Genomic DNA, 57,671 nt, shown 5'->3' with positions numbered 1-57,671 from the left:
TGATGCTGCAAACGCTCGATTCCCTGTGGAAAGAGCACCTGGCGGCGATGGATTACCTGCGTCAGGGTATTCATCTGCGCGGCTATGCGCAAAAAGATCCGAAGCAGGAATACAAGCGCGAATCCTTCGCTATGTTCGCCGCGATGCTGGAATCGCTGAAATATGAAGTGATCAGTACCCTGAGCAAAGTCCAGGTACGTATGCCGGAAGAGGTCGAAGCGATGGAAATGCAGCGTCGCGAAGAGGCGGAGCGCCTGGCGCAGATGCAGCAGCTAAGCCATCAGGATGACGATGCCGCCGTGGCTGCCGATCTGGCCGCCCAGACAGGCGAACGTAAGATTGGACGTAACGATCCTTGCCCTTGTGGTTCCGGTAAGAAATACAAACAGTGTCACGGTCGCCTGAGCTAATGCGATAAACTTACCGGCCTGATAAGACATAATGTGTTGCCATCAGGTCGGTGCTGGCATTATTGCCGAAGGGCGCTACGCTTATTCGGCCTGACATTGAACACAGATAAAAAGGCGCAGGCGACTGCGCTTTTTTTATGGATGCAACAAGATGAAAAAACTGCAAATCGCGGTTGGGATTATCCGCAACCCGAACGACGAAATTTTTATTACCCGACGCGCCGCGGATGCGCATATGGCGAACAAACTGGAATTTCCCGGCGGAAAAATTGAAGCCGACGAAACACCAGAGCAGGCGTTGATCCGGGAGCTACAGGAAGAGGTGGGGATTACGCCAACACAGGTGACATTATTCGACACTCTGGAATATCAATTCCCGGACCGACACATTACGCTGTGGTTTTGGCTGGTTGAACGCTGGGAGGGCGAACCGTGGGGGAAAGAAGGACAGCCGGGACGGTGGATCGCGCAGAACGCGTTGAATACGGACGATTTTCCGCCGGCCAATGAACCGATTATTCGTAAATTACGCCAATTTGCGCCTTAGTGGGGGATCGCAACACGATCCCCATCGATCTTATTAGCGATTTAATGTCGACATAATTTCCGGCCAGTAGCGGGGGCCGGCCGCGGCGTCGTGAGGAAAAACCGCCTCAATTGCCGCCAGCTCTTGCGGGCTTAGGGTCAGTGATAACGCGCCAGTGTTTTCTGGCGCAGTGGCGGCTACGTTTCTGTTATAGCCTAATCTCGCCGGTTGATTGGTATTATCCCGGCCGCGCGCATATGGCGCCAAAACTACGCGTATTTATTGATTATTTTTGTCATAAGGCGATATTGCCGTCTCAACAGAGCTATCACCGTTAGCGCTCTTCGCTCCAGTCGTCGCTATCAGACTGGTCGCCGCTGCTGGCGATTCGTTTCTCTTCGGCGGCCCATTCGCCCAAATCAATTAACTGACAGCGTTTAGAACAAAATGGGCGGAAGGGGCTAATTTCCCCCCAGACGACCGGTTTACCGCAGGTCGGACAGTTTACGACGGTCACGTCAGACATTTTTACTCCTTAGCAACAGGCCAGTTCAAAATCAAGACGCTCCGGCACCAGACCATTTTCACTATCCAGCGGCATAAAGCGAATGGCAAAACGGCTCTTATGGCCGGAAATTTGCGGATAAAGTTGTGAATCGAGCGTCAGCATAAGACGCAGCAAATCGGCGTCGTCCCCGTTATCCTGATAAAAACCGTTCAGGCTGGTTTGCTTACGGAAAGGCGCTGAATTTCGGATCAGATCAAGTACCAAAGTCAGCGCCTGGGTGAGGGGATTCAGGCTGGCAAGCCAGCTTTCAATCTGGGCGTCGCGCTGCGCCTGTTGTAGGTGCAACCAGATATGCAGAGTGGGTAAATCGAAACTGCAACAGCCGCCAGGAATACTTAAGCGTTGACGCACAAGGGCAATCAAGCGATCTTCGCGTAGCTGCTGGCCAATCCTCGGGGCGGAGATCAGCACGCTGCCCGCGGATTTTAACTGCTGGCGCAGGGCTTCAATACGGTCTTGATCGACGCCGGGAACCTCAACCCAGGCCTGTAATTTACGCTGCTGGCGCTCCAGTTCTTTCAGCAGTTCGGTACGGACTTCGCCCCGTTCGAACACATCCAGTAGATCGCTGATGTTACGGAAAAAATGCAGTGCGCCAGCATGGTCTGCAATTGGCAGGTTGATGGAGAGCTGTTGGATCAAAAACTCTATGCGCAGCCACGTACGCATCTTCTCATTGAGAGGGTGTTCAAATAGGACCTGGGTGTGCATTACGGTTTTTCCTGTGAGACAAACTGCGACGCGAGCTTAAGATAACTGGCGTGCAGGCGGGCCACATCTGATGCGATGGCATCCGGTGCGCCGTTATTATCAATAACATCGTCCGCCACGGCAAGGCGCGCTTCACGCGTCGCCTGCGCAGCGAGAATGTGTTCAACATGCTCGCGCGTAACATCATCACGCTGCATTGTGCGTATGAGCTGCGTTTCGGGCGTCACGTCAACCACCAGTACGCGGTTAGCTTTTTGATACAGCCTGTTTTCAACCAGCAGAGGCACAACCCATAACACATAGGGCGACGTAGCCTGTTGAAACTGTCGTTGGGTTTCCTGCTGAATTAAGGGATGAAGCAGAGCGTTAAGCCAGGCTTTTTCTTCCGGATGCGAAAAAATACGCTCACGCAGCGCCCGGCGACGTAACGTGCCGTCGGCGGCGATAAGTTCAGAACCAAAATGTTCCGCTATTGCGTTCAGGGCGGGCTGCCCTGGCTCAACCATCTGGCGCGCGATAATATCCGCGTCGATGACGGTTATTCCGAGGTCAGCGAAGGCATCAGCGACGGTACTTTTACCGCTGCCAATACCGCCGGTTAAGGCTACGGTATACCTCATATCTCCAGCTTCCGGAATTTTAATTTGCCAATCAAAAGGTTAAATTTTAAATATACAAAGACGATACGCTCTGAGCATTAACCTACTATTCGCCAGGTAAATTTATGGGATTGTAACGTAAAAAAAGAGAATTTCGCAGTCTTGTACGGCCATGATTAGTGCGTATGATAACGTCACTGGAGTTGTGAGTTTCGATTTTTCGCCATTAACCCCAGGAATCCGCACATGCGTATTGAAGAAGATCTGAAGTTAGGTTTCAAAGACGTTCTTATCCGTCCTAAGCGTTCTACCCTCAAAAGCCGTTCCGATGTTGAACTGGAACGTCAATTCACCTTTAAACACTCAGGTCAGACCTGGTCTGGCGTACCGATTATCGCGGCCAATATGGATACCGTCGGGACGTTTGAAATGGCGCAAGCATTGGCCGGGTTTGATATTCTGACTGCTGTACATAAACATTATACCGTTGAAGAGTGGGCAGCTTTTATCAACACGGCTTCGGCTGATGTTCTCAAGCATGTGATGGTTTCCACCGGGACCTCTGATGCTGATTTCGAAAAGACCGTGCAGATTCTGGCGCTGAATCCTGCGCTGAACTTTGTCTGTATTGATGTGGCCAATGGCTATTCAGAACATTTTGTGCAGTTCGTCGCGAAAGCGCGTGAAGCATGGCCGACAAAAACAATCTGCGCAGGCAATGTGGTAACGGGCGAGATGTGCGAAGAGCTTATCCTCTCCGGCGCCGATATTGTGAAAGTGGGAATTGGTCCCGGTTCCGTATGCACGACGCGTGTAAAAACCGGCGTCGGTTATCCGCAACTGTCGGCGGTTATCGAATGTGCTGACGCGGCGCATGGCCTGGGCGGCATGATCGTCAGCGATGGCGGCTGCACCATGCCAGGCGACGTAGCAAAAGCCTTTGGCGGCGGCGCGGATTTCGTTATGTTGGGCGGCATGCTGGCGGGTCACGAAGAGAGCGGCGGCAGCGTGGTAGAAGAGAACGGCGAGAAATTTATGCTGTTTTACGGCATGAGTTCGGAATCTGCGATGAACCGTCATGTCGGCGGCGTCGCGAAATACCGCGCGGCAGAAGGTAAAACGGTTAAATTGCCGCTGCGTGGGCCGGTGGGCAATACCGCCCGCGATATCCTGGGCGGTCTACGCTCAGCCTGCACCTATGTCGGCGCGTCTCGCCTGAAAGAGCTGACCAAACGCACCACCTTTATTCGGGTGCAGGAACAAGAAAACCGCATTTTCAATAGCCTCTAATATTCTGGCTGGCGTAAATGTGCGCCAGCCTTATCCCATCCCGCTCATCGCGTCTCCCAGATGAAAAATCGGCAAATACATCGCCACCACCAGCGTACCGATAATTAAGCCGGTGATGATCAATAACGCCGGTTCCAACAGCGACGCCAGATTATCGGCCAGCGCCAGCGTAGTTTCACTGTGGTGACGGGCAAGGTTATGCAGCATGATATCGAGTGAGCCGGACGCTTCGCCCGTTCTGACCAGTTGCAGGCATAGCGGACTAAATTCCTGGGTATTTTTTAGCGCCAACCAGACCGGATTGCCCGCGGCGATCTCCTGATGTACCTGCGTTAAACGCTGTGACCAGTAAGGGCAGCCGAGACTCTCGATAGCGCTTTCCAGTCCCTGAAGAAAAGGAATTCCTGCGCTTTGGGTCAATGCCAGTACGGTGAATATTTGCGCTAGTTTCTGGCCTCTTATCAGGCGACCCATAACGGGAAGCCGTAGCAGAAGACGCTGTCGCTGCGCTTGCCAGGACGGCTTTTGTTTTACCCTGCGGTGAGCGATAGCAACGAGCATCGTCAGGAACAAGATGAGCCAACCCCATGCCGACCCCCATTGCGCTATCGCGATAATACCACGCGTCAGAAGAGGGAGCGGGGTATTAAAGCTACGGTAAATGGCGGCAAATTCCGGCAGAACAAAGTGCAGCATGGCGAAAACGACCAGGGCGGCCATTGTCAGAATAATGGCGGGATAGCGCAGCGCCTTTTTCACGCTAACCGTAATCTGCCGTTGTGCTTTTTGCTGACGGGCCAGTTCAAAGCAGCATTCGGCCAGTTTGCCGGTCAGTTCTCCGGTGCGGATCATCGTCTGGTAGAGCGGCGGAAATACCTGCGGCCAGGAGACTAATGCGCTGGAAAAAGGGACGCCCTGTTCAAGCTCGTGAGCCAGCGTGCGCAACAGCGCTTGCCATTGTCGGTGTGGATGCTGTTTCGCAAGGAGTTCCAGCCCTTCAGAAAGCGTTAGTCCGGCATGAATGAGCGTGGCCAACTGATGAATAATTTCAGCGCTTTGCTCTTCTTTCCACAGTGCGGCGTTAACGCCCATGCGCTTGATGCGAAGCGGCATAATGCGCTGATGTTGCAGGGTGATGATCAGCGCCAGACGATTGTCCGCCCATACAACGTCTTGTTCCAGTTGACCTTTATCGTTAACGCCTTGCCAGCGCCAGAGTTGTTTAACGCTCATGGGGCATTCCCAGAACGCGCAGTATCTCTTCAAAGGACGTCATGCCTTGCTCAACGGCGCGACAGCCATTTTCAAAAAGCGTCCCTGTACCGGTCTGTTGGAGGTGGGCTTCCAGTGCTTGCGCCGATGCGCCGCTCGCAATTAACTGACGTAATGCCGGGGTAACGGTTAACACTTCGAATAACGCGGTTCGGCCATAAAAGCCGTGGTAGCAATGCTGACAGCCGCTTGCCTGCCAGCGCGGTAGCGCGCTGGGCCAAAGATTGGGCGATAGCACCACGGGATCGCTCAGACGCTGTTTGCAGTGCGGGCAAAGCTTCCTTACCAGGCGTTGCGCTACCACCAGCGTAAGCGCCGATGAGATCATCCAGCGTGCTACGCCCATTTGCTGCAAACGTATCAGGGTTTCACTGGTGGAGTTCGTATGGAGCGTTGAAAGTACCAGATGGCCCGTTTGTGCCGCCTTAATGGCGATTTCTGCGGTGTCGCCGTCACGAATTTCACCTACCATGATGATGTCAGGATCCTGGCGTAAAAGCGCGCGCAGCACATTTTGAAAGGTGAGCCCGGCGCGGGGATGGATCTGCGTCTGGTTAATCCCATCCAGTGGAATTTCTATCGGATCCTCAACGCTACAGAGGTTGATACCCGGCGTATTCCGGGTTTGTAGCGCGCTGTATAGCGTGACCGTTTTTCCGCTACCGGTGGGGCCAGTCACCAGTACCAGCCCCTGAGGTTGCTGTAGGGCTTGTCTAAAAGCGGTAAGTTGTGCCCCGTACATGCCCAGCGTGTCCAGATCCAGCGTTTGTTCAACCTGATGCAACAACCGTAAGACGACTTTTTCGCCCTCCTTACAGGGAAGCGTGGCGATACGAAAAGAGATGCTGTCGCCCGCCAGGTCAACGGTAAATTGCCCGTCCTGCGGCAGCCGATGTTCAGCGATGTCCAAATTTCCCAGGACTTTCAATCTGGCCGTCAGCGCAAGCCCCGTCTCTTTGGCGATGTCCTGCAGAATATGAAGAACACCGTCGATGCGGAGCCTTATCCGGTAGCGGCCGGCGCCTGGTTCGAGATGGATATCAGAGGCGCGTTTCGCCATCGCCGAGCGTAATGTCTGATTGAGAAGCTGGGCCGCGGTTTCTCCGCCTTTCGCGGCGTTTGTCGAGGGAGCCTGATCCGGCTTATGCCGATGATTTTCCATTTGCTGGCGAGTCCAGCACACAATATCAATCTGTTTTTGCGTGGCGAAATGCAGAGCGTCCAGTAACGCATGAGAGGGCGCGTCGACCACCGCAACAGTGATACTGTTGCTGGCGCTATTGATCAGTACAGCCTGATGACGTTGACATAAGGTGTTGAGCTGAGCGTCTTTCATCTTGTCTCCTTAGTTGGCGTCAAAACGGAAGACATCTTCACAAGCCTGTTGTAACGCGCTGTCGCTTTGAATATTGCAGTTACGCGTCCAGCCGGTAATGCCGTTAGCATTGTCCCAGGCGGGCGTCATGATGACGCTAAGCCCGCTCAGACTCTCCTGGCCGGTAAGCGTGATGACGCCTTTTTCCACGCTCATGCCCGAAACATAACGGGTGATGACGGGCGAGGGGATACCGTTGACGCCCGCATCGCATGTGCTCGTCCCACCATGTTCCAGAGCGCAGAGTTCGACGGCGGTACGATAGGGGACAAACGTTTGCAACATATCCGTCAGCGCCGCTTTACGCAGATAGTTCTGGTAAGCCGGAATGCCAATGGCGCTTAAAATGGCGATGATGCCAATAACGACCATCAGTTCGATAAGCGTGAAACCGCGTTGTTTTTCCATTGTTCGCTCCTTGAGTTAGCTGGCGCTACTGTGGCAAACGAGGGAAGAGCGGGCGAGCGGCAAAAGGTAAAACGGGAAGGCGGATTCTGAAGATTTTCGCTGCGTTACATGACACGGCAACGTTATTGCGAGGCGCTACGAATATTTTACCGAATCACGACGCGGATCTCCGGACAGGTGATTTATAGACCCGACGGCGCAGCGCCATCGGGCGGAGAGGATCAGCAAAAACGCATGGAGAGATCGAGCGCGCGTACGTGCTTGGTCAGCGCGCCAACGGAGATGAAATCCACCCCGGTTTCAGCAAATTCGCGTAAGGTTTCCGCGGTGACGTTGCCGGATACTTCCAGCCGCGCCTGGCCGTTGACGCGTTTCACCGCCTCGCGCATCTGGTCGGTGTTGAAATTATCCAGCATGATAATATCCGCGCCTGCTTTCAGCGCATCGTCCAGTTCATCCAGATTTTCGACCTCGACTTCTACCGGCACGTCCGGATGGAGCCAGAACGCTTTTTCCACCGCCTGACGAACCGAACCGGAGGCGATAATATGGTTTTCTTTAATCAGGAACGCGTCAGTGAGGCCCAGACGATGATTGGCGCCGCCGCCGCATAAAACTGCATATTTGAGTGCGGTGCGCAGACCCGGCAGCGTTTTACGCGTGTCGAGCAACTGGGTTTGGGTGCCAGCCAGCAGTCCAACGTAGCGGCGTACTTCACTGGCGACGCCGGAAAGGGTCTGGACAAAGTTTAGCGCCGTGCGCTCGCCAGTCAGCAATACGCGAGCTGGGCCGTTCAGTTCAAACACTGTTTGGTTGGCGTGAATGGCGTCGCCGTCATCGACATGCCAGGTGAGGCGCACATCATCGCCCGCCAGTTGGATGAAGACCTCTTCAACCCAGCGCTTGCCGCAGAAAACGCCGTCTTCACGAGTGCTCACCGTGGCATGGGCTTGCGTATCTGCCGGCAAAAGTTGCGCGGTGATATCGTTGCCAGCATCGACTTCTCCACCTAAATCTTCACGCAGCGCCTGAGCAACGGCGGCAGGGATATCGAGATTAATGCGTTCCAGTAGCGCGTCACGTCGGTCGTCTGGGTTATAACGGCGAGGCGGCATGATAAAACTCCAAATTGCTAACGAATCATAAGGTAGAAACATGCTACTCTGAAGCAGCTATAAGCACCACTCAAAAGGAGACTCTGCATGTTGCCAGATAAGGGTTGGTTGGTAGAGGCGCGACGCGTCCCTTCTCCGCATTATGATTGCCGTCCGGATGACGAAAAACCGTCCTTGCTGGTGGTGCATAATATTAGCCTGCCCCCCGGCGAGTTTGGCGGTCCGTGGATCGATGCATTATTCACCGGAACGATAGATCCAGACGCCCATCCTTTTTTTGCAGAAATCGCTCATCTTCGTGTTTCGGCCCATTGTCTGATTCGTCGCGACGGTGAAATCGTCCAGTATGTGCCTTTTGATAAGCGTGCGTGGCATGCGGGCGTATCAAACTATCAGGGGCGGGAACGTTGTAATGATTTCTCCATTGGTATTGAGCTGGAGGGGACGGATACGCTGGCTTATACCGATGCGCAGTATCAGCAGCTAGCCGCCGTGACGCGCACGCTTATCGCTTGCTATCCGGCGATCGCCGACAATATGACCGGACACTGCAACATTGCGCCTGACCGCAAAACGGACCCTGGCCCTGCCTTTGACTGGCCGCGCTTTCGCGCTTTGGTAGCCCTTTCGTCGCACAAGGAGATGACATGACGCTGTTTACGACATTACTGGTGCTGATTGTCGAGCGCCTGTTTAAGCTGGGCGAGCACTGGCAGCTCGATCATCGGCTGGAGGCGCTATTCCGTCGGATTACGCATTTTTCGATGTTGCGCACGATGGGAATGACGGCAATCGCGATGGTGGTGACTTTTCTACTGCTCCAGGCGTTAAAAGGGCTGCTATTTAACGTGCCGACGCTGGTGGTGTGGATTCTCCTGGGCGTGCTGTGTATCGGCGCGGGTAAAGTGCGAGTACATTATCACGCCTGGCTGAAAGCGGCGTCCCGTAACGATCCGCATCCTTGCGAGGCGATGGCCAGCGAGCTTACGCTGATTCACGGCGTGCCGCCGGATTGTAATGAGCGTGAATTTTTGCGTGAGCTGCAAAATGCGTTGTTATGGATAAATTTCCGTTTTTACCTCGCACCGCTATTTTGGTTTATCGTTGGCGGTCCGTGGGGGCCGGTAACGCTGGTGGGCTATGCGTTTTTACGGGCCTGGCAGACCTGGCTGGCGCGCTATCAGACGCCACACCAACGTTTGCAATCCGGCATTGACGCTATTCTTCATGTGCTGGACTGGATTCCGGTACGTCTGGCGGGCGTAGTGTATGCATTACTGGGGCATGGCGAGAAAGCGTTGCCGGCCTGGTTTGCCTCGCTGGCGGATCTGCATACTTCGCAATATCAGGTGCTCACACGTCTGGCGCAGTTCTCACTGGCGCGCGAACCGCATACTGACAAAGTAGAAACCCCCAAAGCGGCGGTGTCGATGGCGAAGAAGGCCTCGTTTGTGGTGGTGGTGATTATTGCGTTGCTCACCATTTATGGGGCATTAGTGTAGCGTTGTGCCGATGGCGCTAACGCTTATGCTGCCTACAATGGAAAAATCTGTAGGCCCGGTAAGCGTTAGCTCCACCGGGCAGTGCAACGGCTTAGATCGTATCGGCTGGCGGCACGCCAAAATCAGGCATCCCGTTTTCGTCCCAGCGCACCCGTTTCAGACGCGTATGGCGGTTGGGATCGTACAACGGATCGCCTTCAATTTCGGTGTAATTTCTCGCGTGGTACACCAGTACATCTTCACCTTCCGGCGTTTGCGTAAAGCTGTTGTGTCCCGGCCCATACTGGCGATTTGCATAGCTGGTGGTAAAGACCGGTCGCGGTGATTTATGCCAGTTGGCCGGATCGTGCGGATCGTCGTTTACGTTAATCCACAGTAACCCCATACAGTAGTTTTCATCGGTGGCGCTGGCCGAATAGCTGATAAACAGCTTGTCGCCATGCACCACGACGGCCGGACCTTCGTTAACCCAAAAACCCCGACACTCCCAGTCGTACTCTGGCTTACTGAGTCTTACCGGCTCGCCTTTAATCGTCCACGGGTTTTCCAGTTCAGCCAGATAAATATTTGAGTTACCGGCAATATCCGGCGCTTTTTGCGCCCACAGATACCACTGCTTTCCCTGGTGATAAAAAGTGGTGGCATCGAGGGCGAAGGTATCAAACGGTGTTTTAATTTGACCTTTCTCCGTCCACTTGCCGGTGAGTGGGTCGGCATCGGCGCACTCCAGGGCAAACATGCGGTGCTGGAACATTCCCAGCTTATCAAGCGCTTGAGTATGGGTAGCGGCAAAATAGATGTACCACTTGCCGTTGATGCGGTGCATTTCCGGTGCCCAGATGAGCTGGCTCATCGGGCTGCTTTCCGGTTTGCGCCAGACGACAACGGGGTCGGCGGCGCGCAACCCTTCCAGCGAATCAGCCCGGCGGATTTCCAGCCTGTCATATTCCGGTACGGAGGCAATAAAGTAGTAATCGCTGCCGTCGCGTAAAATAAACGGATCGGCACGTTGTTCAATAAACGGGTTTGGCCAGTTTGCCATCAGGCTTTCCTTACGCTTTCAGCGGCGTTGAGCTCCTGCAACTCACTCAATTCGCGGTAATTAGTGCGACGTTTTTCCAAATCGTTCTGGATTTTTTTCATCAGTTCACGGTCAACTTTCAGCAGGCGTACCACGCCTGCGGTAATCAGATAGCCAACGCCGGGGATAACGGTAAACAACAGCATAATACCGTTCATCGCCGAGGCGCTTTGCGCTTTGGCGCTGGCGTCATAACCGTACCAGGAGAGCAAAAAGCCGACCATCGCCCCGGCAATCGCCAGGCCCAGTTTCAGGAAGAACAGATTACCGGAGAAGCTAATACCGGTAATGCGTTTTCCGGTTTTCCATTCGCCGTAATCATCGACGTCCGCCATCAGCGACCAGTGCAACGGGGAAGGGATCTGATGCAGAATATTGAGCAGGAAGTAGAGCGCCACTATCATCACGGTAGCTTTCGGATCAAAGAAATAGAACGCGCAGGAGAAAATCGCCAGCGCGATATTGGTCCAGAAAAATACCTTCAATTTACACCAGCGATCGGTTAAGACTTTTGCCAGCATACTGCCGAACATCATACCGACCACGCCAAGGCTAATAAAAAGCGTAGCGAAATGGGTGCTTTGTCCCATCACCCAGGTGACGTAATACATGGTCGCCGCCATACGGATAAACCCCGGGCAGACGTTACATAAGGTCAATAGCAGAATGCGTACCCATTGATCGTTTTTCCACACGTCTTTGAAATCATTCTTCATATCATCGTGCGTCGGAACGGCAGGGCGAACGCGTTCGCGGACGCTGGCAAAGCAGAACAGAAACATACCCATGCCGATAATCGCCAGCACGGTCATCGCCAACTGATAGCCTTTGGCTTTGTCGCCGCCGCCAAACCAGTCCACCATCGGCAATAGCGTTAACGATAGCAACAGCGTCGCGATGCCGACTAACACGAAGCGATAAGCCTGACAGGCCACGCGCTCTTTTGGATCGTTGGTGATCACGCCGCCCAGTGAGCAATAGGGAATATTGATGGCGGTGTAGGTCACAGAAAGCAGAAAATAGGTGACGAAAGCATAGACAACTTTGCTGTTATAGCCCCAGTCCGGCGTCGTGAACATCAGCACGCTGAACAGCGCGTAGGGAAATGCAATCCACAGTAGCCAGGGGCGGAAACGACCATATTTACTTTGGGTACGATCGGCAAGCGCGCCCATCACCGGATCGGTAACGGCATCGATAACGCGTACTGAAAGGAGTAAAACACCGACTAACGCCGGGGCAAGACCAAAAATATCCGTATAAAAATAATTAACAAACAGCATGATAGCGCCAAAAATAATGTTACATCCGGCGTCGCCCATGCCATACCCGATTTTCTCTCTTACCGAAAGTCTGCCCTTATCCATTGAGACTTCTCCCCATCAGATGATGGCGGTAATTATTCGCCTGCGAGCTTTTTTTTGCGTAGCAGGATCACGCCGCTGATATGGATAAAATGGTTATACGTGGGAAACTGTGAGGCAGATAACACCCTCCCCGGACGGGGAGGGCGGAAAAGTAATGCCACGATCAGTGGGCTTTCACCGTTTTTGCCGTTTTTTCTTTACACAGGTAGCCGACGCCCAGGATGAGCAGCCATACCGGAATCAGCCACACGGAGATCGCCATACCTGGCGTCATCAGCATAATGATCAATACCGCCGCCATAAACAGCAGACAGAGAACGTTGCCGAACGGATAAAACAGGGCCGGGAAGCGGGTGTTCACGCCCTGCTGCTGTTTCGCGCGACGGAACATCATATGGGCAAGGCTAATCATCGCCCAGTTAATGACCAGCGCGGAGACCACCAGCGCCATCAGCAGTCCGAATGCGGACTCTGGGGCCAGGTAGTTGAGCAGCACGCACAACGCCGTCACGACGGCGGAAACCAAAATGGAGCTCACCGGCACGCCGCGTTTGTCGACGTTCAGCAGCGCTTTCGGCGCATTTCCCTGCTGGGCCAGACCGAACAGCATACGGCTGTTGCAGTAAACGCAGCTGTTATAAACCGATAGCGCGGCGGTGAGAACCACGATATTCAGCGCATTGGCGACAAACGTATCGCCCAGTTCATGGAAGATAAGGACAAACGGGCTGGTATCGGCGGTGACGCGAGTCCATGGCAGCAGCGAAAGCAGGACCGCCAGCGAGCCGATATAAAAAATCAGGATGCGATAGATAACCTGATTGGTAGCTTTGGGGATGCTCTGTTCCGGGTTATCGGCTTCAGCGGCGGTGATCCCTACCAGCTCCAGTCCGCCGAACGAAAACATAATAATGGCCATCATCATCACCAGCCCGGTCCAGCCATGCGGCAGAAAGCCGCCCTGTTCCCACAGGTTGCGCACGGTTGCCTGCGGACCAGCGGTATCGCTGAAGAGTAACCACGCGCCGAACAGAATCATAGCGATGACGGCGATCACTTTAATAATGGCGAACCAAAACTCCATCTCACCGAACACTTTAACGTTGGTCAGGTTGATGGCGTTAATAATCACAAAGAAGGCTGCCGCAGAAGCCCAGGTGGGGATCTCCGGATACCAGAACTGGATATATTTACCCACTGCGGTCAGTTCCGCCATGGCAACTAATACGTACAGTACCCAGTAGTTCCAGCCGGAAGCGAATCCGGCAAAGCCGCCCCAGTATTTATAGGCGAAGTGGCTAAAAGAGCCGGCGACCGGTTCTTCAACCACCATCTCCCCCAGCTGGCGCATAATCAGAAAGGCAATAAAGCCTGCAACCGCATAGCCCAGGATAATTCCTGGCCCCGCCGACTGAATAACGGAGGCGCTTCCCAGGAACAAGCCTGTCCCTATCGCGCCGCCCAATGCGATAAGCTGAATATGGCGGTTTTTCAGGCCGCGCTTGAGCTGCTCGCCGTGCTGCTGACTGTCCATCATAAAACCTCGTGTATCGGGCGCGGTTTATTTATAACGCGCTTATTTTGAACGATGCAGTAGTGCGTGTGTAAGTTTGCAATTCCGCTTTTTGTATTGATTTATTTACAGATTCGTTTTTTTAAATGTCACTTCAACTATTTCGTCTTGATCAGAATAATGGTATGTGACCGCGAATGCACCTGCTTTGTGCAGGGGTGATGACGAGTTGCGTAAAAAGAAAGCACTTGTAAATACCTCCTTTTATTTTCCCTTACAAAGGTTGATTTGTTTTTATTCATTATTTATGCATAAAAACGCATTTAATCTGCTGTTGAATCGGTTCAGATGAGATTTTTTATCGTTTCAAATACGTTAAATCTACCTCCTGGTGGGTAAATTTAACATTTGTGCACAGTTACAGTTTTGAAACATGATTTCTGTAAAATTGTTAAAATGCGCCTCCTTTACTGATTTCAATCAAAACCTGTATGGACAGAAGGTGAATACTTTGTTACTTTAGCGTCACAGACATGAAATTGGTAAGACCAATTGACTCCGGGCAAATGGCTTAAGACAGGAAATCATGGCCTACAGCAAAATCCGCCAACCAAAACTCTCCGATGTGATCGAGCAGCAGCTGGAGTTTTTAATCCTTGAGGGAACATTGCGTCCCGGAGAAAAACTCCCACCGGAACGTGAACTGGCAAAACAGTTCGACGTCTCCCGTCCCTCCTTGCGCGAGGCGATTCAACGTCTCGAAGCGAAGGGATTGTTGCTTCGTCGCCAGGGCGGCGGAACCTTCGTGCAGAGCAGCCTGTGGCAGAGCTTTAGCGACCCGCTGGTGGAACTGCTCTCCGATCACCCTGAATCCCAGTTTGACCTGCTCGAAACGCGCCATGCGCTGGAAGGCATTGCGGCTTATTACGCGGCGCTGCGCAGCACCGACGAAGATAAAGACCGTATTCGCGAGCTGCACCACGCTATTGAGCTGGCGCAAGAGTCCGGCGATCTGGATGCCGAGTCCGAAGCCGTGCTCCAGTATCAAATCGCCGTCACCGAAGCGGCGCACAACGTGGTATTGCTTCATCTGCTAAGGTGTATGGAGCCGATGCTGGCGCAAAACGTGCGGCAGAACTTCGAATTGCTGTATGCGCGTCGGGAGATGCTGCCGCTGGTGAGTACGCATCGCACCCGTATATTTGAAGCCATTATGGCCGGAAAACCAGAAGAAGCGCGTGAAGCGTCACACCGCCATCTGGCGTTTATCGAAGAGATTATGCTGGACAGAAGCCGTGAGGAGAGCCGTCGTGAACGCGCTTTACGCCGTCTGGAACAGCGCAAGAATTAGTTTTTTCTGGCAGAACGTTAACCAGAAGATGTTGTGAATAAAGCGCAAAAATGTGCGCGGCAACTAAATGCCAGGCCCATAAGGCTATTTTATTTGCCATTTTGGTCCTGGGCAGTGCTCACAATCCTCACGTACTACGTGTACGTTCCGGTTGTTCCGCGCTGTCCGTGACCAAACTGGCTGCAACAATTACACCTTATGGGCCAGGCAATAAACGCAGAACCTGTCTTATTAAGCTTTCTGACGAAAGTTTAATGGGACAGGTTCCAGATAACTCAACGTATTAGATAGATAAGGAATACCCCCATGTCAGAACGTTTCCCAAATGACGTGGATCCGATCGAAACTCGCGACTGGCTACAGGCGATCGAATCGGTCATCCGTGAAGAAGGTGTTGAGCGCGCTCAGTATCTGATTGACCAACTGCTTTCTGAAGCTCGCAAAGGCGGCGTGAAAGTCGCGGCAGGCGCAGGGGCCAGTAATTACATCAACACTATTGCCGTTGAAGACGAACCGGAATACCCGGGCAATCTGGAGCTGGAACGTCGCATTCGTTCTGCTATCCGCTGGAACGCCATCATGACCGTGCTGCGCGCGTCTAAAAAAGACCTTGAGTTGGGCGGCCACATGGCGTCCTTCCAGTCTTCCGCCACGATCTATGATGTCTGTTTCAACCATTTCTTCCGTGCGCGCAACGAACAGGATGGCGGCGACCTGGTGTACTTCCAGGGCCACATCTCTCCGGGCATCTACGCTCGCGCGTTCCTGGAAGGTCGTCTGACCCAGGAACAGATGGATAACTTCCGTCAGGAAGTGCATGGCAATGGCCTCTCTTCCTATCCGCACCCGAAACTGATGCCGGAATTCTGGCAGTTCCCGACCGTATCTATGGGTCTGGGCCCAATCGGTGCTATCTACCAGGCTAAATTCCTGAAATATCTGGAACACCGTGGCCTGAAAGATACCTCTAAACAGACCGTTTACGCCTTCCTGGGCGACGGCGAGATGGATGAGCCGGAATCCAAAGGCGCTATCACCATCGCCACCCGTGAAAAACTGGACAACCTGGTCTTTGTTATCAACTGTAACCTGCAGCGTCTTGACGGCCCGGTCACCGGTAACGGCAAGATTGTTAACGAACTGGAAGGCATCTTTGCAGGTGCTGGCTGGAACGTTATCAAAGTCATGTGGGGCGGTCGTTGGGATGAACTGCTGCGTAAAGACACCAGCGGTAAACTGATCCAGCTGATGAACGAAACCGTTGACGGCGACTACCAGACCTTCAAATCCAAAGACGGCGCTTACGTGCGTGAGCACTTCTTCGGTAAATACCCGGAAACCGCCGCGCTGGTGGCTGACTGGACCGATGAGCAGATTTGGGCGCTGAACCGCGGTGGTCACGATCCGAAGAAAGTCTACGCGGCACTGAAAAAAGCGCAGGAAACCAAAGGCAAAGCGACGGTAATCCTGGCCCATACCATTAAAGGTTACGGCATGGGTGACACCGCGGAAGGTAAAAACATCGCTCACCAGGTTAAGAAAATGAACATGGACGGCGTGCGTTACGTCCGCGATCGTTTCAACGTGCCGGTTGCCGATGCTGATCTCGAAAAACTGCCGTACGTTACCTTCCCGGAAGGTTCTGAAGAACACAAATACCTGCATGAACGCCGTCAGGCGCTGCACGGCTACCTGCCAAGCCGTCAGCCGAACTTCACCGAGAAGTTAGAGCTGCCGACCCTGGAAGATTTTGGCGCGCTGCTGGAAGAGCAAAGCAAAGAGATTTCCACCACGATCGCTTTCGTTCGTGCCCTGAACGTGATGCTGAAGAACAAGTCGATCAAAGATCGCCTGGTGCCGATCATCGCCGACGAAGCGCGTACTTTCGGTATGGAAGGTCTGTTCCGTCAGATTGGTATCTACAGCCCGAACGGCCAGCAGTACACCCCGCAGGACCGTGAGCAGGTGGCATACTACAAAGAAGACGAGAAAGGCCAGATTCTGCAGGAAGGGATCAACGAGCTGGGCGCAGGCGCATCCTGGCTGGCTGCGGCGACCTCTTACAGCACCAACGATCTGCCGATGATCCCGTTCTATATTTACTACTCCATGTTCGGGTTCCAGCGTATCGGCGACCTGTGCTGGCAGGCTGGCGACCAGCAGGCTCGCGGCTTCCTGATCGGCGGGACTTCCGGTCGTACGACGCTGAACGGCGAAGGTCTGCAGCACGAAGATGGTCACAGCCACATTCAGTCGCTGACTATCCCGAACTGTATCTCTTACGACCCGGCTTACGCTTACGAAGTGGCTGTCATCATGCATGATGGTCTGGAGCGTATGTACGGTGAGAAACAAGAGAACGTTTACTACTACATCACCACCCTGAACGAAAACTACCACATGCCGGCAATGCCAGCAGGTGCCGAGGAAGGTATCCGTAAAGGTATCTACAAACTCGAAACCCTCGAAGGTAGCAAAGGTAAAGTTCAGTTGCTGGGCTCCGGTTCTATCCTGCGTCACGTGCGTGAAGCGGCACAGATTCTGGCGAAAGACTACGGCGTAGGTTCTGACGTGTACAGCGTAACCTCCTTCACCGAACTGGCGCGTGATGGTCAGGATTGTGAGCGCTGGAACATGCTGCACCCGCTGGAAACCCCGCGCGTACCGTACATCGCTCAGGTGATGAACGACGCTCCGGCTGTGGCATCTACTGACTATATGAAACTGTTCGCCGAGCAGGTTCGTACTTATGTACCGGCTGATGATTACCGCGTACTGGGTACCGACGGCTTTGGCCGCTCTGACAGCCGTGAAAACCTGCGTCACCACTTCGAAGTTGATGCTTCCTACGTGGTGGTAGCGGCACTGGGCGAACTGGCTAAACGTGGCGAAATCGACAAGAAAGTGGTAGCGGATGCGATTACCAAATTCAACATCGATGCAGATAAAGTTAACCCGCGTCTGGCGTAAGAGGTAAAAGAATAATGGCTATCGAAATCAAAGTACCGGACATCGGGTCAGATGAAGTTGAAATCACCGAGATTCTGGTCAAAGTGGGCGACAAAGTGGAAGCTGAACAGTCGCTGATCACCGTAGAAGGCGACAAAGCCTCTATGGAAGTCCCGTCTCCGCAGGCTGGCGTCGTGAAAGAGATCAAAGTCTCTGTCGGCGACAAAACCGAGACCGGTGCACTTATCATGATTTTCGATTCCGCCGACGGTGCAGCTGACGCTGCACCTGCTAAGGCAGAAGAGAAGAAAGAAGCGGCTCCGGCAGCAGCACCTGCTGCGGCAGCGGCGAAAGACGTTCACGTTCCGGATATCGGCAGTGACGAAGTTGAAGTGACTGAAGTGATGGTGAAAGTGGGCGACACCGTTGAAGCTGAACAGTCGCTGATCACCGTCGAAGGCGACAAGGCCTCTATGGAAGTGCCGGCGCCGTTCGCGGGTACCGTGAAAGAGATCAAAGTGAACACCGGCGACAAAGTGTCTACCGGCTCTCTGATTATGGTCTTCGAAGTGGCGGGTGAAGCAGGCGCAGCAGCACCAGCGAAAGCGGAAGCCGCTCCGGCTGCGGCTGCTCCAGCAGCAGCGACGGGCGCGAAAGACGTTAACGTACCGGATATCGGCGGCGACGAAGTTGAAGTCACCGAAGTGATGGTCAAAGTCGGCGATAAAGTAGACGCTGAACAGTCGCTGATCACCGTGGAAGGCGACAAAGCCTCCATGGAAGTGCCTGCGCCGTTCGCGGGCACCGTGAAAGAAATCAAAATCAGCACCGGCGATAAAGTGAAAACCGGTTCTCTGATTATGGTCTTCGAAGTAGAAGGCGCAGCGCCTGCGGCCGCTCCGGCTAAACAGGAAGCGGCGGCACCGACTCCGGCGGCGAAAGCTGAGAAGCCAGCGGCTCCGGCTGCCAAAGCGGAAGGTAAATCTGAGTTCGCTGAAAACGACGCTTACGTTCACGCTACTCCGCTGATTCGCCGCCTGGCGCGCGAGTTTGGCGTCAACCTGGCGAAAGTGAAAGGCACCGGTCGTAAAGGCCGTATTCTGCGCGAAGACGTTCAGGCTTACGTGAAAGATGCTATCAAACGTGCAGAAGCGGCTCCGGCAGCAACTGGCGGCGGTATCCCAGGTATGCTGCCGTGGCCGAAAGTGGACTTCAGCAAGTTTGGTGAAGTTGAAGAAGTCGAACTGGGCCGTATCCAGAAAATCTCTGGTGCGAACCTGAGCCGTAACTGGGTGATGATCCCGCACGTTACTCACTTTGACAAGACCGATATCACCGATCTGGAAGCGTTCCGTAAACAGCAGAACGCCGAAGCTGAGAAGCGCAAACTGGATGTGAAATACACGCCGGTGGTCTTCATCATGAAAGCGGTTGCCGCTGCTCTGGAACAAATGCCGCGCTTCAACAGCTCTCTGTCCGAAGACGGTCAGCGTCTGACCCTGAAAAAATACATCAACATCGGCGTGGCGGTTGATACCCCGAATGGCCTGGTGGTTCCGGTCTTTAAAGACGTGAATAAGAAGAGCGTGACCGAGCTGTCTCGCGAACTGACCACCATCTCCAAAAAAGCGCGTGATGGTAAGCTGACCGCTGGCGAAATGCAGGGTGGTTGCTTCACTATCTCCAGCATCGGCGGCCTGGGAACTACCCACTTCGCACCGATTGTTAACGCGCCGGAAGTGGCTATCCTCGGCGTTTCTAAGTCGGCGATGGAACCGGTGTGGAATGGGAAAGAGTTTGTGCCGCGTCTGATGATGCCTATCTCTCTTTCCTTCGACCACCGTGTGATCGATGGTGCTGATGGGGCGCGTTTCATTACCATTATCAACAATATGTTGTCTGACATTCGCCGTCTGGTGATGTAAGCGAAAAAGCCGGCCCGACGGCCGGTTTTTTTTTGATAATCTCATGTGTTTTGTGAGGTTATTAGCGAAAGCGATAATTCGTGATCCGTTTGTTGTTTCAAAATTGTTAACAATTTTGTAAGATACGGGCGGATAGAACGACCCGGTGGATGATGGGCGATCAAGTACCCCGGACCGCCGGATACAAATAAAGAGGTCATGATGAGTACTGAAATCAAAACTCAGGTCGTGGTACTTGGGGCGGGCCCGGCAGGCTATTCTGCCGCTTTCCGTTGCGCTGATTTAGGTCTGGAAACCGTAATTGTAGAACGCTACAGCACTCTTGGCGGTGTTTGTCTGAACGTCGGCTGTATCCCTTCTAAAGCGCTGCTGCACGTAGCAAAAGTTATCGAAGAAGCCAAAGCGCTGGCTGAACACGGTATCGTTTTCGGTGAGCCGAAAACCGATATCGACAAGATTCGTACCTGGAAAGAGAAAGTGATCACGCAGCTGACCGGCGGTCTGGCGGGTATGGCCAAAGGCCGTAAAGTGAAAGTGGTCAACGGTCTGGGTAAATTCACCGGGGCGAACACCCTGGAAGTTGAAGGCGAAAACGGCAAAACCGTGATCAACTTCGACAACGCGATCATCGCGGCAGGTTCTCGTCCGATCCAATTACCGTTTATTCCGCATGAAGACCCGCGCGTATGGGATTCTACCGACGCTCTGGAACTGAAAGAAGTGCCGAAGCGTATGCTGGTCATGGGCGGCGGTATCATCGGTCTGGAAATGGGCACCGTATACCACGCGCTGGGTTCAGAGATTGACGTGGTTGAAATGTTCGACCAGGTTATCCCGGCGGCTGATAAAGACATCGTTAAAGTCTTCACCAAGCGCATCGGCAAGAAATTCAACCTGATGCTGGAAACCAAAGTGACTGCCGTTGAAGCGAAAGAAGACGGTATCTACGTTTCGATGGAAGGCAAAAAAGCCCCGGCTGAAGCGCAGCGTTATGATGCGGTTCTGGTGGCGATTGGTCGTGTGCCGAACGGTAAAAACCTCGACGCAGGCAAAGCTGGCGTGGAAGTTGACGACCGTGGCTTTATCCGCGTCGACAAACAGCTGCGCACCAACGTGCCGCACATCTTTGCTATCGGCGATATCGTCGGTCAGCCGATGCTGGCGCACAAAGGCGTTCACGAAGGTCACGTTGCCGCTGAAGTTATCGCCGGGAAGAAACACTACTTCGATCCGAAAGTTATCCCGTCTATCGCGTACACCGAGCCAGAAGTGGCATGGGTTGGCCTGACCGAGAAAGAAGCGAAAGAAAAAGGCATCAGCTATGAAACCGCCACCTTCCCGTGGGCAGCTTCTGGCCGCGCTATCGCTTCTGACTGCGCAGACGGTATGACCAAACTGATTTTCGACAAAGAATCTCACCGCGTGATCGGCGGGGCGATTGTCGGCACCAACGGCGGCGAGCTGCTGGGTGAAATCGGTCTGGCGATCGAAATGGGCTGTGACGCGGAAGACATCGCGCTGACCATTCATGCGCACCCGACTTTGCATGAGTCCGTGGGCCTGGCGGCGGAAATTTTCGAAGGTAGCATTACTGACCTGCCGAACCCGAAAGCGAAGAAGAAATAATCTTCTGTAGGTGGCAATGCGCTACCCGGTACAGAAAAGCGGCTTTACGGCCGCTTTTTTTATGCATGGCAAATCAAATGTGTCAAATGATGGCGAAGGATAACGAAACCGCAAAATTTATCTTTTCCGCAGCAGTACGTTTTTCAAAGCTTATGCCGTCGGTAGTGCCTTTGTCTGTCATTTTCGACCAACTAATTGTTTCATAAGAAATACCTCTCCTTACTTTGTCATCACCCTGAAATTAGTAACGCTATAAAATAATAGCGAGCTAATTATGAGGTTTGATATATGAAACTTTTTCTGACAACAGCAGCGCTAACTGCGACCTTGATTTCCGGCATGGCATTTGCCAGCGATCCCGTCATCCCCTGGGCGACTAACAGCGGCGGTACGGAAAGCACGCATATTGCGGCAATGGGCGAGGATTTGAATGCGCAGCATCAGCAGATCACCCACACGCATGAAGGCGTATGGGCGGCCAATTCCGGCAGCATTCAGGCTGATGAAGCCGCGCTGACCAGCAACAAGCCGCCGGTACAAGGCCACCCGGAATTAATGCCGCATCAGGGCTAATGATCATGGCCTGGCGATAACGCCAGGCGCTTACGGGTTATTCGGCGACCTGCCACTGCGCGTCTGGCGCAAAACGCGTGATAGCCTGAACTTTACTCTCCGTCTCCTTGCCTAAATCCGCCTGATAAATACGATCGTCCTGGTTGACCATAAAACTCATCACCCCGGTTTCGCCGTAATGCATCGGCCAGGCCAGAAGCGCCGCGCCGTGACCGTCGTTATCGCTGATAATACGGAAATGGTAGCCGTGATAGCCCTCTTCTGGCGCGGCGGGGCTAAAGTTTGGGCCTAATGGACTGGGGACGTCGCCTGCTTTGGTTGGCCAGTACAGGCCATCTTTTTGGCCTTCGCTACTGATTATCCTGTGCGCCCAGCGATGGTTTTGTAAGTAATAGTCCTGCTGCGCATCAACGTAAGCATGCATGGCCTGTAAGGTAGAAAGTTCATTTCGCCCAATAGTACGGGTGAGGATCTCATTCCCGGCTGCCGCCATATCAAAGCGCCAGCCGCCAGTCTCTTTCACCAAGGGCACCGGGAGCTGCCAGTCTTCTCGTCCGACATTCAGGTGCGCCGTATTGTCTTTTTGTACAATGCGATGGCCTTCGCGCCAGTCACGATTGAAGCGGGCCACGGCCTCGGGATCGGCGCCTTCCGGCGGCAGAAATTGCCGCCAGTCATCGCCCAGTAGCGCGGTAAGCTGCGTTTCGTTTTTTCCGGCTACCGCCGCGGCGAAGGCGCTGGCGGCCGCTTCCGGGGAGGGGAACCGTTCCTGCGCGTAGCCCAGCAAGGGTAACGACAGTAACAGAGCGCTTAACATAACCTTTTTCATTATCTGCTCCGGTTAACGGCGATGAAATTCATGATGTTCAGAAAAATGTTCCCGCGCGGCGGCGCGTTGCTCGGTGTTTAAGTGACTGCCGCGACGGCTTTCCAGGCCGCGTAGCTGTTGCGATTGCCATGACGGCGATCGACTGTCGTTCCCGCTAAACACATTGGCGTGCATATTCTGGCGAAATGCCTGACGCTGCTGCGGCGTAGAGGATTCAATACGCTGGCGGGCGGTGTCTCTCTGCTGTTGTGAAACAGGGTGCTGCTGGGCTTTAGCCTTCAGCTCGGAACGATGCTGCTGCGTGGTGGATTTATTCAGTGTCTGCTGCGCCGCCTCGCGACGACTGCTGTTTTGTGTTCCGTCATAGCCACGGTAATTATTACGCTGGGCTATCTGATTTAATTGTTGTGAGGCCGCCTTACGCTGGGCGTCGCGGGTGCCTGGCGCTGGCAAAGAAGCGTTCGCCGTATGGCTGCGTTGTTGGAATTGCGTCATGGCCGCCTGTCGCTGATTGTCGCGAGACACTGGCGCTTGCTGCGTTGCGCTTAACCCGCCGCTAACATTGGTGGGATGGAACCGTTGCGCAACGGTATTATTCGGATAGGGGACGCCATTGCGCCAGGCGGGATTATGCTGCCAGCCCATCGTTTGGCCCGGCAGGTTTTGCCCGGATATCCGGTTGAAATTATTGACATTGATGTTGATATTATCGCCATTATGTTGATAACCGTTACCACCATGATGGTAATCATCATCATGATGATGGTCGTCGTCATGGTGGTGATGATCGTCGTCATCCCAGTCTATGCTGCTGAACAACGCATAGGTGGTGGCGACGCCCAGACTATAACCAAAACCTTTAACAAAACTATCGGCAAACTGCTGCCCCGGAGGGGGCGGTAAATACACCGGCGGATAAGCGGTATTGGGCCAGGTGCCATACACCGTCGTGGGGTTATAGTTCGGCACGTACACCACCTGCGGATTCGCGGGTTCAATTTTGATGACGGTCGACGGTGTCGCTGGCGTAGTGGCGGATGTGGTGGTGGTTGTCGTCGTGACGGCGGTAGAAGCGCTGGACTTCGGCACGCTGGTGACGGTTTGCTGCGGCGTTGATTTTAGCGAACCGGTTTGTTGAGCGAGCAGACGCAACCTTTGCACCGCATCCATCACATCCTGTGGCTGGGCTAAGAACGCATCGCCCAGGTTTTGCACCCATTGCGGATTCTCGCCCATAAGCGCCATCAACTGGGGAAAGGCGACCAGCGATTTGACGCTGGGGTCCCACGGTTGGCTGGCCACCGCCTGAATAGCGGCATCGCCCTGCAGCGTGGGGTTATCTCGCGACCACTGGACGGCCTGAACCACGTTCGCCGGGTAGGTGGAGGCCATGAGCACCTGCGAAAGCAGGGCATCGGGATAAAGCGCGACAGGCGCGACCCATTGATCGATTTGCGCAGTGGTAAAGGTCGTTTTCGCGACAGGCGCGGGCACAGCGGTCTGCGTTTGCTCAGGGACGGGAGCCGCCGCCTGCGCGGGCGCTTCGGGAGCGCGGCTTTTAACATACAGTACGCCCGAAGCGGCAAATAACCCGGCACTGCACACAAGGGCAATGAGATGGGGTTTAAAGGGCAACGTCATTTTATCTCTCCCGATTCCAGAGAATCGCTATGGTCATTATGCCTGCCGCCGACGGGGTGCAGTTTCGCGTGAGTATAAAGGGACGATAGTTTAATTTTTAGCTAATGTTGGGATCGGTAACGTTACGTGACGATCAAAGCACGAAATGAGGTAAGCATTTATGGCTGCAGCTCCCGTCTCAGTAGAGCATTAGACTATCCTTAACGATTCAGCCACTTTTTTATGTTGCTTTTTTGTAAACAGATTAACACTTAAAGAAAATCCTGTTATTGTGCCTTACGCGGTACCGGGCATTTACCCTACTAACTACTGTCTCACAGGAGCGTGAAGAGAATCGCCCATCAACAAAAGCGCCGCATTATGACAATGAGAGCGAGGAGATATCGTCGTGCTAGAAGAATACCGTAAGCACGTAGCTGAGCGTGCTGCCCAGGGGATTGTGCCGAAACCTTTGGACGCAACCCAAATGGCTGCGCTTGTCGAGCTGCTGAAGACCCCGCCTGTGGGCGAAGAAGAATTCCTGTTAGACCTGTTGATCAACCGCGTTCCTCCTGGCGTAGATGAAGCCGCTTATGTTAAAGCCGGTTTTCTCGCTGCTGTCGCGAAAGGCGACACCACCTCCCCGCTGGTCTCCCCAGAAAAAGCCATTGAACTGCTGGGCACCATGCAGGGTGGTTACAACATTCATCCGCTGATTGATGCGCTGGACGATGCGAAACTGGCGCCGATTGCTGCCAAAGCGCTGTCTCACACCCTGCTGATGTTCGATAACTTCTACGACGTAGAAGAGAAAGCCAAAGCGGGCAATGAATATGCCAAACAGGTGATGCAATCCTGGGCCGACGCCGAATGGTTCCTGAGCCGTCCGCCGCTGGCGGAAAAAATCACCGTCACCGTTTTCAAAGTGACCGGCGAAACGAATACCGACGATCTCTCTCCGGCGCCGGATGCGTGGTCGAGACCGGATATCCCGTTACATGCGCAGGCGATGCTGAAAAACGCCCGTGAAGGCATTGAGCCGGATCAGCCAGGCGTTGTCGGCTCCATCAAACAAATCGAAGCATTACAGAAAAAAGGCTACCCGCTGGCTTACGTGGGTGACGTGGTGGGCACCGGTTCTTCCCGTAAATCCGCGACCAACTCCGTGCTGTGGTTCATGGGCGATGACATCCCGAACGTGCCGAATAAGCGCGGCGGCGGTTTGTGCCTTGGCGGCAAAATTGCGCCTATCTTCTTTAACACCATGGAAGATGCGGGCGCACTGCCGATTGAAGTTGACGTTTCTAACCTGAATATGGGCGATGTGATTGACGTTTACCCGTACAAAGGCGAAGTGCGCAATCATGAAACCGGCGAGCTACTGGCAACCTTCGAACTGAAAACCGACGTGCTGATTGACGAAGTGCGTGCCGGTGGTCGTATTCCGCTGATTATCGGCCGTGGCCTGACCACCAAAGCGCGTGAAGCGCTGGGGCTGCCGCACTCAGACGTTTTCCGTCAGGCAAAAGACGTGGCGGAAAGCAGCCGTGGCTTCTCGCTGGCACAGAAAATGGTCGGTCGCGCCTGTGGTGTGAAAGGTATCCGTCCGGGCGCGTACTGCGAACCGAAAATGACCTCCGTCGGTTCTCAGGATACGACCGGCCCGATGACCCGCGACGAGCTGAAAGACCTGGCCTGTCTGGGATTCTCCGCCGATCTGGTGATGCAGTCCTTCTGCCACACCGCAGCCTATCCGAAGCCGGTTGACGTCACCACGCACCACACGCTGCCAGACTTCATTATGAACCGCGGCGGTGTCTCTCTGCGTCCGGGCGACGGCGTGATCCACTCCTGGCTGAACCGTATGCTGCTGCCGGATACCGTCGGTACCGGCGGTGACTCCCATACCCGTTTCCCGATCGGTATCTCCTTCCCGGCGGGCTCAGGCCTGGTGGCGTTTGCCGCCGCGACCGGCGTGATGCCGCTGGATATGCCGGAATCCGTGCTGGTGCGCTTCAAAGGCAAAATGCAGCCGGGCATCACCCTGCGCGATCTGGTACACGCCATCCCGCTGTACGCCATCAAACAGGGCCTGCTGACCGTTGAGAAGAAAGGCAAGAAAAACATCTTCTCTGGCCGCATCCTGGAAATCGAAGGTCTGCCGGATCTGAAAGTCGAGCAGGCGTTTGAGCTGACCGATGCTTCCGCCGAGCGTTCCGCTGCCGGTTGTACCATCAAGCTGAACAAAGAGCCGATTGTTGAATACCTGACCTCCAACATCGTCCTGCTGAAGTGGATGATTGCGGAAGGCTACGGCGACCGTCGTACGCTGGAACGTCGTATCCAGGGTATGGAAAAATGGCTGGCGGATCCGCAGCTGCTGGAAGCCGATGCCGACGCAGAGTACGCGGCGGTGATCGACATCGATCTGGCGGATATCAAAGAGCCAATCCTGTGTGCGCCGAACGATCCGGACGACGCGCGTCTGCTGTCTGACGTGCAGGGCGAGAAGATCGACGAAGTGTTCATCGGTTCCTGCATGACCAACATCGGCCACTTCCGCGCCGCCGGTAAGCTGCTGGATAATCACAAAGGCCAGTTGCCGACCCGCCTGTGGGTAGCGCCGCCAACCCGTATGGACGCCGCGCAATTGACCGAAGAAGGCTACTACAGCGTGTTCGGTAAGAGCGGTGCGCGCATCGAAATCCCTGGCTGTTCCCTGTGTATGGGGAACCAGGCGCGTGTGGCCGACGGTGCGACGGTGGTCTCTACCTCTACCCGTAACTTCCCGAACCGTTTAGGTACCGGGGCGAACGTCTACCTGGCCTCTGCGGAGCTGGCGGCGGTGGCGGCGCTGATCGGCAAACTGCCAACGCCGGAAGAGTACCAGACCTTTGTGGCGCAGGTGGATAAGACGGCGGTGGATACCTACCGTTACCTGAACTTCGACCAGCTCTCTCAGTACACTGAGAAAGCAGATGGCGTGATTTTCCAGACTGCGGTGTAATTTGCCTGACGGCGTCAGGCTTACCATGCCTACGCTTCTTATTGCCCGGTGGCGGCTACGCTTACCGGGCCTACAACACCCATCGCAACTGCGGTGGATTTTTATTTCCATTCCGCCTGCTGTTCCCGCTTTTTTTCTTCTCCGCTGCTGCGATAATGACTGTAAGGGCTTTGCAGAGGAAAACAATTATGGATTACGAATTTCTGCGCGACGTTACCGGAGGGGTAAAGGTACGAATGTCGATGGGCCACGAGGTGGTCGGTCACTGGTTTAATGAAGAGGTTAAAGACAACCTATCGCTACTGGATGAAGTAGAACAAGCCGCGCGTACGGTCAAAGGCAGCGAACGCTCCTGGCAACGAGCAGGGCATGAATACACGATCTGGATGGACGGCGAAGAGGTGATGATTCGCGCCAATCAGCTGGATTTTTCCGGCGATGAGATGGAAGAGGGGATGAGTTATTACGATGAAGAGAGTTTATCCCTGTGCGGCATGGAGGATTTTCTACGGGTCGTCGCCGCGTATCGGGAATTCGTCAGTAAAGCCTGACTCTCTCTTCGTTATTGTCCCGCAATGCCAGTCGACGGACAGTTGGGGCGGTAGTGGAAACGAAATCACCACGCATTCCAGCCGGGAGTATCCCGGCTTTTTTATAGCAGAATGATTTTTTGATTTTAATTAATCATTTTAAAACTGTGATCTGACGCGTTTGTGATCTTAATTTGATTGAATATAATCGTTATGATTTTATTAAATCACAACAAGCAACAGGCGGTAAGACCATGAACATCAAAAAAGCAATAGAGCGCGTACCCGGCGGCATGATGGTCGTACCGCTCGTTATTGGCGCAGTCATTAACACCTTCGCCCCGCAGGCGCTTGAGATTGGCGGTTTTACCACCGCCTTATTTAAAAACGGCGCGGCACCGCTGATTGGCGCTTTTCTGCTGTGTATGGGAGCCGGTATCAGTGTGAAAGCCGCGCCCCAGGCGTTATTGCAGGGCGGGACGATTACGCTCACTAAGTTGCTTGTCGCCATCGGGATTGGCCTGGGCGTGGAGCATCTTTTCGGCGCGGAGGGTATTTTTGGCCTGAGCGGCGTGGCGATTATCGCGGCGATGAGCAATTCGAATGGCGGACTTTATGCTGCGTTGGTAGGCGAATTCGGCAATGAGCGCGACGTCGGCGCTATCTCTATTTTGTCTCTTAATGATGGCCCTTTCTTTACGATGATTGCGCTGGGCGCGGCAGGGATGGCGAACATTCCCATTATGGCGCTGGTGGCGGTGCTGGTTCCGCTGGTTGTCGGCATGATCCTCGGCAATCTTGATCCTCATATGCGCGATTTTTTGACCAAAGGCGGCCCGCTGCTCATTCCTTTCTTTGCTTTTGCGCTGGGGGCGGGCATCAACCTGGAAATGTTACTGCAAGGTGGACTTGCCGGAATTCTGCTCGGCGTGCTGACAACGTTCGTTGGCGGTTTCTTTAATATCCGTGCAGATCGTCTGGTTGGCGGAACTGGCATTGCCGGGGCGGCGGCCTCCAGCACCGCGGGTAATGCCGTTGCGACGCCGCTGGCTATTGCGCAGGCCGACCCTTCGCTCGCCGAGGTGGCCGCTGCTGCCGCTCCGCTGATTGCCGCCTCGGTGATCACCACGGCAATCCTGACGCCAGTGTTGACCTCCTGGGTTGCGAAAAAACAGGCGCGTCAGGCTTCTTTGGAGAAAAACGCATGAAAATGATGGTTATCGCCGATGATTTTACCGGATCGAATGATACCGGCGTCCAGTTGGCGAAGAAGGGGGCGAGAACGGAAGTCATGTTGAGCGCGTCGCAAAAACCGTCCCGCCGCGCCGATGTGTTAGTCATTAACACCGAAAGCCGGGCGATGCCCGCAGATCAGGCGGCATCTGCCGTTTATGCCGCGCTTTCCCCGTGGTGTGAGACATCGCCAGCGCCGCTGGTGTACAAAAAAATCGACTCCACATTTCGCGGTAATATCGGTGCCGAAGTGACGGCGGCCATGCGCGCCAGTCAGCGAAAACTGGCCGTTATCGCCGCGGCGATCCCTGCGGCCGGACGCACGACGCTTGAAGGAAAATGTCTGGTTAATGGCGTCCCGCTACTGGAAACCGAATTTGCCAGCGATCCGAAAACGCCCATTGTCTCTTCCCGTATTGCCGAGATAGTGGCGTTGCAAAGTGAGATCCCTGTGTATGAAGTCTTTTTGCAGGATGTTCGACGCGGTGGGTTAAGCGCCTTACTTACGGCTTATGCGGCTGAGGGCGAAGGGATTATCGTCGTGGATGCGGTAGAAGAGCGGGACCTGACGTTGATTGCGCAAGCGGCGTGCGAACAACCGTCGATGCCGCTGCTCGTCGGCGCAGCTGGTCTGGCGAATGCGTTGCCGGTTGAACTTTTTATGCAAGACCGGCAGCGGCTGCCGGTGCTGGTGGTGGCCGGTTCGATGAGCGAAGCCACGCGACGTCAGGTGGATAATGCGCTGTGCCGGGGACGTGCGGAGGTCGTGGATATCGATGCCGCGCGCATGGTGTCGGATAGCGCGGAACAGGAAATCGCGTCTGTCGTAGAGCAGGCCTGCGCGCTGTTAAGTCAGCATCGACATACGATTTTACGCACCAGCCGTCGCGCAGAAGATCGACAGTTAATCGACGCGCTGTGCGAAAAATCCGCGATGAGCCGTCAGCAATTGGGCGAGCGACTGAGCCAGCGGCTTGGCGTCGTCACGTTAAACATTATCGAGCAGGCGCGGATTGGTGGGCTGTTTCTGACCGGCGGCGATATCGCTACCGCCGTCGCCGGCGCGCTTGGCGCTGAAGGTTATCGCATTCAGAGCGAGGTGGCGCCCTGTATTCCCTGTGGAACGTTTGTAAACAGCGAAATTGACGATCTGCCGGTCATTACCAAAGCGGGTGGATTCGGTTCAGACAGTACGTTGTGTGACGCGCTTTATTATATTGAGGAGATGTATTGTGGAGACTAAAACCGTTGCCATTACCATGGGCGATCCAGCGGGCATTGGGCCGGAAATTATTGTTAAAGCGCTAAGCGAAGACGGTCTCAACGGCGCGCCGCTGGTGGTTATTGGATGCCTCGCAACGTTGAAACGTTTACAGGCGAAGGGCATCACGCCGAACGTCGAGTTACGGGCCATTGAACGGGTCGCCGAAGCGCGTTTTGCGCCCGGCATCATTCATGTGATTGATGAGCCGCTGGCGCAGCCGGAGGCGCTGGAGGCCGGGAAAGTTCAGGCGCAGGCGGGGGATTTAGCGTATCGCTGCGTGAAGCGCGCCACCGAGTTAGCGTTACGGGGCGATGTACAGGCTATCGCTACCGCGCCGCTAAATAAAGAGGCGCTGCACCTGGCGGGGCACAACTATCCGGGCCATACCGAGCTGCTCGCGACCCTGACCCATAGCCGTGATTACGCGATGGTACTTTACACCGATAAACTAAAAGTAATTCACGTTTCAACGCATATCGCGCTGCGTAAATTCCTTGATACGTTAAGTACCGCGCGTGTCGACACGGTGATTGGTATTGCTGATACTTTCCTCAAGCGTGTGGGTTACGTTAAACCGCGTATCGCCGTGGCAGGCGTGAATCCTCATGCGGGCGAGAATGGCCTGTTTGGCGATGAAGAGACGCGTATCCTGACGCCAGCCATTACCGATGCCCGCGCAAAAGGTATGGACGTTTATGGGCCGTGCCCGCCGGATACTGTATTTCTCCAGGCTTATGAGGGACAGTATGATATGGTGGTGGCGATGTATCATGATCAGGGGCATATCCCGTTGAAATTGCTTGGCTTTTATGATGGCGTGAATATCACCGCAGGGCTGCCGTTTATCCGGACTTCTGCCGATCATGGCACCGCATTTGATATCGCCTGGACGGGAAAAGCAAAATCTGAGAGCATGGCCGTATCGATCAAACTGGCAATGCAACTGGCATAATTCCCTGTTATGAAAGGACAACACCGTCTGGATCTCATTGTGGCGTATCTGAAAAACCATACGCTGGTTACGGTAGAACAGCTGGTTGAGGCGGTTGACGCATCGCCAGCCACTATCCGTCGCGATTTGATCAAGCTGGATGAGCAGGGCGTGATCAGCCGTAGTCATGGCGGCGTGGCGCTGCGGCGTTTTGAACCCGCCCAGCCTACCACCAATGAAAAACAACTGCGATCGCCCGCTGAAAAACGGGCGATCGCACGCGTTGCCGCATCGCTGGTGAATGCTGGCGATGCCGTCGTGCTGGATGCCGGTACGACAATGATGGAGCTGGCGAAATGCTTAACCCATCTTCCGCTGCGGGTCATCACCGTCGATCTGCATATTGCGCTGTTTTTAGCTGAGTTCCGGCAAATTGAAGTGACGATTGTCGGCGGTCGTATCGATGACAGCAGTCAGTCCTGTATCGGTGAGCATGGGCGTAAGCTGTTGCGTAGCGTGTATCCGAACATCGCGTTTATGAGCTGTAATTCATGGGGGGTAAAAACGGGCGTGACGACCCCAACGGAAGATAAGGCCGGGCTTAAACAGGAGATTATTGCTAATGCGCAGCGCAAAGTGTTGCTGGCGGACAGCAGTAAGTATGGCGCGCATTCGCTCTTTAATGTGGTGCCGCTTGAGCGCTTTAATGATGTGATTACCGACGTCAATCTGCCGCCGTCAGCGCAGGTTGAACTGAAAGGGCGCGCTTTTGCGCTAACGCTGGTGCAGCCGGAGTGACAGCGCCGTCAGGCGCTGCCAGTGGTGAATCAGACCGCAGAAATATTGCGGCCGTAGTAAATCTCGCGCATCTCTTTCCACAGCGCGGCGGTGATCTCCTGGCGTTCGGTTTCAGTGAGATCTTCCGGTTTGGTGTGAAACATGTAGTGCTTAAGATCGAACTCCTTAAGCAGCATCTTGGTATGGAAAATATTTTCCTGATACACGTTTACATCCACCATGTCATACAGCGACTTCATATCTTCCGACATAAAATTCTGAATAGAATTAATCTCATGATCGATAAAGTGCTTCATACCGTTGACGTCGCGCGTAAAGCCGCGCACGCGGTAATCGATGGTGACAATATCGGACTCTAGCTGGTGGATCAGGTAATTGAGCGCTTTTAGCGGTGAAATCACCCCGCAGGTTGACACTTCGATGTCGGCGCGAAAGGTGCATAGCCCGCCTTCCGGATGGCTTTCCGGATAGGTATGCATACAGATATGACTCTTATCGAGGTGCGCCACCACGGTTTCCGGCAGCGGGCCGGGATGTTCGGTTTGGTCGATAAGTTTCGGGTCGATCGGCTCTTCGCTCACCAGAATCGTGACGCTGGCGCCCTGCGGTTCATAATCCTGACGGGCGATGTTCAGGATGTTCGCGCCGATAATGGAGCAGGTCTCCGACAGGATCTCGGTCAGTCGGTTGGCGTTATAGAGTTCATCGATATAGGCGATATAACCATCGCGCTCTTCTGCGGTTTTGGCGTAGCAGATATCGTAAATACAAAAACTCAGGCTTTTCGTCAGATTGTTAAAGCCATGCAGTTTCAGCTTTTTCAATTTTTATCACCTCCTTAACGTCACTGTGCGGACAGTGCGTCATGTAGATATTGCGGTAGCGCAAATGCAGCGGCATGAATAGCCGGGTTGTAATAGCGACATTTGAGGCCGGCGACATGAAAACGCGCCTGAATAATTTCGCTCGACAGGTGACGAAGAGCGTCGTTGTCCGTCGCCCAGGCGAAGGTCATAATGCCGCCGTAATAGGTCGGAATCGCCGCCTGGTAGAAGCCGACATCGCTGAAGTAATGACTCAGCTTGCGGTGGCTGTCGAGCGCTTCATCCTGTTGCAGGAAGCACACGCCGTTCTGGGCGACAAAAATGCCGCCCGGATTCAGGCAACGCTTACAGCCTTCATAAAAGGCGGAGGTAAACAGGCTTTCGCCGGGGCCGATCGGATCGGTACAGTCGGAAATGATCACATCAAAGGTCTGATGGGTCTGATTGACGAAATTCACGCCGTCGTCGATTACCAGCGTAAAGCGCGGATCGTCGTAGCTGCCGGCATTGTGGTTGGGTAAATACTGGCGGCAAAACGAGACTACGCCAGCGTCTATCTCTACCATGGTGATGGTTTCGACATTTTTATGCCGGGTAACTTCACGTAGCATTGCGCCGTCGCCGCCGCCGATAATCAGAACGTGTTTCGCATGACCGTGCGCCAGCAGCGGGACGTGGGTCATCATTTCATGATAAATAAACTCGTCGCGTTCGGTGGTCTGTACCACGCCGTCCAGCGCCATCACGCGGCCAAAAGCGGCGTTTTCAAAGATGATTAAATCCTGGTGATCGGTTTTTTCATGATACAGAACGTTGTCTACGGCAAAGTACTGACCAAACTGGTCGTGTAGCGTTTCATGCCACATCGTATTTTCGGCCATTGGCTGATACCTCCATTGTTAACACCCGTAAAAAAAGGGCGCAACATCATAGCTAACAATGACCGTGGATGCACGGTCATTATTTCAGCAATAGGATCGCGGAGGATTATTTAACGTAGGCTAACAGGCTCAGAGAATCGCGGGCCAGAGCTTTGCATTTTTTAGCGACCGGAATACCGATGCCGCTAAGATCGCGGTAGCTGTCTTCGCCCAACGATTTCATATCGAAGGTGTCGTAGTTACTCAGGTCCCACTGATTTTGCTGGGCAAAAAAGACCAGCGCACGGCGAATCTGACTGTTGGGTAAATTTTGGTAACCACAGTCATTTTTCAGAAAAACGAAAACCGCCGTTAAATCGGCCATATCTTCAGCTTCGGATTCAGTAAGCGCATAGCTATTTGCGCATAAGGCCATCAGGCTGCCAAACAACACGGGTCTGAAAAACGTCTTCATTGCTTCTACCACGGCATCAGGGAAAGTCAACGTTAGCATACTGAGAACGTAGCGACGACTTTTATTATTAGAATTGGCCGCGGCGTTTTCATTCTTGTTGTATTGCTGTCAGGAACGGTAAAGACGTATTGCTGGCTTGACCTTCCCGTTAGGGCAGGGTCTAAGCTTAGACACCCGCCTGTTCATTATAAGGAAATGATTATGTTACGCCGTGATTTCTTAAAATATTCAGTGGCGCTGGGGGTTGCATCAGCGCTGCCGCTGTGGAGCCGCGCCGCTTTTGCCGCCGAACGTCCCGCGTTGCCTATTCCTGACCTGTTAACGGCAGATGCGAGCAACCGTATGCAGTTAATTGTTAAAGCCGGACAGTCCACATTCGCCGGTAAGAACGCGACAACCTGGGGCTACAACGGTAATTTGCTGGGGCCAGCGGTACAGCTTCACAAAGGAAAAAGCGTGACCGTTGATATCCATAACCAACTGGCCGAAGACACGACGCTTCACTGGCATGGTCTGGAGATTCCGGGCATCGTCGACGGCGGCCCGCAGGGGATTATTCCCGCAGGCGGAACCCGCACGGTGACGTTTACGCCGCAGCAACGCGCCGCGACCTGCTGGATTCATCCGCACAAACACGGCAAAACCGGGCACCAGGTGGCGATGGGCCTTGCCGGACTGGTGCTGATTGAAGATGACGAGATTCGCAAATTGCGCCTGCCGAAACAGTGGGGCATCGACGATGTGCCGGTGATCATTCAGGACAAACGCTTCTCCGCCGATGGCCAGATTGATTATCAACTGGATATTATGACCGCCGCCGTCGGCTGGTTTGGCGATACGCTGCTGACCAATGGCGCTATCTATCCGCAGCATTCCGCGCCGAAAGGCTGGCTACGTCTGCGCTTGTTGAATGGCTGTAATGCGCGTTCGCTGAATATCGCCGCCAGCGATAATCGCCCGCTTTATGTGATCGCCAGCGATGGCGGCCTGCTGGCGGAGCCGGTGAAAGTCACCGAACTGCCGTTATTAATGGGCGAGCGTTTTGAAGTGCTGGTGGATATCAGCGACGGGAAAGCCTTTGATCTGGTGACGCTGCCGGTCAGCCAGATGGGAATGGCGATCGCTCCGTTTGATAAACCGCATCCGGTGATGCGTATCCAGCCGCTGCGGATTACCGCCTCCGGTACGTTGCCGGATACGTTGACGACGATGCCGGCGTTGCCGTTGCTGGAAGGGCTGACGGTGCGCAACCTGAAACTGTCGATGGACCCGCGTCTTGATATGATGGGGATGCAAATGCTGATGAAGAAATATGGCGCTCAGGCGATGAGCGGCATGGATCATGACAGCATGAACGCGCATATGCAGGGCGGCAATATGGGGCATGGCGAGATGGATCATGGCAATATGGATCACAGCGGGATGAATCATGGCGCGATGGGCAATATGAATCATGGCGGAAAATTCGACTTCCATAACGCTAACTTTATCAACGGCCAGGTCTTCGATATGAACAAACCGATGTTCGCGGCGCAAAAAGGCCGACATGAACGTTGGGTGATTTCCGGCGTGGGCGACATGATGCTGCATCCTTTCCATATTCACGGCACGCAGTTCCGTATTCTGTCAGAGAACGGCAAAGCGCCAGCGGCGCACAGAACGGGCTGGAAGGATACGGTACGCGTTGAGGGCGGTATCAGCGAAGTGCTGGTCAAGTTCGATCACGACGCGCCGAAGGAACATGCCTATATGGCGCACTGTCATCTGTTAGAACATGAAGATACGGGAATGATGTTAGGATTTACGGTCTGACCGATGTCTCCGACGCAGGCCGGGTAAGGCGAAGCTGCCACCCGGCACAATGCCCGGCATACGCCGGGCATTAATGGTTATTTCGCGTCGTCAGGCAAAGCATAGGCGACGATATAGTCGCCCATCTTCGTACCAAACGAACCGTGGCCTCCGGCAGAAACGACCACGTACTGCTTACCGTTTACCTCATAGGTCATCGGCGTTGCCTGGCCTCCGGCGGGTAAACGTCCCTGCCACAGTTTTTCCCCGTTGCTCATGTTATAAGCGCGCAGGTAGTTGTCGGCGGTCGCGGCGATAAACAGCACGTTACCGGCGGTTGAGATTGGCCCGCCGAGCATGGGCATCCCCATGTTGAACGGCACCGGAACCGGCATCGGGAACGGCATACTGTCGCGCGGCGTCCCTATACGTTTCTTCCACACGATTTCATTGGTCTTCAGATCCAACGCGGAAATATAGCCCCAGGCCGGTTGTTTACACGGCAGGCCAAACGGCGAAAGGAACGGATTCAGCGTGACGCCGAATGGTACGCCGTACTGTGGCTGAATACCTGCTTCTGTACCGGTACCTTTCGCGTCTTTCGGCGGCTCCATCGGATTACCCGGGCCGCGTGGGATCAGCTTCGAGACAAACGGCAGCGCCATCGGGTTAGCGATAGCGACCTGACGGTCTGGATCGACGGAAATACCGCCCCATTCAAACATCCCCAGGTTGCCAGGGAATACCAATGTCCCCTGCTCGGACGGTGGAGTGAAGATACCTTCATAGCGCAACTGGTGGAACATAACGCGGCACACCAGTTGGTCGAACATGGTCGCGCCCCACATATCCGCGCCGGAGAGATCTTTTTTCGGGCGGAAGGTTAAATCAGAGAACGGCTGAGTTTTGGCGACGTAATCGCCTTTTGCCGCGCCCTGTGGGACCGGTTTTTCCGGAGCGGGCACGACCAGCTCGCCATTACGTCTGTCGAGCACAAAGATATTACCGGTTTTCGCTGGCGCATAGATAACCGGAACGGTGGTACCGTTAACGGTGATATCCGCCAGCGTCGGCTGTGCCGGCAGGTCCATATCCCACAGATCGTGATGGACGGTCTGATAACTCCAGGCCAGTTTCCCGGTGGTGGCATTCAGCGCCAGGATGGAGCTGGCATAACGTTCCTGCTCCGGCGTGCGGTTACCGCCCCAGATATCCGGCGTGGTCACGCCCATCGGCAGATAGACCAGATCCAGTTTCGCATCATAGGCGGCAGGCGCCCAGGAGTTCGGCGAGTTAAAGGTAAAAGCGTGCTCATCGGCTGGAATCGCGTTCGGATCTTTCGCCCCCGGATCGAAGGCCCACAGTAGCTTACCGGTATTAACGTCAAAACCACGGATAACGCCGGACGTTTCGCGGGTAGAGAAGTTATCCGTGACCGAACCGGCAATGACAATCGTTTTATCGGTGATAATCGGCGGCGACGTCGGTTCATACAGTCCCGGCGTGGTGTCCGGCATATTGGTTTGCAGATTCAGGACGCCTTTGTTGGCGAAGGTTTCACACAGCTTGCCGGTTTCGGCATTCACCGCGAAAAGGCGACCGTCATTGACCGGAAGGATAATGCGGCGCGGACAGTCGGCGATGACCTCCGGCGAGGCGGTATCCGCTTTGGCCTCATGATAAGAGACGCCGCGGCAGGTCACATGCTGGAAAGACGAATCGGTCTTCAACTGAGGATCAAAATGCCACTTCTCTTTACCGCTGGCGGCGTCTAGTGCGAACAGACGCTGGTGAGCCGTACACAGGTAGAGCGTATCGCCGACTTTAATCGGGGTCACTTCGTTGGTGATTTCGCCCGGATCGTTGGGTTGTTTCAGATCGCCGGTGCGGAAGACCCACGCTTCTTTCAGTTGGTGAACGTTATCCGCAGTGATCTGTTTCAGCGGCGAATAGCGTTGGCCTTCCTGATTACGTCCATAGGCCGGCCAGTCTTCGTCGGCGATCGACGAGCTTGTTGCGGCGGGCGTGGCGTCGGCGCGAAGCGTACCGTTGATCTCCTGCGGGTCGTTGAAGCCAGCCCAGGTCAGAATGCCGCCGCTAATCAGCAGCGCCACGACCAGCGCCGCCACTGCGCCGCTGGAAGGAACCACCAGCCGATGCCAGACAAACGGCAATATTAGCCAGATGCCGAAAAACACCAGGATATCGCTACGCGGCGTGAGCGCCCAGAAGTCGAACCCGACTTCCCACACGCCCCAAATCATTGTCGCCAGCAGCAGGGCGGCATACAGCCACAGCGCGGCACGTTTACTGCGCCATAGCAATCCGGCCACAACCAGCATCACGAGGCCCGCGATGGGGTAGTACCAGGAACCGCCAATAGCAACCAGCCAGACACCTCCGATAAGAAGATACAGCCCACAAAGTGCTGCAAAGAGGGCCGTCAGCGTCACGAGTAATCGTGGCGATCGTGCGTTATTTTCTGCCATAAAAAGACACCATCCCAAATTGTTAATTTTTTAGTAGCAATTAAGTATAGGAATTAACATGTGTGATCGTCATCACAAAATGAGCTTTCTTATCAAATGCCGCGAATGAATACGTTTGCTGTTATACTGCGTGCCTTGCGCGTCAATGCGGCGTTATTAGTCACCGGCATTGAGTGATTTGTTTTTAAATCATATGGTTATAAATATGAAACATACTGTTGAAGTCATGATCCCCGAAGCGGAGATCAAAGCACGTATTGCCGAGCTGGGTCGTCAGATTACCGAACGTTATAAAGACAGCGGCAGTGAAATGGTGCTGGTAGGTCTGTTGCGTGGCTCATTTATGTTTATGGCGGACCTGTGCCGTGAAGTCCAGGTTCCTCATGAAGTCGATTTTATGACCGCCTCCAGCTATGGTAGCGGCATGTCCACCACCCGCGACGTGAAAATCCTCAAAGATCTGGATGAGGATATTCGCGGTAAAGACGTGCTGATTGTCGAAGACATTATTGATTCCGGTAATACGCTGTCGAAGGTCCGTGAAATCCTGGGCCTGCGCGAGCCGAAATCGCTGGCGATTTGTACGCTGCTGGATAAACCGTCTCGTCGAGAAGTGGATGTCCCGGTGGAGTTTATCGGCTTCTCTATTCCTGATGAGTTCGTCGTGGGGTACGGTATTGACTACGCCCAGCGTTATCGCCATCTACCGTATGTCGGTAAAGTGGTGCTGCTGGACGAGTAAGAGCAGAAATGCCGGATGGCGTCGCTAAAGCGACTTATCCGGCCTATAGCTAATGGCTTATTGGTGGGGAATGTATTTCAGACTTAGGGCGGAGATACCCTTATGATAGCCGTTCTCCAGCGTTTTTTTGTTGGTGGCGGTGACGTCAAGATCGCGCAGCAGGCCATCATTGATACTGTACGCCCAGCCGTGAATGGTCACATTCTGCCCGCGTTTCCACGCTGACTGCATAATGGTGGAATGTCCCAGGTTATAGACCTGCTCCATGACGTTCAATTCATAGAGCGCGTCCAGACGTTGCTCTTCGGGCATTTTTCCCAACAGCGAGCTATGTTTAAGCCAGATGTCGCGAATATGCAGCAGCCAGTTATTAATCAAGCCCAGCTCAGGGTTTTCTACCGCAGCCTTGATACCGCCGCAACCGGAGTGGCCGCAAATGATAATATGCTCAACTTCCAGAACATCAACCGCATACTGAACCACGGAGAGACAGTTCAGATCGGTGTGAATAACCAGGTTAGCCACATTACGGTGAACAAACAATTCGCCCGGTTCAAGCCCGGTTAAACGCTCTGCGGGAACGCGGCTGTCGGAACATCCAATCCATAGAAAGCGCGGTTTTTGCGCTTGCGCCAGTTTCTCAAAAAATCCGGGGTCCTCTTCCACCAGCATTTTTGACCATAGTGCATTGTTGCTGATGAGTGTATCTATGTCTTTCATGGAAGTTAACGACCTGTAACCAAATAAGTGCGTTGGGCTAATATAGGGCAACTCCGTAGTTATTTAAACCATATATAAAGTGTAAGAACGTAAAGTAAGTGAGAATTTATGACCATTGCGCTGGAACTTCAACAACTTAAAAAAACCTATCCCGGCGGCGTTCAGGCGCTGCGCGGCATAGATTTGCAGGTCGAAGCGGGGGATTTTTACGCGCTTCTGGGGCCAAATGGAGCAGGGAAATCGACCACCATCGGTATTATCAGCTCATTGGTGAATAAAACGTCCGGGCGCGTTAACGTTTTTGGTTATGACCTGGAAAAAGACGTGGTTAACGCCAAGCGACAGCTTGGACTGGTGCCACAGGAGTTTAACTTTAACCCGTTTGAAACGGTGCAGCAGATCGTAGTGAATCAGGCCGGTTATTACGGCGTGGAACATAAAGAGGCGGTTTTACGTAGCGAAAAGTATTTAAAACAGCTCGATCTGTGGGAAAAACGTAGTGAACGCGCGCGGATGCTGTCCGGTGGGATGAAACGCCGCCTGATGATCGCCCGCGCATTGATGCATGAACCTAAGCTATTGATTCTCGACGAGCCGACGGCGGGCGTCGATATCGAATTGCGTCGCTCTATGTGGGGATTCCTGAAAGACTTAAACGCCAAAGGCACCACGATTATTCTCACCACCCACTATCTGGAAGAGGCGGAAATGCTGTGCCGCAATATCGGTATTATTCAGCACGGCGAGCTGGTGGAAAATACCTCCATGAAAAATCTGATTTCAAAGCTGAAATCGGAGACGTTTATTCTGGATTTAGCGCCAAAAAGCCCGCTGCCTAAGCTTGCGGGTTATCAATATCGTCTGGTGGATACCTCGACTCTGGAGGTTGAAGTGTTGCGCGAGCAGGGGGTTAACAGCGTCTTTAGCCAACTGAGCGAGCAGGGGGTTCAGGTATTAAGTATGCGTAATAAAGCCAACCGTCTGGAAGAACTGTTTGTGTCGCTGGTGCATGAAAAACAAGGAGATCGCGCATGATGCAGCTTTACTGGGTTGCCCTTAAAAGCATCTGGGCGAAAGAGATCCACCGCTTTATGCGGATCTGGGTGCAAACGCTGGTGCCGCCCGTCATCACCATGACGCTCTATTTTATTATTTTTGGTAATTTGATTGGTTCGCGCATCGGCGAAATGCATGGTTTTAGCTATATGCAATTTATTGTGCCGGGCCTGATTATGATGGCGGTTATTACTAACTCCTACGCGAATGTCGCGTCGTCATTTTTTAGCGCCAAGTTTCAGCGCAATATTGAGGAACTGCTGGTCGCGCCGGTACCAACGCACGTGATCATCGCCGGATTTGTCGGCGGCGGCGTGGCGCGCGGGCTGTGCGTGGGGATTCTGGTGACGGCGATTTCGCTCTTTTTCGTGCCTTTCCAGGTGCATTCCTGGGTATTTGTGGCTCTGACATTGATCCTGACGGCGATTCTGTTCTCGCTGGCCGGTTTGCTGAACGCGGTTTTTGCCAAAACTTTTGATGATATCAGCCTGATCCCGACCTTCGTGCTGACGCCGCTGACCTATCTCGGCGGCGTGTTCTATTCGCTGACGCTGCTGCCGCCGTTCTGGCAGGGGCTGTCGCACCTGAACCCGATCGTCTACATGATCAGCGGCTTCCGCTACGGCTTCCTCGGTATTAACGATGTGCCGCTGGCCACCACATTTGGCGTACTGGTGATCTTTATCGCCGCTTTCTACCTGCTGTGCTGGTCGCTGATCCAGCGCGGACGCGGTTTGCGTAGCTGATACGATTCTCCTCTTCTCCTGGAGGGAAGAGGAGACTTTTGACGGCTGTCATCATTCCTGATTGGTAACCCTGATAAACTACTTGTCTGCTAAGGAGGTAGGCTATGTTAGGTTGGGTGATTACCTGCCATGACGATCGCGCACAGGATATGCTTGATCGCCTGGAGAGAAAAAATGGTCCGTTGGCGCAATGCCGGGCGGTCAATTTTTGGCGCGGCCTGAGCTCAAACATGCTGAGCCGTATGATGTGTGATGCCCTCCATGCCACCGACTCCGGTGAAGGCGTGATATTTTTAACCGACATTTCCGGCGCGGCGCCTTATCGTGTAGCGTCGCTGATGAGCCATAAACATTCTCAATGTGAAGTTATTTCAGGTGTTAGCTATTCATTGATAGAGGAAATGCTTCCTTTGCGAGAGTCGATGAGCAGTTCAGCATTTCGCGACCAGATTGTCGCGCTTGGCGCACCGGATGTCACCAGTCTCTGGCATCAGCAGCAGAAAAATCCGCCTTTTGTATTGCTGAATGATTTGTATGAGTTTTGATCAATACCATTGACGACGCTTTTGCTACAATAACGGCGTTTTTTCGCCTCGGTTATGATATATGGTTATGCGCGTTGTTCTTATCTTGCTGTTCTTTTTCGCCGGTAATGTGTTGGCTGCCTTGCCCGCTCGTTATATGCAAACGACGGAAGACGCCGCCATCTGGTCGCAGATTGGCGATAAAATGGTGACCGTAGGGAATATCCGCGCCGGACAAATTCTTTCCGTAACGCCTGTTGCGGCTGATTATTATGCCTTTAAATTCGGCTTCGGCGAGGGGTTTATCGATAAAGGCCATCTGGAATCCGTGCAGGGAAAACAAAAAGTGGAAGATGGGCTGGGCGATCTTAACAAGCCGCTCAGCAATCAGAATCTGGTGACCTGGAAGGACACGCCGGTGTATAACGCGCCGGACATCAGTAGCGCCCCGTTTGGCGTATTAGTGGATAATTTGCGTTACCCCATTATTAGCAAGCTGAAAGGCAGGCTACATCAAACCTGGTATCAGATCCGTATTGGCGGCAGGCTGGCTTATGTCAGCGCCATGGATGCGCAGGAAGACAACGGCATTCCGATTTTGACCTACCATCACATCTTACGTGATGAAGAGAATACCCGTTTTCGCCATACGTCCACCACGACTTCGGTTCGGGCATTCAGCAACCAAATGACCTGGCTTCGCGATCGCGGCTATGCCACGTTGACGATGTACCAACTGGAGGATTACATCCATAACCGCGCTAATTTCCCGGCGCGCGCGGTGGCTATTACCTTTGACGATGGTCTTAAATCGGTGAGTCGCTATGCGTATCCGGTATTAAAGCAGTACGGTATGAAAGCGACGGCATTTATTATCTCATCGCGTATTAAGCGCCATCCGCAAAAATGGAATCCCAGGTCGCTGCAATTTATGAGCGTGTCCGAATTGCGCAAGATAAGCGATGTTTTTGATTTTCAGTCACATACTCACTTTTTACACCGGGTAGACGGGCATCGTCGCCCGATTTTATATAGCCGCAGCTACCATAATATTCTGTTTGATTTTGAACGCTCGCGGCGGGCGCTTGCACAGTTTACTCCGCACGTATTTTATCTTTCTTATCCCTTTGGCGGCTATAACGCGACCGCGATCAAAGCAGCAAAAGACGCCGGTTTCCATCTGGCGGTCACCACGGTGAGAGGGAAGGTGAAGCCTGGCGATAACCCGATGTTGCTAAAACGGCTGTATATTCTGCGCACGGATTCGCTGGAAACCATGTCGCGGCTGATAGTCAATCAGCCGCAGGGGTAAGGGCTGTCAGGCGACCTGTACCGGAATGGCTTTTGCAGTACGTTTCATTTCGTTGTCGCCTTCGAAATAGGCCACTTTCGGCCGCCATGTACGGGCTTCTTCGTCAGACATGGTGACGAAGCTGGCGATAATCACAATGTCGCCAACTTCAGCACAGTGCGCCGCTGCACCGTTCACCGAGATGATTCTGGAGCCGCGTTCAGCCGCAATGGCATAGGTTGAGAAACGTTTCCCATTGGTCACGTTCCAGATATCAATCGCTTCGTTTTCCAGAATACCGGAGGCATCAAGGAAATCCTGGTCAATGGCACAGGAACCTTCGTAGTGCAGGTCCGCCTGCGTGACTTTTACGCGGTGGAGCTTGCCTTGCAGCATGGTGCGAATCATAACTTCTTTACCCTGTCGTTTACCTTGGCTAAGCAGGCGCTTGTGGCCTGCTTTGGAAATTCTCAGGCAGTATTGCCCGATTTTTAACCCCTGTCTACTGGGCTAATGTAACGCTTTGATTATCGATCAGACGCGCCTGACCCAGCCAGGCGGCAGCCAGAATCACTGCGCGTTTGCTGGTTTCCGTCAGCTCCAGCAGCGTGTCGGCATCACGGATTTGAATGTCGTCGGCACGGAAGCCTTTTTCATTCAGTTCCTGTTCGGCAATGGCAATAATCTCTTGCAGCTCACGATTACCCGCAATCAGTTTTTCAGCGATGCTATTCATCACGTTGTATAGACCCGGCGCAATTTTGCGCTGCTCTGCGGTCAGATAAGCGTTACGTGAGCTGAGCGCCAGACCGTCTTTAGCGCGAATAATCGGTACGCCAACGATCTCAATGTCATAACTCATATCCGCCACCATTTTGCGGATCAGCGCCAGTTGCTGGAAATCCTTCTCGCCAAAGCAGGCGATATCGGGTTGGATCAGGTTAAACAGCTTGCTGACGATGGTCGAGACGCCGCGGAAGTGGCCTGGACGGCTGGCGCCTTCCAGCATGGTGGAGAGGCCGGGAACATCAACGTACGTATGGCCTTCCAGCCCTTGCGGGTAGATTTCCTCAACGGCTGGTGCAAAGACATAATCGACTTTGCGCTTGTTCAGCTTTTCACAGTCTTCCTGCAGCGTGCGCGGATAACGCACCAGATCGTCCGGTCGGTCAAACTGCATCGGGTTGACGAAAATGCTGACGAACACCACATCACCCCGCGCTTTTGCTTCATCGACCAGTTTCATATGGCCGTCGTGCAGGTTGCCCATGGTGGGAACCAGTGCGACGCGTTTGCCTTCCTGACGCAGACGGCGAATATGCTGGCGCAGCAGCGGCAGGGTTTCAATGATTAGCACAACAAGACTCCTTGAATTGCCTGATGATCCTGCCCGATGGCGCTGCGCTTATCAGGCCTACATCCGTTGAGGATCTGTAGGCCGGATAAGACGCGTCGCGTCGCCATCCGGCACGGTTAGAAAAATTAGTGAAAGCTGTGTTCTTCGCCCGGATAAACGCCGGACTCCACTTCAGCCATATACTGCCGTACGGCGGCGCGCATGTCGCCCGCTTCTGCAAGGAAATTCTTCGCAAATTTCGGGATGTGGCCGCCGGTGATGCCAAACGCATCGTGCATGACGAGGATCTGACCGTCGGTGACGTTACCGGCGCCGATACCAATCACCGGAATCGACAGTGCTTCGGTCACGCGTTTTGCCAGTTCAACTGGCACGCACTCCAGCACCAGCAACTGAGCGCCAGCGGCTTCTAAGGCCAGCGCATCATCCAGCAGTACCTGCCCGGCGTCGCCGCGGCCCTGAATTTTATAGCCGCCGAAGATATTCACCGACTGGGGCGTTAATCCCCAGATGACCACAAACCGGCACGGCGCGTTCGGTGAGCATTTTCACCGTATCAACCAGCCAGGCGCCGCCTTCAATTTTGACCATATTGGCCCCCGCACGCATCACGATAGCCGCGTTTTCACATGCCTGTTCCGGGGTGGCGTAAGCCATAAACGGCAGGTCGGAGAGCAATAGACAGTTGGGCGCGCCGCGGCGTACCGCGCGGGTGTGGTAGGCGATATCTTCCACGGTGACAGGCAGGGTGGAGTCGTGCCCCTGAATTGTCATGCCCAGAGAGTCGCCAACCAGCATCACATTGATACCTTCGTCGGCAAATAACTTAGCGAAGCTGTAGTCGTAGGCGGTAATTGTCGCGAAGCGTTTTTTCTCTTGCTTGCATTTCTGCAGCAGTGAAATGGTGGTGGGTTTCATAACGTTTCCTGATGGTAAAAGTTATATTTCCCGGCATTCTAACAGTCATATTCAGGGGGGCAATTGATTTAAGCAATCGTTTGGCGCTAAAGCAGTAAACGCTAAAGGGGAGGCGATGTTTTACCAGTGGGCGGGTTTTGCAGCACCAAGATGGGTGAGATGCTGATGCAGGCTGATACCATCCGGAAAGATAAGATCAGGAGCGATTTCGAATAACGGCCACAGCATAAAGCCGCGGTTTTTCATGTCGTAGTGCGGTACGGTCAGACGTTCGGTGTTAATGACTTCATCGCCAAACAGCATAATGTCGAGATCCAGCGTTCGCGGCCCCCAGCGTTCAGCTTTACGCACACGGCCCTGTTGCAGCTCAATGCGCTGGGTATGGTTAAGCAATTCTTCGGGGGCGAGAGTGGTATCCAGCGCCACCGCGGCGTTCAGGTAATCGGGTTGATCCTGTGGACCAAGCGGCGGCGTGCGGTAAAACGAGGAGACGGCCACGATTTGACTGTCAGGGATTTCACCGATCGCTTTCACGGCAGCATTAACCTGCTCCAAAGGGGAGGCGAGGTTGCTGCCAATGGCGATATAAACGACAGTCACGCACTTCCCTCGCGGCGCGGCGCGCGTTTGCGCGGACGTGAACGGCGGCGGCGTGGAGCAGGATCGTCATCCAGCTCGTTGAGCATCCCTTTTTGTTCCGGCGGCGCGGAAGCCTGAAACTCGGCCCACCACTGCGCCAGACGTTGCAGCTCAGTATTATTTTCCACCTGAGCGCGCAGCTCCAGCAAATCAAACGCGGCGCGGAATTTGGGATGTTCCATCAGTTTCCAGGCGCGTTTGCCCTGGCGTCGCGACATCCGTAACTGAAGCTGCCAAATATCACGGGTAAGCGTGGTCAGGCGTTTCGGGATCGCCAGTGAACGGCAGGCTTCATCCAGCACGTCATTCATGGCTAGCGCGAAAGCATCGTAATAGGCCAGACCGCTCTCCTGAGCGATTTTTTGCGCCATCTCCAGCAGCGGATACCAGAACATGGCGGCAAACAAAAATGCCGGATTAACGCGCATCTCGTTACGGATGCGGTTATCCGTATTCTTCAACACCTGCGCAATGATGCGTTCCATTGCGCTGTCGCCGTTTTCGGTGAAATAACGCGTAATGGTAGGAAACAACGGCTGGAAGAGATTGTATTCCCGCAGTTGTTGATAGGTTTCAAAACCGTTCCCCGCCTGCAACAGCTTCAGCGACTCTTCGAACAGGCGTGCGGGAGGAATGTCGTTTAGCAAGGTTGCCAGACGCGGGATTGGCTCAGCCGTTTCAGGGCTGATACGCATATTGAGCTTCGCAGCGAAACGCACGGCGCGCAGCATTCGAACCGGATCTTCGCGGTAGCGCGTTTCCGGATTGCCGATCAGGCGAATCACGCCTTCTTGCAGATCCTGCATTCCTCCGACGTAATCGCGCACGGTAAAATCCGCCACGCTGTAGTAAAGGCTGTTGATGGTGAAATCGCGGCGCTGGGCGTCTTCTTCGATAGAGCCGAAGATATTATCGCGCAGCAGCATACCGTTTTGCCCACGCTGGGAGGTCGTACGGTCGCTTTCACTGCCTTCATGATGACCACGAAACGTTGCCACTTCGATAATTTCCGGGCCAAACATCACGTGAGCCAGGCGGAAACGACGTCCCACCAGACGGCAATTGCGGAATAATTTCCGTACCTGATCCGGTGTTGCGTTGGTGGTCACGTCGAAATCCTTCGGCTTTTTGCCGAGCAGGAGATCGCGGACGCCGCCGCCGACCAGCCAGGATTCATAGCCCGCTTTATTGAGTCTGTACATGACCTTGAGGGCATTTTCACTGATATCTTTGCGGGAGATAGCGTGCTGTTCACGCGGGATAATCGTCATATGTGGACGGGCGACGGCTTGTTCTGCCTCGCTCTCCTCGCGGCTTAACACCTTACGGCAAAAATTAGCGACTCGGGTAAAAATAGCGCACCTCGGTAGTGTCATACATTAATAAGATCAACTTACTCTATGTCTTTCGCATTACGGCAGACGGGCGTAAGAGAACAACGCGACCTGGGCTGTAAGCATCATTAACGCCGCAGCAATGCGAAAGACGATGAGCAAAAATAGCGGCTAATCATAGCTCAGCGAGACGCATTTGAGAATGCCGGATTTACATTAGCCGATGTGGGTACGGCTGTAAGCCTCCAGTGCGCCACCGCAAAGCGCAGCAACTCCTCAACAGACATCTCCTGCCACGCTACGACGGCGCGTTGGCCTAAAAAGCGCAATGCCTGGACCAGTACCGGGCGCGGATCGCCTGTCGCAAGCGCAGGGGCATGATTTTGCTTGGAAAGTTTAGCGCCTTGTTCGTTGAGCGCCAGCGGAAGGTGAACGTAACCTGGCGCACGCCAGCCAAACTGTTTATACAGCGAAAGTTGTCGGACAGTGGGTTCGATTAAATCTGCGCCGCGGACGATCTCCGTCACCCCCTGAAAATGATCGTCGACCACCACGGCCAGATTATAAGCAAACAGTCCGTCGCGGCGGTGGATAATAAAATCTTCGCTAGCCAGCTGTGGGTCAGCCTGGATATCGCCGCGCAAGGCATCATGGAAACGCATCACCGGATGCTGCTGTTTAATTCTGACGGCGGCATTCTCCGGCCCGTGGTATAACGCCCGGCAATGGCCGTCGTAAATACCGCCCAGACGTTGAATGCGCGAGCGGGGGCAAGTGCAGTAGTAGCTCAGTCCCTGCTCGTGAAGCCAGGCCAGCGCCTCGCGATAAGCCTCATGACGCTGTGATTGCCATAAGACCTCGCCATCCCAGTGCAGGCCGTAATGTTCCAGCTGGCGCAGAATGATCGCTGCGGCACCGGGAACTTCACGTGGGGGATCGATATCCTCTATACGAACGCGCCAAATTCCGCGTTGCGCACGGGCTTGTAGATAGCTGCCGAGGGCGGCGATTAACGAGCCGAAATGCAGTTCGCCGGATGGCGATGGCGCGAAACGGCCAATATAGTGTGAGTCAGTCATGCTGCGGGCAATAAAGAATAAGGCGGGAAAACTCCCGCCTGTCATAAATAGGGTAGAAACGAACGGGATTAACCCGCCATCTGTTTTTCGCGAATTTCAGCCAGCGTTTTGCAGTCGATGCACAGATCGGCTGTTGGACGCGCTTCCAGGCGGCGGATACCAATCTCCACCCCGCAGGACTCGCAATAACCGAAGTCTTCATCTTCCACTTTCTTCAGCGTCTTCTCGATCTTTTTGATCAGTTTGCGCTCACGGTCACGATTACGTAACTCCAGGCTAAACTCCTCTTCCTGCGCGGCGCGATCGACCGGATCGGGGAAGTTGGCGGCTTCGTCCTGCATGTGCGTCACAGTGCGATCGACTTCATCCCGGAGTTGATTACGCCATGCTTCAAGAATACGCTTGAAGTGCGATAGCTGGGCTTCGTTCATATACTCTTCGCCCGGTTTCTCCTGGTACGGCTCCACCCCAGCGATGGCGAGAATACTCAGGGACGATGTTTTACGGTTTTGCCCTTCTTGCATGTTGCTTCTCCTTAACACGCACTATCGATCCCCATGTTCGGGGGAAAATCAGGTCGCTATAAATAGCAGATGCTTTTCCGGATAGCAATTATCTAAACGTAACACTTGACAACCCTGTGAGGAAAAGCGTATTTACGCACGCGGCCAGAATACTTAATAATCAGGCTGTTATTCCACTACAACGTTATGGGTACTGGTTCGTTCAGTTCCATTTTTTGGGCTGAAAGTTCTGCTTTATAAGCTAAAACTTCCACGCCTTTATTCTGAGCCTCGCTCAATAGCTGCGCGTATTTTATATCGATATGACGTGCGGGTGAAAAACGTGTAATGGCGGAGTGCAGCACCGCGAACACCACCACCGCGCGATGACCTGCCGCCGCAACGCCCATCAACTCCCGAAGATGTTTTTGCCCTCGTTCGGTGATGGCGTCGGGAAAATAACCGTTTTCTTTTTCCGCTAACGTGACCGATTTCACTTCAATATAGCAGTCCGGGCGGAAATCTGCTTGTAACATAAAATCTATACGGCTGCGCTCGGCGCCATATTTGACTTCACTTTTCAGAATATTGTACCCCGCCAGCGTCGGCAGGCGATTCTCCTGAATCGCTTCTTTCGTTAGCTGGTTCGCCCGCAGCGTATTCACGCAAATGAATGCGCCGGATTGCGTTTCAGTTAATTCCCAGGTATGCGGATATTTGCGTTTAGTATTTTCTGATGTCGAATACCAGACGGTATCGCCTGGCGTGGCGCAGCCGGTCATCGCGCCGGTATTAGGACAGTGCAGCGTAAGCGTCGTACCGTCAGGGGTGATTACATCGGCTAAAAAACGTTTATAGCGCTGAATCAACGTAGCGCGTTGTAAAGGGGGTGAGAATAGCATCGACATTCCTTCATTATTATTCGCCCAGCGTCCAGCGCTGCAGCTCGGCATAGCGGGTACGGCCTTGCCCATACGAAGAGGCGTAAAGCGCAAACGACGTGACCGGAAATGACCAGCAAAAGCCCGGCGGCGGGATAGCCACCGTATGGCTGGCGTCGCGCAGCAGCGTAATATGCGGGTGAAAAGGCTGCGGGCTTTGGTAACAACCGCTGCGGGCGGCCTGCGCGCGCAGCATATTAGCCAACTGCAACAACCCGCGCGGCGGCTGGCGCATCCCCAGCCACACCACGCGCGAACGCAGCCACTGACCGGCGTCATCCAGATGTAGCGTAAAGCCCGGCTGGCGAATTCGTCCGGCCAGTTGCGCAAGCGCGCGCTGCTTATCGTTACTGACGTTGCCTAAAAAGGCCAGCGTCAGGTGTAGGTTCGCCGCTGCCACGGGGCGTCCGTCTTCAGAGGCAAAATGGGCGGCGCGCCAGGCGATAATTTGCGCGCGCGCGTCGTCGGGTAAGTCAATCGCAAAAAACAGCCGTTTTGGCTCAGACATAGGGATACTCGGTTATGGATTAACACGATGCTACAATGCGGCGCAAAGAAAGTTAACCCCGTGGAGCCGTTTGTGACGTCATTGCCCGTTGCCGCCGTATTGCCTGAATTGTTGACAGCCCTAAAAACCGCGCCGCAGGTTTTGTTGTCCGCGCCTACCGGGGCGGGGAAATCCACCTGGCTGCCGTTGCAACTCCTGCAACAGGGGCCGGTTGCTGGAAAAATCCTTCTGCTTGAACCGCGTCGTCTGGCGGCGCGTAATGTCGCGCAGCGTCTGGCGGAAGCGTTGAATGAAAAGCCTGGCGAAACGGTAGGTTACCGGATGCGCGCGCAAAGCTGCGTGGGGCCGCGTACCCGGCTGGAAGTGGTGACCGAAGGCGTATTGACCAGAATGATTCAGCGCGATCCCGAATTACGCGGCGTGGGGCTGGTGATACTGGATGAATTTCATGAGCGCAGTTTACAGGCGGATTTAGCGTTGGCGCTGTTGCTGGATATCCAGCAAGGGCTCCGTGACGATCTCAGGCTGTTAATCATGTCTGCGACGCTGGATAACGACAGGCTCTGTCAGCGACTGCCTGATGCGCCGACGATCATCTCGGAGGGGCGCGCGTTCCCGGTGGAGCGACGTTATCAACCGCTTGCGGCGCATTTGCGTTTTGATGAAGCCGTCGCGATAGCGACAGCGGAACTGCTGCGCAATGAAAACGGTTCGCTGCTGCTATTTTTACCCGGCGTAGGCGAAATACAGCGCGTTCATGAACATCTGGCGTCGCGGGTAGGGAGCGATGTCCTGCTTTGTCCGCTGTATGGCGCATTGTCTCTGGAAGCGCAACGCAAAGCGATTGTTCCCGCCCCCGCCGGGATGCGTAAAGTGGTGTTGGCGACTAACATTGCCGAAACCAGTTTGACGATTGAAGGGATTCGTCTGGTCGTCGATAGCGCTCAGGAGCGCGTGGCGCGATTCGACGCGCGAACGGGACTGACGCGGCTGGTTACGCAGCGTATCAGTCAGGCATCAATGACGCAGCGCGCGGGGCGCGCCGGACGACTGGCGCCGGGAATCTGTTTACATCTGCTGGCCAAAGAACAGGCGGAGCGGGCGGCGGCGCAAAGCGATCCGGAAATCTTACACAGCGACCTCTCCGGTTTGTTGATGGAAGTGTTGCAGTGGGGATGTCACGATCCGGCATCGCTTTTCTGGCTGGACAGGCCGCCGGAGGTGAATCTTCAGGCCGCCCGCCGTTTATTATTGATGTTAGGCGCGCTGGAGGGCGAGCGATTAAGCGCGCGGGGGCAAAAAATGGCGGCAATGGGTAACGATCCGCGCCTGGCGGCGATATTAGTCAACGCCGGCGAGGGCGATAGCGCCGCCACCGCCGCCATGCTCGCGGCCATCCTTGAGGACCCGCCGCGCGGCGGCGGTACGGATTTAAGCGGGCTATTTTCGCGGCGACAGCCGGGCTGGCAGCAGCGTAGCCAGCAGCTTTTAAAACGGCTGCAGGTGCGTAATGGCGAGCCGGATAGCGCGCTTATTATGCCGCCGTTGGCCAGAGCATTTAGCGACCGCATCGCGCGACGTCGTGGTCAGGAAGGGCGCTATCAGTTAGCCAATGGTATGGGCGCGATGTTAGATGCGGATGACGCGTTGGGACGTCATGAATGGCTGATCGCGCCGCTGTTGCTGCAAGGTAGCGCCTCGCCGGACGCCCGAATATTGTTGGCGCAGCCGCTGGATATTGCCTCGCTGATTCAGGCGTGTCCTGATTTACTGCGCCAGTCTGACACGGTTGAATGGGACGAAGCGCAGGGAACGTTGAAAGCGTGGCGCAGAATGCGTATTGGACAGTTGACGGTTAGCGTTCAGCCACTGGCGAAACCGTCTGAAGAGGAGCTTCATCAGGCGATGCTGAACGGCATCCGCGATAGAGGTCTGGCCGTCCTTAACTGGACGCCGGAAGCGGAGCAGTTCCGTCTGCGTCTGCACTGTGCGGCGAAATGGCTGCCGGAATATGACTGGCCTGCCGTGGATGAGGCGTCGCTGCTGGCGACTCTGGAAAACTGGTTGCTGCCGCACATGACAGGCGTACAGTCGTTACGGAGTCTGAAATCTCTGAATGTGACTCAGGCGTTACGGGGACTGCTTGACTATGCCATGCTGCAACGTCTGGATAGTGAACTGCCTGGGCATTACACTGTGCCGACGGGAAGCCGAATAACGATTCGTTATCATGAAGATAACCCGCCCGCACTGGCGGTCAGAATGCAGGAAATGTTCGGCGAGGCAAGTACGCCGACGCTTGCGCAGGGGCGAGTGCCGCTGGTGCTGGAACTGCTTTCGCCTGCGCAGCGACCGCTACAGATTACGCGCGATTTAAGCGCTTTCTGGCAGGGTGCGTATCGCGAAGTGCAAAAAGAGATGAAGGGCCGTTACCCCAAACATGTCTGGCCGGACGATCCGGCGAATACCGCCCCAACGCGGCGCACGAAGAAGTATTCGTAATGTAACTGTAGGCCGGATAAGGCGTTATGCCGCATCCGGCGAAAGAGCGGTAATAATTGAGAGATTTCTTCTTCTGTCGCAGGACGGAAGAATAGAGAATCGGGCCTTTGCGCCTGTATGTTGCGGAGAAAAAGCATGGCGGGGAATGACCGCGAGCCGATTGGACGTAAGGGGAAACCGTCACGTCCTGTGAAACAAAAGGTGAGCCGTCGTCGGCAGCATGACGACGATTATGATGATGACTATGAGGATGAAGAACCGATGCCGCGTAAAGGTAAGGGCAAAGGGCGTAAGCCTCGTGGCAAGCGCGGCTGGCTGTGGCTATTGCTAAAACTGTTTATCGTTTTTGTGGTGCTGTTCGCCATTTACGGCGTCTATCTGGATCAAAAAATCCGCAGCCGTATTGATGGCAAGGTCTGGCAGCTTCCGGCGGCGGTATATGGCCGGATGGTGAACCTTGAGCCAGACATGCCTGTCAGCAAAAACGAGATGGTGAAATTGCTGGAAGCGACGCAGTATCGTCTGGTGACGAAGATGACCCGTCCTGGCGAATTTACCGTGCAGGCCAATAGCATTGAGATGATCCGTCGTCCGTTTGACTTCCCGGACAGCAAAGAAGGGCAGGTGCGCGCGCGGCTGACGTTCAGTGACGGGCGTCTGGAAACCATCGTCAATCTGGATAACAACCGCCAGTTTGGCTTCTTCCGTCTCGATCCGCGGCTTATCACCATGCTTTCTTCGCCAAATGGCGAGCAGCGTTTATTCGTCCCGCGCAGCGGTTTCCCGGATCTGCTGGTCGATACGCTGTTGGCGACGGAAGACCGTCATTTCTATGAGCATGATGGCATTAGTCTTTACTCTATCGGGCGTGCGGTGCTGGCCAACCTGACGGCGGGACGCACGGTGCAGGGGGCCAGTACGCTGACCCAGCAACTGGTGAAGAACCTGTTCCTCTCCAGCGAAAGATCATACTGGCGTAAAGCGAATGAAGCCTACATGGCGCTGATCATGGATGCCCGTTACAGTAAAGATCGTATTCTTGAGCTGTACATGAACGAGGTCTACCTCGGTCAAAGCGGGGACAATGAAATTCGCGGTTTTCCGCTGGCGAGCCTGTATTACTTTGGTCGTCCGGTAGAGGAACTGAGCCTCGATCAGCAGGCGTTACTGGTGGGGATGGTTAAAGGGGCGTCGATTTATAACCCGTGGCGCAACCCGAAACTGGCGCTGGAGCGTCGTAACCTGGTGCTACGCCTGTTACAGCAGCAGAAAATCATCGATCAGGAACTCTATGACATGCTGAGCGCGCGTCCGCTTGGCGTACAGCCGCGCGGCGGCGTTATTTCACCGCAGCCAGCGTTTATGCAGATGGTTCGTCAGGAACTGCAGGCGAAGCTGGGGGATAAAATTAAAGATCTCTCCGGCGTGAAGATCTTCACCACCTTTGACTCCGTGGCGCAGGATGCCGCAGAAAAAGCCGTTGTCGAAGGCATTCCGGCGTTGAAGAAGCAGCGTAAATTGAGCGATCTGGAAACCGCGATGGTGGTGGTGGATCGCTTTAGCGGCGAGGTGCGCGCGATGGTTGGCGGGGCGGAGCCGCAGTATGCCGGCTATAACCGTGCCATGCAGGCGCGCCGTTCCATCGGGTCGCTGGCGAAACCGGCGACCTATCTGACCGCGTTAAGTCAGCCGAACTTATACCGTCTGAACACTTGGATTGCCGATGCGCCGATTTCTCTGCGCCAGCCGAATGGTCAGGTCTGGTCGCCGCAGAACGACGATCGTCGCTACAGCGAAAGCGGGAAAGTGATGCTGGTGGATGCGTTAACTCGCTCAATGAACGTACCGACGGTCAATCTGGGGATGGCGTTAGGTTTACCGGCGGTAACCGATACCTGGACGAAGCTCGGCGTGCCGAAAGATCAGCTCAATCCTGTTCCGGCTATGTTGTTAGGGGCGCTGAACCTGACGCCGATCGAAGTGGCGCAGGCGTTCCAGACTATCGCTAGCGGTGGGAACCGCGCGCCGCTGTCGGCGCTGCGTTCGGTGATTGCGGAAGATGGTAAGGTGCTGTACCAAAGTTATCCGCAAGCTGAACGCGCCGTACCGGCACAGGCGGCTTACCTGACGCTCTGGACAATGCAGCAGGTCGTCCAGCGTGGTACGGGGCGTCAGCTTGGCGCGAAATATCCGGGGCTGCATCTGGCGGGTAAAACCGGGACGACAAACAACAATGTCGATACCTGGTTTGCCGGTATCGACGGCAGCCAGGTGACTATCACCTGGGTAGGCCGTGATAACAACCAGCCGACGAAATTGTACGGCGCCAGCGGCGCGATGGCGATTTACCAGCGCTATCTGGCGAACCAGACGCCGACGCCTTTAGTTCTGACGCCGCCGGAAGATGTGGTGGATATGGGCGTTGATTACGACGGTAATTTTGTCTGTAGCGGCGGTATGCGCACTCTGCCGGTCTGGACGGACGATCCAAATACGCTGTGCCAGCAGGGCGAGATGTTGCAGCAGTCGGGTAATCCGTTCGATCAATCTTCTCAGCAGCAGCCTCAACAGCAGCAACCGCCGCAGCAGGAGAAGAAGGACGGCGATGGCGTAGCCGGTTGGATTAAAGAGATGTTTGGTAGTAATTAATTCAGTAATAAATTAGACCTAAACACCCGCTATTAGTGTAATGCCGTTCACTTAAGCCTCACGTAGCTTAAAGCTGAACGGATATTTAGGCGGAACATAAAGCACCGAACGATCGTATCTTCGGTGCTTTATTTTTTCCGGCAAAATGAAGGATTTTACATTTTGCCTCATTCCTTTCAGATGCTTAGGGATATTCCCTGCTGCACCCTTACCGCTGACTCGTACCTGGGACACCAGGATATTTAACGCTGCGACGAAGCTTATTCGTGTCGGCATCACGCCTGCTTCGGCAGCAATATCTGTCATCTCTTTTCTCAGCAGATTATACGATACCAGAATACCCCATAACTCCTGCTTCACCCCTTCAGGGTGTGAGCCGGCGCAGAAGAAACCAGCCGGTGTGCCAGCGTCAGTTACCTTCAGCAACGCCGCCAAAAGCGGCATCAGGCAACATATGAGAATGGGTCGCCATCAGCCCCACCATACGAACCTGCGGAAAGGTTCCATGAGCAGGGTCGATAAAGCCAAAGGCGGCGGCATTGTCTGGTGAATCTGGTGTGCGGAACAGAGTTCCGTCAACACTCAGAACATGAAGTCCGTGAAAAGTATCGGCTCCCAGAATGGCAGGCAGCCAGCCAGCCTTCATTGCAGGCATGGAACAAATAGCGGAGCGGGGCCTCGCCCAGACGCTGGCGTGCTGCGGTGAGTACGCCGGGAGCGAGACTCTGATAGCCGTCATCAGGCTGAAGAACGATATCGAGGTGGTGGCAGACATCTTTAATGGATAAATCGCGCAGCAGTCCCATCATCAGCACGAGCCAGACGGCCTGCTCAGCGGGAAGGCGACGCCGCCGGATGCTGGCCTTGTGACAGGCATTGAGCGCCTGATGGATCCATGCAGGGTCAGGCGAGCGGGAGAAAGTATCCAGCTCAGAAGAAAAAGCATCAACAACGAAATCCATATCGTGTTCAGACATAAAAAAATCCAGAGTCAGGGTAACAGAATCTGGATTGTCTCTTACTGGCCGGATCGTTCAAGTACTCTTAAATGATCGGCATTACGCTATTAGTGGGTGTTTTTATTTTTGGTTGAAATGAATGTAGCAATTTTATTAAAATAATTTATTGATTTAATTTTAATTAAGAGCAAATTAAGTAAAATAAATGTTTGCAAAAACCATTGTAAATTAAATGGTTAACATTCTTTATAGCGTGTTAGAAATCGCAGGTTATATCAGGCTATAGACAGTCTCTCCGGTAGTTTGATTTAATCCGCGAGTGAACACTATACAATATTCATTATACACGATTCATTGAATTGATTTGATGAAGGGATTTCAGAAGATCATG

At 54.1% G+C, this 57,671-nt stretch carries 49 protein-coding genes and 4 pseudogenes (1 of these 53 running past the window's edge); 25 read left to right on the top strand and 28 right to left on the bottom strand.

From position 1 onward, the window contains the following. Positions 1–410: the 3' end of a preprotein translocase subunit SecA gene (gene secA, locus ACLD11_RS13650; RefSeq protein ID WP_411011790.1), read on the top strand. The gene continues 2,296 nt to the left of window position 1, outside the view; 410 of the gene's 2,706 nt are visible here — the last part of the coding sequence; its start codon lies beyond the left edge, outside the window; its stop codon occupies positions 408–410. 151 nt (positions 411–561) lie between these two features. After that, a complete protein-coding gene (mutT, locus tag ACLD11_RS13645) occupies positions 562–957 on the top strand; it encodes an 8-oxo-dGTP diphosphatase MutT (protein ID WP_000736058.1) in 396 nt (131 codons plus the stop codon). A gap of 33 nt (positions 958–990) precedes the next feature. On the opposite strand, the pseudogene ACLD11_RS13640 reads toward mutT, so the two are convergent. Continuing rightward, a pseudogene (locus ACLD11_RS13640) lies at positions 991–1,131 on the bottom strand (aldo/keto reductase); the annotation flags it as partial. Between the two features lie 41 nt (positions 1,132–1,172). Here ACLD11_RS13640 and ACLD11_RS13635 point away from each other — a divergent pair. After that, positions 1,173–1,274, top strand: a pseudogene (locus ACLD11_RS13635) (LysR family transcriptional regulator); the annotation flags it as partial. Here the strand turns inward: ACLD11_RS13635 and yacG are convergent. Genes yacG through coaE form a run of 3 tightly spaced genes read right to left on the bottom strand, consistent with a single transcriptional unit; the run spans position 1,271 to position 2,835 of the window. Then, entirely contained in the window at positions 1,271–1,462 is a 192-nt protein-coding gene (gene yacG / locus ACLD11_RS13630) for a DNA gyrase inhibitor YacG (protein WP_001286419.1), read from the bottom strand. The pseudogene ACLD11_RS13635 and the gene yacG overlap by 4 nt on opposite strands. Before the next feature lie 9 nt (positions 1,463–1,471). Then, complete coding sequence (gene zapD / locus ACLD11_RS13625) at positions 1,472–2,215, bottom strand: cell division protein ZapD (protein WP_000557441.1); 744 nt, start codon at positions 2,213–2,215, stop codon at positions 1,472–1,474. Then, positions 2,215–2,835: a dephospho-CoA kinase gene (gene coaE, locus ACLD11_RS13620; protein ID WP_001270913.1), complete on the bottom strand. Its 621-nt coding sequence runs from the start codon at positions 2,833–2,835 to the stop codon at positions 2,215–2,217. The genes zapD and coaE overlap by 1 nt, the downstream gene beginning before the upstream one ends. 225 nt (positions 2,836–3,060) lie before the next feature. Here coaE and ACLD11_RS13615 point away from each other — a divergent pair, with 225 nt between their 5' ends. Further along, entirely contained in the window at positions 3,061–4,104 is a 1,044-nt protein-coding gene (locus ACLD11_RS13615) for a GMP reductase (protein WP_001217365.1), read from the top strand. A gap of 30 nt (positions 4,105–4,134) precedes the next feature. On the opposite strand, the gene hofC is transcribed toward ACLD11_RS13615, so the two are convergent. From hofC to nadC, 4 genes are all read right to left on the bottom strand, one after another. Further along, positions 4,135–5,337: a protein transport protein HofC gene (hofC, locus tag ACLD11_RS13610; RefSeq protein ID WP_061380481.1), complete on the bottom strand. Its 1,203-nt coding sequence runs from the start codon at positions 5,335–5,337 to the stop codon at positions 4,135–4,137. Continuing rightward, on the bottom strand, positions 5,327–6,712 hold the full coding sequence (gspE, locus tag ACLD11_RS13605; RefSeq protein WP_411011789.1) for a type II secretion system protein GspE: 1,386 nt from the start codon (positions 6,710–6,712) through the stop codon (positions 5,327–5,329). Before gspE ends, hofC begins: the two co-directional genes overlap by 11 nt. 9 nt (positions 6,713–6,721) lie before the next feature. Beyond that, a complete protein-coding gene (gene ppdD / locus ACLD11_RS13600) occupies positions 6,722–7,159 on the bottom strand; it encodes a prepilin peptidase-dependent pilin (RefSeq protein WP_000414989.1) in 438 nt (145 codons plus the stop codon). Positions 7,160–7,380: 221 nt separating this feature from the next. Further along, positions 7,381–8,274, bottom strand: coding sequence for a carboxylating nicotinate-nucleotide diphosphorylase (gene nadC, locus ACLD11_RS13595; protein WP_411011788.1), 894 nt, complete (start codon positions 8,272–8,274; stop codon positions 7,381–7,383). A gap of 87 nt (positions 8,275–8,361) precedes the next feature. On the opposite strand from nadC, the gene ampD reads away from it, so the two are divergent. Beyond that, complete coding sequence (gene ampD / locus ACLD11_RS13590) at positions 8,362–8,925, top strand: 1,6-anhydro-N-acetylmuramyl-L-alanine amidase AmpD (RefSeq protein WP_000936326.1); 564 nt, start codon at positions 8,362–8,364, stop codon at positions 8,923–8,925. Then, positions 8,922–9,776 (top strand): beta-lactamase regulator AmpE, encoded by an 855-nt coding sequence (gene ampE, locus ACLD11_RS13585; protein ID WP_000172039.1) that lies wholly within the window; start codon positions 8,922–8,924, stop codon positions 9,774–9,776. The genes ampD and ampE overlap by 4 nt, the downstream gene beginning before the upstream one ends. Positions 9,777–9,867: 91 nt before the next feature. Here ampE and ACLD11_RS13580 read toward each other — a convergent pair whose 3' ends face one another. The 3 genes from ACLD11_RS13580 to aroP all read right to left on the bottom strand — a co-directional run bounded on the left by ACLD11_RS13580 (position 9,868) and on the right by aroP (position 13,761). After that, positions 9,868–10,818, bottom strand: coding sequence for a family 43 glycosylhydrolase (locus ACLD11_RS13580; RefSeq protein ID WP_411015005.1), 951 nt, complete (start codon positions 10,816–10,818; stop codon positions 9,868–9,870). Then, the gene (locus tag ACLD11_RS13575; RefSeq protein ID WP_411015004.1) at positions 10,818–12,224 is read right to left on the bottom strand and encodes a glycoside-pentoside-hexuronide (GPH):cation symporter; all 1,407 of its coding nucleotides are present in this window, start codon (positions 12,222–12,224) and stop codon (positions 10,818–10,820) included. Before ACLD11_RS13575 ends, ACLD11_RS13580 begins: the two co-directional genes overlap by 1 nt. A 163-nt stretch (positions 12,225–12,387) precedes the next feature. Next, a complete protein-coding gene (gene aroP, locus ACLD11_RS13570; RefSeq protein ID WP_115400776.1) occupies positions 12,388–13,761 on the bottom strand; it encodes an aromatic amino acid transporter AroP in 1,374 nt (457 codons plus the stop codon). Positions 13,762–14,323: 562 nt separating this feature from the next. On the opposite strand from aroP, the gene pdhR reads away from it, so the two are divergent. The 5 genes from pdhR to ACLD11_RS13545 all read left to right on the top strand — a co-directional run bounded on the left by pdhR (position 14,324) and on the right by ACLD11_RS13545 (position 22,161). Continuing rightward, complete coding sequence (gene pdhR, locus ACLD11_RS13565) at positions 14,324–15,088, top strand: pyruvate dehydrogenase complex transcriptional repressor PdhR (RefSeq protein WP_000331771.1); 765 nt, start codon at positions 14,324–14,326, stop codon at positions 15,086–15,088. A 306-nt stretch (positions 15,089–15,394) separates the two neighbouring features. Next, positions 15,395–18,058 (top strand): pyruvate dehydrogenase (acetyl-transferring), homodimeric type, encoded by a 2,664-nt coding sequence (aceE, locus tag ACLD11_RS13560; RefSeq protein WP_411015003.1) that lies wholly within the window; start codon positions 15,395–15,397, stop codon positions 18,056–18,058. 14 nt (positions 18,059–18,072) lie between these two features. After that, on the top strand, positions 18,073–19,962 hold the full coding sequence (gene aceF / locus ACLD11_RS13555; protein WP_411015002.1) for a pyruvate dehydrogenase complex dihydrolipoyllysine-residue acetyltransferase: 1,890 nt from the start codon (positions 18,073–18,075) through the stop codon (positions 19,960–19,962). A 201-nt stretch (positions 19,963–20,163) separates the two neighbouring features. Then, positions 20,164–21,588 carry a dihydrolipoyl dehydrogenase gene (gene lpdA / locus ACLD11_RS13550; protein ID WP_411011805.1) on the top strand — a complete coding sequence of 475 codons (1,425 nt, stop codon included), beginning with the start codon at positions 20,164–20,166 and terminating at the stop codon, positions 21,586–21,588. A 288-nt stretch (positions 21,589–21,876) separates the two neighbouring features. After that, the gene (locus ACLD11_RS13545; protein ID WP_000765363.1) at positions 21,877–22,161 is read left to right on the top strand and encodes an outer membrane protein; all 285 of its coding nucleotides are present in this window, start codon (positions 21,877–21,879) and stop codon (positions 22,159–22,161) included. Positions 22,162–22,198: 37 nt separating this feature from the next. Here the strand turns inward: ACLD11_RS13545 and ACLD11_RS13540 are convergent, their stop codons facing one another. Both ACLD11_RS13540 and ACLD11_RS13535 read right to left on the bottom strand, forming a co-directional pair. After that, complete coding sequence (locus ACLD11_RS13540; protein WP_411011783.1) at positions 22,199–22,990, bottom strand: DUF2950 family protein; 792 nt, start codon at positions 22,988–22,990, stop codon at positions 22,199–22,201. Between the two features lie 12 nt (positions 22,991–23,002). Next, positions 23,003–24,631 (bottom strand): DUF3300 domain-containing protein, encoded by a 1,629-nt coding sequence (locus ACLD11_RS13535; RefSeq protein WP_411015001.1) that lies wholly within the window; start codon positions 24,629–24,631, stop codon positions 23,003–23,005. 388 nt (positions 24,632–25,019) lie between these two features. On the opposite strand from ACLD11_RS13535, the gene acnB reads away from it, so the two are divergent. The 6 genes from acnB to ACLD11_RS13505 all read left to right on the top strand — a co-directional run bounded on the left by acnB (position 25,020) and on the right by ACLD11_RS13505 (position 32,373). After that, positions 25,020–27,617, top strand: a complete 2,598-nt coding sequence (acnB, locus tag ACLD11_RS13530; RefSeq protein ID WP_411015000.1) for a bifunctional aconitate hydratase 2/2-methylisocitrate dehydratase — start codon at positions 25,020–25,022, stop codon at positions 27,615–27,617. Positions 27,618–27,805: 188 nt separating this feature from the next. Next, positions 27,806–28,168 carry a protein YacL gene (gene yacL, locus ACLD11_RS13525; RefSeq protein WP_000384308.1) on the top strand — a complete coding sequence of 121 codons (363 nt, stop codon included), beginning with the start codon at positions 27,806–27,808 and terminating at the stop codon, positions 28,166–28,168. A 233-nt stretch (positions 28,169–28,401) separates the two neighbouring features. Further along, entirely contained in the window at positions 28,402–29,355 is a 954-nt protein-coding gene (locus tag ACLD11_RS13520) for a 2-keto-3-deoxygluconate permease 1 (RefSeq protein WP_001022089.1), read from the top strand. Further along, complete coding sequence (dtnK, locus tag ACLD11_RS13515; RefSeq protein ID WP_000783302.1) at positions 29,352–30,623, top strand: D-threonate kinase; 1,272 nt, start codon at positions 29,352–29,354, stop codon at positions 30,621–30,623. Before ACLD11_RS13520 ends, dtnK begins: the two co-directional genes overlap by 4 nt. Further along, positions 30,613–31,596, top strand: a complete 984-nt coding sequence (locus ACLD11_RS13510) for a D-threonate 4-phosphate dehydrogenase (protein ID WP_183060624.1) — start codon at positions 30,613–30,615, stop codon at positions 31,594–31,596. Before dtnK ends, ACLD11_RS13510 begins: the two co-directional genes overlap by 11 nt. A 9-nt stretch (positions 31,597–31,605) precedes the next feature. Then, entirely contained in the window at positions 31,606–32,373 is a 768-nt protein-coding gene (locus tag ACLD11_RS13505; protein WP_000678254.1) for a DeoR/GlpR family DNA-binding transcription regulator, read from the top strand. Positions 32,374–32,402: 29 nt separating this feature from the next. Here ACLD11_RS13505 and speD read toward each other — a convergent pair whose 3' ends face one another. The 3 genes from speD to ACLD11_RS13490 form a co-directional block, all read right to left on the bottom strand. After that, the gene (gene speD / locus ACLD11_RS13500; RefSeq protein WP_411014999.1) at positions 32,403–33,197 is read right to left on the bottom strand and encodes an adenosylmethionine decarboxylase; all 795 of its coding nucleotides are present in this window, start codon (positions 33,195–33,197) and stop codon (positions 32,403–32,405) included. Between the two features lie 20 nt (positions 33,198–33,217). After that, positions 33,218–34,078 (bottom strand): polyamine aminopropyltransferase, encoded by an 861-nt coding sequence (gene speE, locus ACLD11_RS13495; RefSeq protein WP_411011781.1) that lies wholly within the window; start codon positions 34,076–34,078, stop codon positions 33,218–33,220. Positions 34,079–34,184: 106 nt separating this feature from the next. After that, on the bottom strand, positions 34,185–34,532 hold the full coding sequence (locus tag ACLD11_RS13490; RefSeq protein WP_000846613.1) for a YacC family pilotin-like protein: 348 nt from the start codon (positions 34,530–34,532) through the stop codon (positions 34,185–34,187). A gap of 201 nt (positions 34,533–34,733) precedes the next feature. Here ACLD11_RS13490 and cueO point away from each other — a divergent pair, with 201 nt between their 5' ends. Then, on the top strand, positions 34,734–36,344 hold the full coding sequence (gene cueO, locus ACLD11_RS13485) for a multicopper oxidase CueO (protein ID WP_172496673.1): 1,611 nt from the start codon (positions 34,734–34,736) through the stop codon (positions 36,342–36,344). A 77-nt stretch (positions 36,345–36,421) separates the two neighbouring features. On the opposite strand, the gene ACLD11_RS13480 is transcribed toward cueO, so the two are convergent. Continuing rightward, positions 36,422–38,812: a glucose/quinate/shikimate family membrane-bound PQQ-dependent dehydrogenase gene (locus ACLD11_RS13480; protein ID WP_000829733.1), complete on the bottom strand. Its 2,391-nt coding sequence runs from the start codon at positions 38,810–38,812 to the stop codon at positions 36,422–36,424. A gap of 205 nt (positions 38,813–39,017) precedes the next feature. On the opposite strand from ACLD11_RS13480, the gene hpt reads away from it, so the two are divergent. Then, the gene (gene hpt / locus ACLD11_RS13475; RefSeq protein ID WP_000683341.1) at positions 39,018–39,554 is read left to right on the top strand and encodes a hypoxanthine phosphoribosyltransferase; all 537 of its coding nucleotides are present in this window, start codon (positions 39,018–39,020) and stop codon (positions 39,552–39,554) included. Positions 39,555–39,611: 57 nt separating this feature from the next. On the opposite strand, the gene can is transcribed toward hpt, so the two are convergent. Then, positions 39,612–40,274 (bottom strand): carbonate dehydratase, encoded by a 663-nt coding sequence (can, locus tag ACLD11_RS13470; protein WP_000651590.1) that lies wholly within the window; start codon positions 40,272–40,274, stop codon positions 39,612–39,614. A 108-nt stretch (positions 40,275–40,382) separates the two neighbouring features. Between can and ACLD11_RS13465 the strand changes: the two genes are divergently transcribed. From ACLD11_RS13465 to ACLD11_RS13450, 4 genes are all read left to right on the top strand, one after another. Continuing rightward, complete coding sequence (locus tag ACLD11_RS13465; RefSeq protein ID WP_411014998.1) at positions 40,383–41,309, top strand: ABC transporter ATP-binding protein; 927 nt, start codon at positions 40,383–40,385, stop codon at positions 41,307–41,309. Then, positions 41,306–42,076 carry an ABC transporter permease gene (locus ACLD11_RS13460; protein ID WP_350367769.1) on the top strand — a complete coding sequence of 257 codons (771 nt, stop codon included), beginning with the start codon at positions 41,306–41,308 and terminating at the stop codon, positions 42,074–42,076. Before ACLD11_RS13465 ends, ACLD11_RS13460 begins: the two co-directional genes overlap by 4 nt. 104 nt (positions 42,077–42,180) lie before the next feature. Then, the gene (locus ACLD11_RS13455) at positions 42,181–42,621 is read left to right on the top strand and encodes a PTS sugar transporter subunit IIA (RefSeq protein ID WP_411011778.1); all 441 of its coding nucleotides are present in this window, start codon (positions 42,181–42,183) and stop codon (positions 42,619–42,621) included. A 61-nt stretch (positions 42,622–42,682) separates the two neighbouring features. Next, positions 42,683–43,912 (top strand): polysaccharide deacetylase family protein, encoded by a 1,230-nt coding sequence (locus tag ACLD11_RS13450; RefSeq protein WP_411014997.1) that lies wholly within the window; start codon positions 42,683–42,685, stop codon positions 43,910–43,912. A 6-nt stretch (positions 43,913–43,918) separates the two neighbouring features. Here the strand turns inward: ACLD11_RS13450 and panD are convergent, their stop codons facing one another. From panD to thpR, 9 genes and pseudogenes are all read right to left on the bottom strand, one after another. Then, the gene (panD, locus tag ACLD11_RS13445; RefSeq protein WP_000621526.1) at positions 43,919–44,299 is read right to left on the bottom strand and encodes an aspartate 1-decarboxylase; all 381 of its coding nucleotides are present in this window, start codon (positions 44,297–44,299) and stop codon (positions 43,919–43,921) included. A gap of 94 nt (positions 44,300–44,393) precedes the next feature. Beyond that, positions 44,394–45,248, bottom strand: coding sequence for a pantoate--beta-alanine ligase (gene panC / locus ACLD11_RS13440; RefSeq protein WP_411014996.1), 855 nt, complete (start codon positions 45,246–45,248; stop codon positions 44,394–44,396). A gap of 125 nt (positions 45,249–45,373) precedes the next feature. Continuing rightward, positions 45,374–46,166, bottom strand: a pseudogene (gene panB, locus ACLD11_RS13435) (3-methyl-2-oxobutanoate hydroxymethyltransferase). Between the two features lie 120 nt (positions 46,167–46,286). Continuing rightward, positions 46,287–46,766 (bottom strand): 2-amino-4-hydroxy-6-hydroxymethyldihydropteridine diphosphokinase, encoded by a 480-nt coding sequence (folK, locus tag ACLD11_RS13430; protein WP_411011774.1) that lies wholly within the window; start codon positions 46,764–46,766, stop codon positions 46,287–46,289. Further along, the gene (gene pcnB, locus ACLD11_RS13425; RefSeq protein WP_220659774.1) at positions 46,763–48,160 is read right to left on the bottom strand and encodes a polynucleotide adenylyltransferase PcnB; all 1,398 of its coding nucleotides are present in this window, start codon (positions 48,158–48,160) and stop codon (positions 46,763–46,765) included. The genes folK and pcnB overlap by 4 nt, the downstream gene beginning before the upstream one ends. 161 nt (positions 48,161–48,321) lie before the next feature. Then, positions 48,322–49,218: a tRNA glutamyl-Q(34) synthetase GluQRS gene (gene gluQRS, locus ACLD11_RS13420; protein ID WP_411011773.1), complete on the bottom strand. Its 897-nt coding sequence runs from the start codon at positions 49,216–49,218 to the stop codon at positions 48,322–48,324. A gap of 68 nt (positions 49,219–49,286) precedes the next feature. Next, positions 49,287–49,742 carry an RNA polymerase-binding protein DksA gene (gene dksA, locus ACLD11_RS13415; protein ID WP_001155232.1) on the bottom strand — a complete coding sequence of 152 codons (456 nt, stop codon included), beginning with the start codon at positions 49,740–49,742 and terminating at the stop codon, positions 49,287–49,289. 176 nt (positions 49,743–49,918) lie between these two features. Beyond that, positions 49,919–50,623, bottom strand: coding sequence for a DNA/RNA nuclease SfsA (gene sfsA, locus ACLD11_RS13410; RefSeq protein WP_411014995.1), 705 nt, complete (start codon positions 50,621–50,623; stop codon positions 49,919–49,921). Between the two features lie 16 nt (positions 50,624–50,639). Beyond that, positions 50,640–51,170, bottom strand: coding sequence for an RNA 2',3'-cyclic phosphodiesterase (gene thpR / locus ACLD11_RS13405; RefSeq protein WP_411014994.1), 531 nt, complete (start codon positions 51,168–51,170; stop codon positions 50,640–50,642). 72 nt (positions 51,171–51,242) lie between these two features. Here thpR and hrpB point away from each other — a divergent pair, with 72 nt between their 5' ends. Together hrpB and mrcB are read left to right on the top strand one after the other, a co-directional pair. Beyond that, a complete protein-coding gene (gene hrpB, locus ACLD11_RS13400; protein WP_411015017.1) occupies positions 51,243–53,672 on the top strand; it encodes an ATP-dependent helicase HrpB in 2,430 nt (809 codons plus the stop codon). A 135-nt stretch (positions 53,673–53,807) separates the two neighbouring features. Further along, positions 53,808–56,321 carry a bifunctional glycosyl transferase/transpeptidase gene (gene mrcB, locus ACLD11_RS13395; protein ID WP_411014993.1) on the top strand — a complete coding sequence of 838 codons (2,514 nt, stop codon included), beginning with the start codon at positions 53,808–53,810 and terminating at the stop codon, positions 56,319–56,321. A 51-nt stretch (positions 56,322–56,372) separates the two neighbouring features. Here mrcB and ACLD11_RS13390 read toward each other — a convergent pair. Further along, a pseudogene (locus tag ACLD11_RS13390) lies at positions 56,373–57,298 on the bottom strand (transposase domain-containing protein). Positions 57,299–57,671 lie beyond the last annotated feature (373 nt).

The sequence above is a fragment of the Salmonella sp. 741265116_PST genome (genome assembly GCF_046567715.1).
Taxonomy (GTDB): domain Bacteria; phylum Pseudomonadota; class Gammaproteobacteria; order Enterobacterales; family Enterobacteriaceae; genus Salmonella; species Salmonella enterica.
Note: the sequence above shows the minus strand (reverse complement) of the source record. Positions and strands in the feature narration are given on the sequence as shown.

Excerpts from the sequence above, each read along its gene's own strand:
- dtnK (WP_000783302.1), top strand. The coding sequence starts at position 29,352 with ATGAAAATGATGGTTATCGCCGATGATTTTACCGGATCGAATGATACC.
- ACLD11_RS13460 (WP_350367769.1), top strand. The coding sequence starts at position 41,306 with ATGATGCAGCTTTACTGGGTTGCCCTTAAAAGCATCTGGGCGAAAGAG.
- ACLD11_RS13540 (WP_411011783.1), bottom strand. The coding sequence starts at position 22,990 with ATGAAAAAGGTTATGTTAAGCGCTCTGTTACTGTCGTTACCCTTGCTG.
- mrcB (WP_411014993.1), top strand. The coding sequence starts at position 53,808 with ATGGCGGGGAATGACCGCGAGCCGATTGGACGTAAGGGGAAACCGTCA.
- speE (WP_411011781.1), bottom strand. The coding sequence starts at position 34,078 with ATGGCCGAAAATACGATGTGGCATGAAACGCTACACGACCAGTTTGGT.
- ACLD11_RS13580 (WP_411015005.1), bottom strand. The coding sequence starts at position 10,818 with ATGGCAAACTGGCCAAACCCGTTTATTGAACAACGTGCCGATCCGTTT.
- nadC (WP_411011788.1), bottom strand. The coding sequence starts at position 8,274 with ATGCCGCCTCGCCGTTATAACCCAGACGACCGACGTGACGCGCTACTG.
- ACLD11_RS13545 (WP_000765363.1), top strand. The coding sequence starts at position 21,877 with ATGAAACTTTTTCTGACAACAGCAGCGCTAACTGCGACCTTGATTTCC.
- ACLD11_RS13535 (WP_411015001.1), bottom strand. The coding sequence starts at position 24,631 with ATGACGTTGCCCTTTAAACCCCATCTCATTGCCCTTGTGTGCAGTGCC.
- dksA (WP_001155232.1), bottom strand. The coding sequence starts at position 49,742 with ATGCAAGAAGGGCAAAACCGTAAAACATCGTCCCTGAGTATTCTCGCC.
- ACLD11_RS13505 (WP_000678254.1), top strand. The coding sequence starts at position 31,606 with ATGAAAGGACAACACCGTCTGGATCTCATTGTGGCGTATCTGAAAAAC.
- aceE (WP_411015003.1), top strand. The coding sequence starts at position 15,395 with ATGTCAGAACGTTTCCCAAATGACGTGGATCCGATCGAAACTCGCGAC.
- ACLD11_RS13480 (WP_000829733.1), bottom strand. The coding sequence starts at position 38,812 with ATGGCAGAAAATAACGCACGATCGCCACGATTACTCGTGACGCTGACG.
- yacL (WP_000384308.1), top strand. The coding sequence starts at position 27,806 with ATGGATTACGAATTTCTGCGCGACGTTACCGGAGGGGTAAAGGTACGA.
- ACLD11_RS13575 (WP_411015004.1), bottom strand. The coding sequence starts at position 12,224 with ATGGATAAGGGCAGACTTTCGGTAAGAGAGAAAATCGGGTATGGCATG.
- cueO (WP_172496673.1), top strand. The coding sequence starts at position 34,734 with ATGTTACGCCGTGATTTCTTAAAATATTCAGTGGCGCTGGGGGTTGCA.
- gspE (WP_411011789.1), bottom strand. The coding sequence starts at position 6,712 with ATGAAAGACGCTCAGCTCAACACCTTATGTCAACGTCATCAGGCTGTA.
- hofC (WP_061380481.1), bottom strand. The coding sequence starts at position 5,337 with ATGAGCGTTAAACAACTCTGGCGCTGGCAAGGCGTTAACGATAAAGGT.
- hpt (WP_000683341.1), top strand. The coding sequence starts at position 39,018 with ATGAAACATACTGTTGAAGTCATGATCCCCGAAGCGGAGATCAAAGCA.
- sfsA (WP_411014995.1), bottom strand. The coding sequence starts at position 50,623 with ATGCTATTCTCACCCCCTTTACAACGCGCTACGTTGATTCAGCGCTAT.
- mutT (WP_000736058.1), top strand. The coding sequence starts at position 562 with ATGAAAAAACTGCAAATCGCGGTTGGGATTATCCGCAACCCGAACGAC.
- ppdD (WP_000414989.1), bottom strand. The coding sequence starts at position 7,159 with ATGGAAAAACAACGCGGTTTCACGCTTATCGAACTGATGGTCGTTATT.
- coaE (WP_001270913.1), bottom strand. The coding sequence starts at position 2,835 with ATGAGGTATACCGTAGCCTTAACCGGCGGTATTGGCAGCGGTAAAAGT.
- ampD (WP_000936326.1), top strand. The coding sequence starts at position 8,362 with ATGTTGCCAGATAAGGGTTGGTTGGTAGAGGCGCGACGCGTCCCTTCT.
- ACLD11_RS13455 (WP_411011778.1), top strand. The coding sequence starts at position 42,181 with ATGTTAGGTTGGGTGATTACCTGCCATGACGATCGCGCACAGGATATG.
- lpdA (WP_411011805.1), top strand. The coding sequence starts at position 20,164 with ATGAGTACTGAAATCAAAACTCAGGTCGTGGTACTTGGGGCGGGCCCG.
- ACLD11_RS13615 (WP_001217365.1), top strand. The coding sequence starts at position 3,061 with ATGCGTATTGAAGAAGATCTGAAGTTAGGTTTCAAAGACGTTCTTATC.
- ACLD11_RS13520 (WP_001022089.1), top strand. The coding sequence starts at position 28,402 with ATGAACATCAAAAAAGCAATAGAGCGCGTACCCGGCGGCATGATGGTC.
- ampE (WP_000172039.1), top strand. The coding sequence starts at position 8,922 with ATGACGCTGTTTACGACATTACTGGTGCTGATTGTCGAGCGCCTGTTT.
- ACLD11_RS13490 (WP_000846613.1), bottom strand. The coding sequence starts at position 34,532 with ATGAAGACGTTTTTCAGACCCGTGTTGTTTGGCAGCCTGATGGCCTTA.
- panD (WP_000621526.1), bottom strand. The coding sequence starts at position 44,299 with ATGATTCGCACCATGCTGCAAGGCAAGCTCCACCGCGTAAAAGTCACG.
- ACLD11_RS13450 (WP_411014997.1), top strand. The coding sequence starts at position 42,683 with ATGGTTATGCGCGTTGTTCTTATCTTGCTGTTCTTTTTCGCCGGTAAT.
- pdhR (WP_000331771.1), top strand. The coding sequence starts at position 14,324 with ATGGCCTACAGCAAAATCCGCCAACCAAAACTCTCCGATGTGATCGAG.
- thpR (WP_411014994.1), bottom strand. The coding sequence starts at position 51,170 with ATGTCTGAGCCAAAACGGCTGTTTTTTGCGATTGACTTACCCGACGAC.
- gluQRS (WP_411011773.1), bottom strand. The coding sequence starts at position 49,218 with ATGACTGACTCACACTATATTGGCCGTTTCGCGCCATCGCCATCCGGC.
- aroP (WP_115400776.1), bottom strand. The coding sequence starts at position 13,761 with ATGATGGACAGTCAGCAGCACGGCGAGCAGCTCAAGCGCGGCCTGAAA.
- aceF (WP_411015002.1), top strand. The coding sequence starts at position 18,073 with ATGGCTATCGAAATCAAAGTACCGGACATCGGGTCAGATGAAGTTGAA.
- can (WP_000651590.1), bottom strand. The coding sequence starts at position 40,274 with ATGAAAGACATAGATACACTCATCAGCAACAATGCACTATGGTCAAAA.
- yacG (WP_001286419.1), bottom strand. The coding sequence starts at position 1,462 with ATGTCTGACGTGACCGTCGTAAACTGTCCGACCTGCGGTAAACCGGTC.
- ACLD11_RS13465 (WP_411014998.1), top strand. The coding sequence starts at position 40,383 with ATGACCATTGCGCTGGAACTTCAACAACTTAAAAAAACCTATCCCGGC.
- zapD (WP_000557441.1), bottom strand. The coding sequence starts at position 2,215 with ATGCACACCCAGGTCCTATTTGAACACCCTCTCAATGAGAAGATGCGT.